The organism is Actinosynnema sp. NPDC053489 (assembly GCF_044544865.1).
GTDB lineage: Bacteria > Actinomycetota > Actinomycetes > Mycobacteriales > Pseudonocardiaceae > Actinosynnema.
In genome coordinates, this window is record NZ_JBITXT010000015.1 from 1 (window position 1) to 56461 (window position 56461).

50 protein-coding genes and 1 other RNA gene (1 of these 51 cut by a window edge) are annotated in these 56461 nt (G+C 73.9%); 22 read left to right on the forward strand and 29 right to left on the reverse strand.

What is annotated here, in order from left to right; all coding sequences use genetic code 11:
* Nucleotides 1-397 precede the first annotated feature (397 nt).
* Entirely contained in the window at nt 398-4690 is a 4293-nt protein-coding gene (locus tag ACIGNX_RS28510; RefSeq protein WP_396543894.1) for an FkbM family methyltransferase, read from the reverse strand.
* Between the two features lie 11 nt (nt 4691-4701).
* Nucleotides 4702-6045 carry a glutamine synthetase family protein gene (locus ACIGNX_RS28515; protein WP_396543895.1) on the reverse strand — a complete coding sequence of 448 codons (1344 nt, stop codon included), beginning with the start codon at nt 6043-6045 and terminating at the stop codon, nt 4702-4704.
* A gap of 151 nt (nt 6046-6196) precedes the next feature.
* On the opposite strand from ACIGNX_RS28515, the gene ACIGNX_RS28520 reads away from it, so the two are divergent.
* Genes ACIGNX_RS28520 through ACIGNX_RS28530 form a run of 3 tightly spaced genes read left to right on the forward strand, consistent with a single transcriptional unit; the run spans nt 6197 to nt 9001 of the window.
* A complete protein-coding gene (locus ACIGNX_RS28520; RefSeq protein WP_396543896.1) occupies nt 6197-6847 on the forward strand; it encodes an LppX_LprAFG lipoprotein in 651 nt (216 codons plus the stop codon).
* A gap of 32 nt (nt 6848-6879) precedes the next feature.
* A complete protein-coding gene (locus ACIGNX_RS28525; protein WP_396543897.1) occupies nt 6880-8382 on the forward strand; it encodes an MFS transporter in 1503 nt (500 codons plus the stop codon).
* Nucleotides 8383-8413: 31 nt separating this feature from the next.
* The gene (locus ACIGNX_RS28530) at nt 8414-9001 is read left to right on the forward strand and encodes a TetR family transcriptional regulator (RefSeq protein ID WP_396543898.1); all 588 of its coding nucleotides are present in this window, start codon (nt 8414-8416) and stop codon (nt 8999-9001) included.
* Nucleotides 9002-9029: 28 nt separating this feature from the next.
* Here the strand turns inward: ACIGNX_RS28530 and ACIGNX_RS28535 are convergent, their stop codons facing one another.
* Complete coding sequence (locus tag ACIGNX_RS28535; protein ID WP_396543899.1) at nt 9030-10268, reverse strand: MFS transporter; 1239 nt, start codon at nt 10266-10268, stop codon at nt 9030-9032.
* A gap of 177 nt (nt 10269-10445) precedes the next feature.
* Between ACIGNX_RS28535 and ACIGNX_RS28540 the strand changes: the two genes are divergently transcribed.
* Entirely contained in the window at nt 10446-11051 is a 606-nt protein-coding gene (locus ACIGNX_RS28540) for an HdeD family acid-resistance protein (RefSeq protein WP_396543900.1), read from the forward strand.
* Between the two features lie 9 nt (nt 11052-11060).
* On the opposite strand, the gene ACIGNX_RS28545 is transcribed toward ACIGNX_RS28540, so the two are convergent.
* Nucleotides 11061-12776 (reverse strand): NAD+ synthase, encoded by a 1716-nt coding sequence (locus tag ACIGNX_RS28545; protein ID WP_396543901.1) that lies wholly within the window; start codon nt 12774-12776, stop codon nt 11061-11063.
* A gap of 85 nt (nt 12777-12861) precedes the next feature.
* Between ACIGNX_RS28545 and ACIGNX_RS28550 the strand changes: the two genes are divergently transcribed.
* Nucleotides 12862-14412: an alpha/beta hydrolase gene (locus tag ACIGNX_RS28550; protein WP_396544071.1), complete on the forward strand. Its 1551-nt coding sequence runs from the start codon at nt 12862-12864 to the stop codon at nt 14410-14412.
* Nucleotides 14413-14434: 22 nt separating this feature from the next.
* Here ACIGNX_RS28550 and ACIGNX_RS28555 read toward each other — a convergent pair whose 3' ends face one another.
* Nucleotides 14435-14647, reverse strand: a complete 213-nt coding sequence (locus ACIGNX_RS28555; protein WP_396543902.1) for a hypothetical protein — start codon at nt 14645-14647, stop codon at nt 14435-14437.
* Nucleotides 14648-14760: 113 nt separating this feature from the next.
* Between ACIGNX_RS28555 and ACIGNX_RS28560 the strand changes: the two genes are divergently transcribed.
* The gene (locus ACIGNX_RS28560; RefSeq protein ID WP_396543903.1) at nt 14761-15591 is read left to right on the forward strand and encodes a helix-turn-helix domain-containing protein; all 831 of its coding nucleotides are present in this window, start codon (nt 14761-14763) and stop codon (nt 15589-15591) included.
* Nucleotides 15588-15764, forward strand: a complete 177-nt coding sequence (locus tag ACIGNX_RS28565) for a DUF397 domain-containing protein (RefSeq protein WP_396543904.1) — start codon at nt 15588-15590, stop codon at nt 15762-15764. Before ACIGNX_RS28560 ends, ACIGNX_RS28565 begins: the two co-directional genes overlap by 4 nt.
* On the opposite strand, the gene ACIGNX_RS28570 is transcribed toward ACIGNX_RS28565, so the two are convergent.
* Nucleotides 15703-16548: a helix-turn-helix transcriptional regulator gene (locus ACIGNX_RS28570; RefSeq protein ID WP_396543905.1), complete on the reverse strand. Its 846-nt coding sequence runs from the start codon at nt 16546-16548 to the stop codon at nt 15703-15705. The genes ACIGNX_RS28565 and ACIGNX_RS28570 overlap by 62 nt on opposite strands.
* A gap of 120 nt (nt 16549-16668) precedes the next feature.
* On the opposite strand from ACIGNX_RS28570, the gene ACIGNX_RS28575 reads away from it, so the two are divergent.
* Nucleotides 16669-17418: an SDR family oxidoreductase gene (locus ACIGNX_RS28575; RefSeq protein WP_396543906.1), complete on the forward strand. Its 750-nt coding sequence runs from the start codon at nt 16669-16671 to the stop codon at nt 17416-17418.
* A 38-nt stretch (nt 17419-17456) separates the two neighbouring features.
* Here ACIGNX_RS28575 and ACIGNX_RS28580 read toward each other — a convergent pair whose 3' ends face one another.
* Nucleotides 17457-18275: a TetR/AcrR family transcriptional regulator C-terminal domain-containing protein gene (locus ACIGNX_RS28580; protein WP_396543907.1), complete on the reverse strand. Its 819-nt coding sequence runs from the start codon at nt 18273-18275 to the stop codon at nt 17457-17459.
* A 66-nt stretch (nt 18276-18341) separates the two neighbouring features.
* Here ACIGNX_RS28580 and ACIGNX_RS28585 point away from each other — a divergent pair, with 66 nt between their 5' ends.
* The gene (locus ACIGNX_RS28585; protein ID WP_396543908.1) at nt 18342-20033 is read left to right on the forward strand and encodes a right-handed parallel beta-helix repeat-containing protein; all 1692 of its coding nucleotides are present in this window, start codon (nt 18342-18344) and stop codon (nt 20031-20033) included.
* Here ACIGNX_RS28585 and lysX read toward each other — a convergent pair.
* Nucleotides 20017-23277, reverse strand: coding sequence for a bifunctional lysylphosphatidylglycerol synthetase/lysine--tRNA ligase LysX (gene lysX / locus ACIGNX_RS28590; protein WP_396543909.1), 3261 nt, complete (start codon nt 23275-23277; stop codon nt 20017-20019). The two genes, ACIGNX_RS28585 and lysX, sit on opposite strands and share 17 nt — an antisense overlap.
* 32 nt (nt 23278-23309) lie before the next feature.
* On the opposite strand from lysX, the gene ACIGNX_RS28595 reads away from it, so the two are divergent.
* The 4 genes from ACIGNX_RS28595 to pip all read left to right on the forward strand — a co-directional run bounded on the left by ACIGNX_RS28595 (nt 23310) and on the right by pip (nt 27717).
* Complete coding sequence (locus tag ACIGNX_RS28595) at nt 23310-24116, forward strand: alpha/beta fold hydrolase (protein WP_396543910.1); 807 nt, start codon at nt 23310-23312, stop codon at nt 24114-24116.
* Nucleotides 24117-24246: 130 nt separating this feature from the next.
* Nucleotides 24247-25101 carry a 3-methyl-2-oxobutanoate hydroxymethyltransferase gene (gene panB, locus ACIGNX_RS28600; protein ID WP_396543911.1) on the forward strand — a complete coding sequence of 285 codons (855 nt, stop codon included), beginning with the start codon at nt 24247-24249 and terminating at the stop codon, nt 25099-25101.
* 382 nt (nt 25102-25483) lie between these two features.
* Complete coding sequence (locus tag ACIGNX_RS28605) at nt 25484-26737, forward strand: YcaO-like family protein (RefSeq protein WP_396543912.1); 1254 nt, start codon at nt 25484-25486, stop codon at nt 26735-26737.
* Between the two features lie 35 nt (nt 26738-26772).
* Nucleotides 26773-27717: a prolyl aminopeptidase gene (gene pip / locus ACIGNX_RS28610; protein WP_396543913.1), complete on the forward strand. Its 945-nt coding sequence runs from the start codon at nt 26773-26775 to the stop codon at nt 27715-27717.
* Here pip and ACIGNX_RS28615 read toward each other — a convergent pair.
* The 3 genes from ACIGNX_RS28615 to ACIGNX_RS28625 are packed head-to-tail and all read right to left on the reverse strand — an operon-like array spanning nt 27704 to nt 30079.
* Nucleotides 27704-28453: a helical backbone metal receptor gene (locus ACIGNX_RS28615; RefSeq protein ID WP_396543914.1), complete on the reverse strand. Its 750-nt coding sequence runs from the start codon at nt 28451-28453 to the stop codon at nt 27704-27706. The two genes, pip and ACIGNX_RS28615, sit on opposite strands and share 14 nt — an antisense overlap.
* Complete coding sequence (npdG, locus tag ACIGNX_RS28620) at nt 28453-29121, reverse strand: NADPH-dependent F420 reductase (protein ID WP_396543915.1); 669 nt, start codon at nt 29119-29121, stop codon at nt 28453-28455. Before npdG ends, ACIGNX_RS28615 begins: the two co-directional genes overlap by 1 nt.
* Before the next feature lie 28 nt (nt 29122-29149).
* On the reverse strand, nt 29150-30079 hold the full coding sequence (locus tag ACIGNX_RS28625; protein WP_396543916.1) for a TetR/AcrR family transcriptional regulator C-terminal domain-containing protein: 930 nt from the start codon (nt 30077-30079) through the stop codon (nt 29150-29152).
* Between the two features lie 121 nt (nt 30080-30200).
* Here ACIGNX_RS28625 and ACIGNX_RS28630 point away from each other — a divergent pair, with 121 nt between their 5' ends.
* Nucleotides 30201-31313 carry an FAD-dependent monooxygenase gene (locus ACIGNX_RS28630; RefSeq protein ID WP_396543917.1) on the forward strand — a complete coding sequence of 371 codons (1113 nt, stop codon included), beginning with the start codon at nt 30201-30203 and terminating at the stop codon, nt 31311-31313.
* A 290-nt stretch (nt 31314-31603) separates the two neighbouring features.
* Here the strand turns inward: ACIGNX_RS28630 and ACIGNX_RS28635 are convergent, their stop codons facing one another.
* The 9 genes from ACIGNX_RS28635 to ACIGNX_RS28675 all read right to left on the reverse strand — a co-directional run bounded on the left by ACIGNX_RS28635 (nt 31604) and on the right by ACIGNX_RS28675 (nt 41056).
* A complete protein-coding gene (locus tag ACIGNX_RS28635; protein WP_396543918.1) occupies nt 31604-33010 on the reverse strand; it encodes an RNB domain-containing ribonuclease in 1407 nt (468 codons plus the stop codon).
* Between the two features lie 21 nt (nt 33011-33031).
* A complete protein-coding gene (locus ACIGNX_RS28640; RefSeq protein WP_396543919.1) occupies nt 33032-33220 on the reverse strand; it encodes a hypothetical protein in 189 nt (62 codons plus the stop codon).
* Between the two features lie 31 nt (nt 33221-33251).
* Nucleotides 33252-33788 (reverse strand): hypothetical protein, encoded by a 537-nt coding sequence (locus tag ACIGNX_RS28645; RefSeq protein ID WP_396543920.1) that lies wholly within the window; start codon nt 33786-33788, stop codon nt 33252-33254.
* Between the two features lie 12 nt (nt 33789-33800).
* Nucleotides 33801-34802 (reverse strand): C40 family peptidase, encoded by a 1002-nt coding sequence (locus ACIGNX_RS28650; RefSeq protein ID WP_396543921.1) that lies wholly within the window; start codon nt 34800-34802, stop codon nt 33801-33803.
* A gap of 1 nt (nt 34803) precedes the next feature.
* Nucleotides 34804-35415, reverse strand: a complete 612-nt coding sequence (locus ACIGNX_RS28655) for a hypothetical protein (RefSeq protein ID WP_396543922.1) — start codon at nt 35413-35415, stop codon at nt 34804-34806.
* The gene (locus tag ACIGNX_RS28660; RefSeq protein ID WP_396543923.1) at nt 35415-37322 is read right to left on the reverse strand and encodes a hypothetical protein; all 1908 of its coding nucleotides are present in this window, start codon (nt 37320-37322) and stop codon (nt 35415-35417) included. Before ACIGNX_RS28660 ends, ACIGNX_RS28655 begins: the two co-directional genes overlap by 1 nt.
* A gap of 139 nt (nt 37323-37461) precedes the next feature.
* Nucleotides 37462-40281, reverse strand: a complete 2820-nt coding sequence (locus tag ACIGNX_RS28665) for an ATP-binding protein (RefSeq protein ID WP_396543924.1) — start codon at nt 40279-40281, stop codon at nt 37462-37464.
* A gap of 25 nt (nt 40282-40306) precedes the next feature.
* A complete protein-coding gene (locus ACIGNX_RS28670; RefSeq protein WP_396543925.1) occupies nt 40307-40777 on the reverse strand; it encodes a hypothetical protein in 471 nt (156 codons plus the stop codon).
* Between the two features lie 3 nt (nt 40778-40780).
* A complete protein-coding gene (locus tag ACIGNX_RS28675) occupies nt 40781-41056 on the reverse strand; it encodes a hypothetical protein (RefSeq protein ID WP_366199454.1) in 276 nt (91 codons plus the stop codon).
* Nucleotides 41057-41439: 383 nt separating this feature from the next.
* Between ACIGNX_RS28675 and ACIGNX_RS28680 the strand changes: the two genes are divergently transcribed.
* The gene (locus ACIGNX_RS28680; RefSeq protein ID WP_396543926.1) at nt 41440-41784 is read left to right on the forward strand and encodes a hypothetical protein; all 345 of its coding nucleotides are present in this window, start codon (nt 41440-41442) and stop codon (nt 41782-41784) included.
* 71 nt (nt 41785-41855) lie between these two features.
* On the opposite strand, the gene ACIGNX_RS28685 is transcribed toward ACIGNX_RS28680, so the two are convergent.
* Both ACIGNX_RS28685 and rnpB read right to left on the reverse strand, forming a co-directional pair.
* The gene (locus ACIGNX_RS28685) at nt 41856-43466 is read right to left on the reverse strand and encodes a DUF6345 domain-containing protein (protein WP_396543927.1); all 1611 of its coding nucleotides are present in this window, start codon (nt 43464-43466) and stop codon (nt 41856-41858) included.
* Between the two features lie 274 nt (nt 43467-43740).
* Nucleotides 43741-44143, reverse strand: an RNA gene (gene rnpB, locus ACIGNX_RS28690) — RNase P RNA component class A.
* Between the two features lie 221 nt (nt 44144-44364).
* On the opposite strand from rnpB, the gene ACIGNX_RS28695 reads away from it, so the two are divergent.
* Entirely contained in the window at nt 44365-44922 is a 558-nt protein-coding gene (locus ACIGNX_RS28695) for an NAD(P)H-dependent oxidoreductase (RefSeq protein ID WP_396543928.1), read from the forward strand.
* 25 nt (nt 44923-44947) lie between these two features.
* Here ACIGNX_RS28695 and ACIGNX_RS28700 read toward each other — a convergent pair whose 3' ends face one another.
* The 6 genes from ACIGNX_RS28700 to ACIGNX_RS28725 all read right to left on the reverse strand — a co-directional run bounded on the left by ACIGNX_RS28700 (nt 44948) and on the right by ACIGNX_RS28725 (nt 50563).
* Nucleotides 44948-46087: a bifunctional RNase H/acid phosphatase gene (locus tag ACIGNX_RS28700; protein ID WP_396543929.1), complete on the reverse strand. Its 1140-nt coding sequence runs from the start codon at nt 46085-46087 to the stop codon at nt 44948-44950.
* Entirely contained in the window at nt 46084-46821 is a 738-nt protein-coding gene (locus ACIGNX_RS28705; RefSeq protein WP_396543930.1) for a zinc ribbon domain-containing protein, read from the reverse strand. Before ACIGNX_RS28705 ends, ACIGNX_RS28700 begins: the two co-directional genes overlap by 4 nt.
* Before the next feature lie 10 nt (nt 46822-46831).
* On the reverse strand, nt 46832-47659 hold the full coding sequence (locus ACIGNX_RS28710; RefSeq protein ID WP_396543931.1) for a Nif3-like dinuclear metal center hexameric protein: 828 nt from the start codon (nt 47657-47659) through the stop codon (nt 46832-46834).
* Nucleotides 47656-48699 carry an Rv2231c family pyridoxal phosphate-dependent protein CobC gene (gene cobC / locus ACIGNX_RS28715; protein ID WP_396543932.1) on the reverse strand — a complete coding sequence of 348 codons (1044 nt, stop codon included), beginning with the start codon at nt 48697-48699 and terminating at the stop codon, nt 47656-47658. The genes ACIGNX_RS28710 and cobC overlap by 4 nt, the downstream gene beginning before the upstream one ends.
* 32 nt (nt 48700-48731) lie before the next feature.
* Complete coding sequence (locus ACIGNX_RS28720) at nt 48732-49733, reverse strand: polyprenyl synthetase family protein (RefSeq protein WP_396543933.1); 1002 nt, start codon at nt 49731-49733, stop codon at nt 48732-48734.
* 353 nt (nt 49734-50086) lie between these two features.
* Nucleotides 50087-50563, reverse strand: a complete 477-nt coding sequence (locus tag ACIGNX_RS28725; RefSeq protein ID WP_396543934.1) for a hypothetical protein — start codon at nt 50561-50563, stop codon at nt 50087-50089.
* A gap of 89 nt (nt 50564-50652) precedes the next feature.
* Here ACIGNX_RS28725 and ACIGNX_RS28730 point away from each other — a divergent pair, with 89 nt between their 5' ends.
* From ACIGNX_RS28730 to ACIGNX_RS28740, 3 genes are all read left to right on the forward strand, one after another.
* Nucleotides 50653-51108 carry a low molecular weight protein-tyrosine-phosphatase gene (locus ACIGNX_RS28730; RefSeq protein WP_396544072.1) on the forward strand — a complete coding sequence of 152 codons (456 nt, stop codon included), beginning with the start codon at nt 50653-50655 and terminating at the stop codon, nt 51106-51108.
* Nucleotides 51105-51938, forward strand: coding sequence for a fructosamine kinase family protein (locus ACIGNX_RS28735; RefSeq protein WP_396543935.1), 834 nt, complete (start codon nt 51105-51107; stop codon nt 51936-51938). Before ACIGNX_RS28730 ends, ACIGNX_RS28735 begins: the two co-directional genes overlap by 4 nt.
* Nucleotides 51939-52027: 89 nt before the next feature.
* Nucleotides 52028-52831, forward strand: coding sequence for an SURF1 family protein (locus ACIGNX_RS28740; protein ID WP_396543936.1), 804 nt, complete (start codon nt 52028-52030; stop codon nt 52829-52831).
* Here ACIGNX_RS28740 and ACIGNX_RS28745 read toward each other — a convergent pair.
* Complete coding sequence (locus ACIGNX_RS28745; RefSeq protein ID WP_396543937.1) at nt 52773-53741, reverse strand: cobalamin biosynthesis protein; 969 nt, start codon at nt 53739-53741, stop codon at nt 52773-52775. The genes ACIGNX_RS28740 and ACIGNX_RS28745 overlap by 59 nt on opposite strands.
* Before the next feature lie 51 nt (nt 53742-53792).
* Between ACIGNX_RS28745 and ACIGNX_RS28750 the strand changes: the two genes are divergently transcribed.
* The 3 genes in view from ACIGNX_RS28750 to ACIGNX_RS28760 are tightly spaced (each overlapping or abutting the next) and all read left to right on the forward strand, a layout consistent with a single transcriptional unit that may run on beyond the window.
* Complete coding sequence (locus tag ACIGNX_RS28750) at nt 53793-55274, forward strand: DUF2397 domain-containing protein (RefSeq protein ID WP_396543938.1); 1482 nt, start codon at nt 53793-53795, stop codon at nt 55272-55274.
* The gene (locus ACIGNX_RS28755) at nt 55274-56443 is read left to right on the forward strand and encodes a TIGR02678 family protein (protein ID WP_396543939.1); all 1170 of its coding nucleotides are present in this window, start codon (nt 55274-55276) and stop codon (nt 56441-56443) included. Before ACIGNX_RS28750 ends, ACIGNX_RS28755 begins: the two co-directional genes overlap by 1 nt.
* Nucleotides 56440-56461, forward strand: partial view of an SbcC/MukB-like Walker B domain-containing protein gene (locus ACIGNX_RS28760; protein ID WP_396543940.1) — the beginning only. Its footprint extends 4181 nt past the window's final position; only the first 22 of its 4203 coding nucleotides appear in the window; it begins with the start codon at nt 56440-56442; the stop codon falls past the right edge of the window. Before ACIGNX_RS28755 ends, ACIGNX_RS28760 begins: the two co-directional genes overlap by 4 nt.

Consider the following 56461-nt stretch of genomic DNA (forward strand, 5'->3'; position numbering starts at 1 on the left):
TCCAGTAACAATCTCAAAGGAAACCTCTTGACGAGGTTCATAAATTTACTGGCTATTCGGCACGCTGTTGAGTTCTCAAAGAACACGCGCTCACCATCTTGACCTGCGTCTTACCGCAGTTCATTCCGGGGCTTTGTGTTTCGCTTGTGGTGAAAGCTTAGCTCGTTCGTTTTCGCGGTGTCAAATCGGCCGGTTCCGGCTTCTCGGCTCCGCGATAAACTCGCTTCGCATTCATTTTGTTCTAGACCCCAGGGCGGAGGCAGCACGCTGTGCTGCTTGTTCGTTCCTGGTTGTTTGACGCCGCAGAACTCTACCCGGCCCGCTTCGCGGTGTCAACCGCTCGTTCCGGGGTTCTTGCTGGCGACTCGGTAAAAGTTACTCATGACCACCGCCGGTGTCAAATCCGCTGGTCAGCGGGCTGCAAGCGCGGCATGGCGACCTGCGTGCCCGGTCCCTTGGGCGGCACGGGACGCGGTCGCAGCCACAGCGAGATGGTCCGCATGCCCTCCATCGCGGCCACGATCTGCTCGGGGGCGGCCGGTTCCCGGGTCGCCAGCGGCACCAGGTCGTAGCCCCAGATCCGGAACTCCTTCAGGACCGTGACCGGATCGTCGCCGAAACCCTCCGTCGCCGAAGCGGAGAACTCGAGGAACACGTGCGGGCGATCCCGGCGCAACAAGCGCACCAGACCGGCCAACGCACGGTGACCACGACCGGGCGCGTCCACCCGGACGACGGACAGCTTGCGGCCCTGCAACGCCGGCACGGCCTCCAGCTCCTTGTCGAGCCGGGCCGCCCGCACGCGGGGCACGTCCTCGCCAGCGCCCTCGGGCAGCGGCGCGACCGACACCCCACCGGTCAACGACGGCTGGGTGGCCAGCTCACCGGTGGTCTCCCACGCGGCGGCGTCGACCAGGACGAGCTGCCGGGCCACCCGTTCGGGCAGGTTGACGTCCACGTTGTGCCGCAGCAGCGCCCGGGCGGACGGGCACGGCTCGACGGCGACCACCGCACCACCGGTGCCGAAGCGGCTGAGCATCCGCACGGTCTGGTACCCGACGTACGCCCCGACGTCGAGGAAGATGCCGTCCGGCTCGACCACCGAGTCGATCAGCTCCGACAGGTCGGTCTCCCACACCCCGTTGCTGGACAGCATCGGGAGCATGAACGCGTCGTCCGACGGCAGGCGCAGCAGGCCGACGTCGGTGAGGACGAGCGAGCTGCGCGGCACGGCGTCGCTGTGCCGTTCGTGCTCGCGGACGACGACCCGGCGCAACGCGTCGGCGGTCTGCTGGGCCTGGTTGGCGGCGCGCACCCCGGCGTCGAGCCTGGCGTCGCGCTCGCGCAGCGCGTCCACGACCCTGGCCTCGAGCGAGTCGATCCGGTCGAGGGTGCGTTCGAGCGCGACGGCGAGCTTGTCGATCCGCTGGGCGAGGGCGTTGTCCTGCTTGGCGCGCTTGCCGGCCTCGGCGACGACGGCGTCCTCGATCTCGCGCAGTCGTCGTCCCTGGCCCGCCATGTCCGCGCGGACCCGGACGACGCCGTCGTCCACGCCGACGAGCTGGTCGGCGAGGTGGCCCTGGTGCTCGGCGTGCTGCTCCAGCTCGGCGCGCAGCACCTCCAGCTCGCCCAGACCGATGCCGGTGGAGACCTCGTCCTGGCGGCGGACCACCTCCGAGACCGTGCGCTCGACCCCGTCCACCAGCGACGCCAGCACGTCGCGCATGTGGTTGTCGTAGTGGTCCAGGACGCGCAGGACGACCTTGCGCAGCTGGGGTGCCATGGGCGTGCGGCTGGCCGTGCCGACGTCGGGTTGGCGCAGGAGGGCGTGCTTGGCCGCGTGCAGCGGCTTGAGCGGGTCGACGGTCGGCGCGGGCTTGGCCCGGCGGGCGCGCCAGCCGCGGTAGGCGTGCTCGACGCGTTCCCGCAGCGTTTCGCCGACCTTGGCGACGTCGCGGGTGGCGCGGACGTGGTCACGGCCCCGGGCACCGATCGCGGCGGCGGTGGGCAGGTCGTCGGCGAGGGCGCGCATGAGCTTGGCGGCGGCCTGGACGTCGGGTTCGACGCCCTGGCGGCACGGCACGAAGATCACCGCGGCCCGGTCGAACAGCTCGGCGACCGCGCCGTGGTCGGAGGTGAGGATCGGCGTGGCCCTGGCGGCGTGGCGGGCGAGGGTGTGCGCGATCCGGTCGCCCGCGCCGCCGCGGTGCAGGTGGACCAGGCAGTGGACCGGGCCCAGGGTGTCGACCAGCTCGATGCGCGGGTCGGAGGCGGTGGCCAGGCGCAGGCGTTCGGCGGCCTCGGGGTGGGCGTCGGCGTGGGTGACCTCGACGCGCAGCGCGACGTCGGCTCGGTCGGGGAAGGCGGAGAGGAACGCCGTGACCGCGCCCAGCACGTTGCCCGCCCGGTCGACGGCGTGGTCGGCGAGTGCGCCGAAGATCACGCGTTCGGGTGATTCGAGGGCTTGGGGCTCGGCTTCCGGGACGGGGAGCGGGAGGACGCGGACGGTCGGGCCGCCCTGGCGTTCGAAGGCGGCGCGGGTCGACTCGGAGGGCACCCAGAGCTCGGCCGCGTCGGTCGGCTGGTCGTCGTCCAGGAGGTAGTCGACCACGAATCGGCTGTCGGGGACGCGTTCGGTCGTGCCGACGCGGATCACGACCGGGTAGCCGGCGGTGGTCGAGGTCGGTAGGCCGGAGGCGCGGGCGGCGGCGTGGACGAGTTCGGCGACCGGGCCGGTGCCGAGGACGGAGACGCCGAGCTGGTCGTGCAGGACGGGCGCTCCGGCGCGGGGGTGGGGCACGGCGTCGACCGGCATCCGGCCCGCCGCCACGCCGACGCCGGCGCACCAGTCGCGGAACGCGGGGCCGTCCGCGCCGAACGGGTCGGGGAACTGGCTGCGCAGTGCGGGGTCGGCCCGCCACACCGCCACCGCCCACCGCGTGCTGCCGGGCAGGTGGGGCAGGGGTTCGCTGGCCCAGGCCACGAAGCCCGCCCCGCCGTCGGGGGCGAAGGCGGGGGGTGGGGTGGTGCGCTCGGCGGTGGGGAGCTTGCCGGAGGGCGAGGGGGTGGCCGGGGCGGCGGTCCGGTCGGCGATGGGCTGGGGCGCGACGGGCGCGGGCTCGGCCGCGGCGGCGGACGGGTCGACGGCGGACGGGTCGACGGCAGACGGGTGGGAGGCGGACGGGTGGGAGGCAGGCGGGTCGACGGGCGCGTGACCGGTCGCCGAGGACGGGTCGGCGGCGTGCTCGAGAGCGCCGGACGCGGGAGGAGCGGGGTGGGAGGACACCTCGGCGGGCTGCGGGTCGACGGACGCGGGAACAGCCGGGTCGGCGGTGTGCTCGGTCGGGCTCGGGGGCACCTCGGTGGCGGGGGGCGCATCGGTGCCGGTGGGGTCCGAGGGCGTGGCGACGGCACCGGGGTCGGCTGGTTCGGCGGTCGCGGCAGGTGGTTCGGCCGGCTGTTCGGTCTCCGGTCGGGGTGCTTCGGCGGGTTCGGGTCGGTCCTGGGCGGCGACCCGGGCGGGAGTCGGGTCGGCGGACTCCGGGGTCGGCGGGGACGGGATGGCCCGCTCGGCGGTGACTGGTTCGGCGGTGACTGGTTCGGCGGTGGCCGGCTCGGAGGTGCCTGGCTCGGGGGTGGCGGCGGTGGTCGGGGGTTGCCAGCCGTCCGGGCTGAAGGCGGAGCCGCGGTGGGCGCGGGCGGCTTCGCGGTAGTCCGCGCGCAGTTCGTCGGGGATCTGGGTGCCGTCCGGGAGTTGACCGAAGCCGTAGCGGACCTTCTGGGGCGTGTGCCCCTTGCGCACCAGTTCCGCCCGGTACGCCGTGCACAGTTCCGCCAGTTGCGGGTGCTCCGACAGCAGCACGCGGGGCCGGTCGGCGAAGTCCGCGGACAGCAGCCACGGGCGGTGGGGGTCGAAGCCCGCGAAGTGGACGCTGCGGATCGGTTCACCGAGCGTCGTCAGCGTGCCGTCGGGACGGCGGTGCAGGTCGCGTTGCGCCGCGTTCCACACCGACAGGCCGACCGTCGCGTCCCGCAGCACGTGCAGGTTCACCAGCGCCGGGGCCATGTCGAGCACGGCCTTGGTCGCGTCCGGCGTGCGGCGCAGCTGCTCGCCCAGCGATCGCAGGAACGGCTCCGCCCCCGGCGCGACCAGCAGGAAACCGGGGTCGAACACGCCGGTCTCCAGCAGCTCGGTCGGCGTGGGCCGCAGGCCGTCGTCCGGCAACGGCCGCAGCGCCCGGGGCAGCAGCACCAACGGCCCGCGGCGGACGGCGGACTCGACCAGGTCGGTCAACGGGTGCAGCACCTGCACCCACGGGTCGAGGTACAGCACCGGCACGCCCTGGCCGAGGAGCTGCTCCAGCAGCACGGGCCGCAGCACGCCGCACAGCTGCTCGGCGGTGCAGCCGGTGGCCAGCTCGGCCAGCTCCTCCCGGCTCATCCCCAGGTCGGCGGGGGTGACCAGGCCCGGTCCGGAGTTCTCGGGCAGGGCGTCGACCACCAGCGCCAGGAACCTGGCCTGCGGGTGGTGCGCCAGGAACGAGCTGGACAGCACCTTCACCGCGGGCAGCTCGGCGGCGGTGGCCACCGTGCAGGCGATGAACGTGGGACGGGATTCCGAACGCGCGGGCACCTCGGTCACGGTCTGCAAACCTAGCTTCTCCGAGTGCCCGGTGTGCACCACCCGCACGGGCGTCTCCCTCACAGGACCGGCAGCAGGGTGCGCAACTCGTACGGCGTCACGCTGCGCCGGTACGCGTCCCACTCGGTGCGCTTGTTGCGCAGGAAGAAGTCGTACACGTGCTCGCCCAGCGCCTCGGGCAGCAGTTCCGAGTTCTCCATCTCGGTCAACGCCTCGCCGAGGTTCTGCGGCAGGTTGTCGTACCCGGCCGCGCGCCGCTCCCGGTCGGTCAGCGACCACACGTCGTCCTCGGCGGGTGGCGGCAGCTCGTAGCCCTTCTCGATGCCCTTCAGCCCGGCCGCCAGGATCACCGCGTACGCCAGGTACGGGTTGCAGGCGGCGTCGAGCGAGCGGATCTCGACCCGGCGCGACGACGACTTGCCCGGCGAGTACATCGGCACGCGGACCAGGGCGGACCGGTTCGCGTGGCCCCAGCACACGGCCGTCGGTGCCTCGCCGCCCACGATCAGGCGCTTGTAGGAGTTCACCCACTGGTTGGTCACGCCGGAGATCTCGCGGGCGTGCTTGAGCAGGCCGGCGACGAACATCTTGCCCGTGTCGGACAGCTGGTAGGGGTCCTCGGCGTCGTAGAACGCGTTGCGGTCGCCCTCGAACAGGCTCACGTGCGTGTGCATGCCGCTGCCGGGCTGGTCGGTGAACGGCTTGGGCATGAACGAGGCGCGCACCCCCTGGGTGATCGCGACCTCCTTGATCACGTACCGGAACGTCATCACGTTGTCGGCCATGGTCAGGGCGTCGGCGTAGCGCAGGTCGATCTCCTGCTGGCCGGGCGCGCCCTCGTGGTGGCTGAACTCGACCGAGATGCCCATGGCCTCCAGCGCCTCGATGGCGTGGCGGCGGAAGTGCGTCGCGGTCTCGTGGCTGGTCTGGTCGAAGAAACCGCCGTTGTCGGCCGGGATGGGCTCCGTGCCGTCGTCGGGCAGGCCCTTGAGCAGGAAGAACTCCATCTCGGGGTGCACGTAGCAGGTGAAGCCCGCTTCGCTGGCCTTGGCCAGGGCGCGGCGCAGCACGTGCCGCGGGTCGGCCCACGAGGGCGAGCCGTCCGGCATGGCGATGTCGCAGAACATCCGCGCCGAGTAGTGGCTCTTGTCCGGGGTCTGCCACGGCAGCACCTGGAACGTCGACGGGTCGGGCTTGGCCACCATGTCCGACTCGTACACGCGGGCGAAGCCCTCGATGGCCGAACCGTCGAAGCCGATGCCCTCGCTGAAGGCGCCTTCGAGCTCCGCGGGCGCGATGGCCACCGACTTGAGGAAGCCCAGGACGTCGGTGAACCAGAGCCGGACGAACCGGATGTCGCGTTCCTCGAGGGTGCGGAGCACGAACTCCTGCTGGCGGTTCATGACACGAAGCCTAGGTAAGGACGGTGAACACCGCGTTGCCGCCTCGGCCCAACGCGCTGGGCCGTTTGCCACGCGAGGGCGAATCCGCAGCTCAGCGGCTTGGCGCGCGGTTGCGCCGTGCCGGGGGCCGGGTCGATCTACGATGCACCCCATGCTCCCTCGTCGCGCCCTGATCGGGTCGCTCGTGCTCGCCCTCGCGGCGGGCTGCACGTCCTCCGGCGGCGCCGGCTCCCTGCCCGACGGGCCGGAGGTGCTGGCCAGGGCGGCCGCGGGCATGAAGGCGGTGACCAGCACGCACTTCACGATCAAGGTCGACGGCGAGCTGCCGGGCGTGACCGTGAAGGACGCGGAGGGCGACCTGAACGCCGCGGGCGGGTCGGCGGGCCGGGCGAAGGTCGAGCAGTTCGGCCAGCTCGTCGAGGTCGAGTACGTGCTGGTGGAGCAGGACCTGTACTTCAAGGGGCCCACCGGCGGGTTCACCAGGCTGCCGGCGGCGCTCGCGGGCCAGGTGTACGACCCGACCGCGATCCTGGACCCGGACAAGGGCGTGGCCCGCGTGCTGGCCGACGCGCGCGACGCGAAGACCGTGTCGAACGACGACGGCGTGGCGGTGGTCGAGGCGACCGTGCCGCGTGACGTGGTCGCCGGGTTGGTGCCGGGCATCGACGCCGACGTGGCCTCGCGGTTCTCGGTGCGGGACGAGCGGTTGCGGGAGGCGCTGTTCACCCTGCCGAACGGGGCGAAGGTGACGATCGCGCTGTCGGACTTCAACAAGCCCGTCACCGTCTCGCCGCCGGCGTGAGCCCCGCGGCGAATCCCCCGGTGGGCGGTCCGGTGGACGGTTCCGCGGTGCGGGCGCGGCGGCTGGCGATCGGGGCGGGCGCGGCGGCGGTGCTGCTCGGCGCGCTGGACGCGTACGTGGTCGTCGGCGTGCTCGTGGACATGGTGCGCGACCTGGGCATCCCGGTGAACCACCTGGAGCGCGCGACGCCCGTGGTGACCGGTTACCTGCTCGGGTACGTGGCCGGGATGCCGCTGCTGGGCCGGCTGTCGGACCGGTTCGGCCGGCGGTTCGTGCTGCACCTGTGCCTGGCCGGGTTCGCGGTCGGCTCGGCGGTGACGGCGCTCGCGGGCGACCTGCCCCTGCTCGTGGCCGGGCGGGTGGTGCAGGGGTTGGCCGGCGGCGCGCTGCTGCCGGTGACGATGGCGCTGGTCGCGGACCTGTGGACGGCCGAACGGCGTGCGTCGGCGTTGGGCGTGGTGGGCGCGGCGCAGGAGCTGGGCAGCGTGCTGGGCACGCTGTACGGCGTCGGGTTGGCGTCGCTGTTCAACGCCTGGTCGTTCTTCGAGTCCGTCGAGCCGCAGAGCTGGCGGTGGGTCTTCTGGGTGAACCTGCCGCTGGCCGCGATCGCGATGGGGGTCGTGCAGCTGAGCGTGCCCCGGTCGGTCCGCTCGTCCGGGCGGGTCGACCTCGTCGGCGGCGGGTTGCTCGCGCTGGCGCTGTCGCTGCTGGTGGTGGGCCTCTACAACCCCGACCCGGCGCGGTCGGTGCTGCCGTCGTGGGGCTGGCCCGCGCTGGGCGCGTCGGTGGTGGTGTTCGCCGGGTTCGCGTGGTGGGAGCGGCGGTCGCCGGTGCGGCTGCTGGACCCGGCCGGCGTGGCGGCGGTCCCGTTCCTGGCGGCGCTGGGCGTGTCGCTGGCGACCGGGGCGGCGCTGATGGTGACGTTGGTGGACGTGGAGCTGTTCGCGCGGACCGTGCTGGGGCGCGACTCGGCCGCGGCGGCGGGGGTGCTGGCGCGGTTCCTGGTGGCGTTGCCGGTCGGGGCGCTGGTCGGCGGGTGGTTGGCGGCGCGGACGGCCCGGGGCGACCGGTGGGTGTCGTTCGCCGGGCTGGCGGTGGCCGCGGTCGCGTACGTGCTGATCTCGTGGTGGCCGGCCGAGGTGTCGTCGTTCGTGGTGGGGCGGGACCTGGCGGTGGCCGGGTTCGGGCTGGGGCTGGTGATCGCGCCGGTGTCGGCGGCGGTGCTGCGGGTCGTGCCGGCGTCGCAGCACGGTGTCGCCTCGGCGGCCGTGGTGGTCGCGCGGATGACCGGGATGCTGGTCGGGGTGGCCGGGCTGTCGGCGTGGGGGCTGCACCGGTTCCGGGAGCTGACGGCCGACCTGGACACGCCGCTGCCGTTCGGGCTGACGCCCGGGGAGTTCGCCGAGAAGGCCGAGGCGTACCGGCAGGCGCTGACGGCGGCGCTGCTGACCGAGTACCACGAGATCTTCCGGATCACGGCAGTCGTGTGCGCGGTCGGCGCGGTGGTGTCGCTGCTGCTCCCCCGCGCCCGCTAAGAGCAACGGTTCGGTTGGTTACCATGGCGGCGTGGCCTGGAACACCGAGGAGACGCGTCGGCGCCTGAAGGAGGCGGCGGTCGTCGAGTTCGCCGAGCACGGGCTGGCGGGCACCCGGGTGGAGCGGATCGCGGCGCGGGCCGGGGTGAACAAGGAGCGGCTGTACAACTACTTCGGCGACAAGGAGCAGTTGTTCAACGCCGTGCTGTCCGACGAGCTGGCCAAGATCGCCGCGGCCGTGCCGCTGGAGGCGCTGCGGGACGTCGGCGACTACGCGGGCCGGTGCTTCGACTACCACGTGGCGAACCCGCACCTGGTGCGGTTGCTGCAGTGGGAGGCGCTGGCCTACGGCGACGGCGCGGTGGCCGACGAGGAGGGGCGGACCGCGCACTACCGGCGGAAGGTCGACGCCTTCCGGGCCGCGCAGGCGGACGACGTGCTGGCGTCGTCGCCGGGGGCGGCGGACCTGGTGTTCCTGGTCATGTCGCTGTCGTCGTGGTGGTTGGCCGTGCCCCAGATCGCGCGGATGGTGACGGGGCCGGAGGACGTCGCGCGGCGGCGGGCAGCGGTGGTGGAGGCGGCCCGGCGGATGGCCGCGCCCGGCGCCGAGCCGCGGTAGACCGCGGTCCGAGGCCGGGCGCGGGTCGTCAGGCGGCCGGGTTCGGCGCGGACGGCGGTGCCGGGCGGGGGCCCAGGACCAGGACCGCCGCGGCGAGGAGCAGCAGGGCGGCGAGGGTCAGGCAGACCGCCGCGAAGCCGGCCGGGGCCAGGGCCGTCACCAGGACCGGGCTGATGCCGCCGCCCAGGCCGACCAGGAAGCCGTACCCCGCCAGGGCCGCTCCCCTCGCCTCACCGGCCGCGCGGCCGACCAGCGCCACCAGGGCCGGGATCGTCACGGCCAGGCCGGCCACGAAGACGGCGCTGCCCACGAGCAGCACGGGCAGCGTGGTGGACGCCGCTTCCAGCGCCAGGCCGGCCGCGGCGACCAGGAAGGCCGCGGGCGCGACGCGGTGGGGGCCGAACCGGGTGATCAGCGGGCCGGCGAACAGGCCGAGCGCGATGCCGGGCAGGCCGGGCAGGCGCAGCAGGAGCAGGTCCGCCGCGTCGTGGATGCCGTAGCGCTGGCCGACGGTCGTGGTCAGGGCGGTGTACATGCCGACGAACGTCAGCAGCAGGGTGATCGCACCCGCGTAGGCCACCAGCAGCGGCGGGCGGCGGAGGAGCTCACCGAAGCGGGTGAACGTGGTGGCCGGCGTGGTGGGGGTCGGGCGGGGCACCTCCGGCAGCCGGGTCACCGCCAGGGCCACCGCGAGCAGCGCCGGGACCACCAGCCAGAACACCCAGCGCCAGCCGACGGCCTGGTCGACGCCCAGGGCGTAGGCCTGCCCGATCAGGCCTGCCAGCAGGAACGAGCCGGACACCGCCGTCACGCCCACCGCGCGGCGCGCGGGCGGCAGGGCTTCGGCGGCGTAGGCGAGGGACACGGACGGGATCGCGGCGGCCAGGAAGCCCTGGACCACGCGAGCCGCCAGCAGCGGGCCGAAGGCGGTCGACGCGCCCGCGACCACCCCGACCACGGCGCCCGCGGCCAGGCCGAAGGCCATCACGCGCCGCCGGTCGTAGCGGTCGGAGATGGTGCCGAAGACCAGGTTGCCCAGGGCGAACGCGAAGCCGAAGCCACCGCCCACCCACGACGCGGCGGAGAGGGTGACGCCGTAGCGGTCGGCCACGCCGGTCAGCAGCGGCACGGTCAGGTAGAGCTGGCCCACCGCGAGGATCACCGCCGCCACGAGGGTCGCGACCAGGACGGGTGCCCGGGTCGTCGGGCCGGTCGGTGGGTTGGTGGTCCGGACGGGGGTTGTGCTCGGGCTCGGCGAGGGCGGCACGGGGTCTCTCCCTGGTGCGAAGAATTCCAACGCTGTGGTTGGACCCAACGTACGCCCGTTCGGGCGCAAACTCCAACGGTGGAGATGGAGTGTGCGGTGCGTCACCGCTAAGAGGGGCTATCGCTCGGGCGGGTGAAGCGAGGTGCGGGTGGTCCGCAGTGGACGGACCATGGCCGCATGACGTATCCCGAAGCGAACACCGCTGGTCAGGAGCCGCGCGCCGACGCGCCGCCCGGCCAGTCGCGAGCGTTGTGGATCACCTTCGGGGTGATCACCCTGGTGATCGGTCTCGCCGTGCTGCTGTGGCCGGGGCTGACGTTGCTGACCGCCGCCGTGCTGTTCGGCCTGGAGATGCTGATTACCGGCGTGTTCTGGCTGGTCAGCTCGTTCACCCGGGACGAGCCGGGCCGGCAGCGCTGGCTGCTGGCGGTGGCCGGGCTGCTGGCGCTGGTCGCGGGCATCCTGTGCCTGCGCGCGCCGTTCCAGACCATCGCCGTGCTGGCGCTGCTGCTGGGGGTGACCTGGGTGGTCGGCGGGGTCGCCGAGGTGTTCCACGGCTTCGGCCGCAGCGGGTGGGCGGTGTTCTCCGGCGTGGTCACGGCGATCGGCGGGATCGTGGTGCTGGTCTGGCCGGTGGCGAGCCTGATCGCGCTGGCGTGGCTGCTCGCCGTCGTGCTGATCGTGCTCGGAGCGATGGCCATCGCGGGCGCGATCGCCGCGAGCCGCAAGCCGCGGGCCACGTCGGCGGCCGCCCGCCCCACCGGGACGGCGGCCACCGCGTGACCCGACGGGTCAGCCCTCGCGCCAGCCGCTGGTGATCGGCAGCCTGCGGTCGCGGCCGAACGCCTTGAACGTGATCTTCGTGCCCGGCGGGTACTGGCGGCGCTTGTACTCGGCCTTGTCCACCATGCGCAGCACCTTGTCGACCAGCTCGTGGGTGAAGCCCATCGCGATCAGGTCGCGGTAGCCCTTGTCGCCCTCCACGTAGTCGTCCAGCACCGAGTCCAGCAGCTCGTAGTCCGGCAGCGAGTCGGTGTCGACCTGGCCCGGCCGCAGCTCGGCCGACGGCGGCTTGGTGATGGAGTTCTCCGGGATCGGCGGCAGCTCGCCCAGCTTCTCCGCCTCGGCGTTGCGCCACCGCGCCAGGTCCCACACCAGGGTCTTGAGCACGTCCTTGATCGGCGCGAACCCGCCGACCGCGTCGCCGTAGATGGTCGAGTAACCCACGGCCAGCTCGGTCTTGTTGCCGGTGGCCAGCACCAGGTGCCCGTGCTGGTTGGACAGCCCCATCAACGTGACGCCCCGGCACCGGGCCTGCACGTTCTCCTCCGCGAGGCCGGTCAGCCCGAGCTGGTCCACGAACACGCGGACCATGTCCGCGATCGGCTGCACCTCGTAGTGGCAGCCCGTGCGCTGCGCCAGCTCGTGGGCGTCGGACTTCGAGTGGTCCGACGAGTACACCGAGGGCATCGAGACGCCGTAGACGTGGTCCGCGCCCAGCGCGTCCACGGACAGCGCCGCCACGACCGCCGAGTCGATGCCGCCCGACAGCCCGAGCACGACCGAGCGGAAGCCGTTCTTGTGCACGTAGTCGCGCAGACCGGTGACCAGCGCGTGCCACACCTCGGCCTCGTCGGACAGCGGCTCCGCCGACGGCGGCACGGGCAGCGGCTCGTAGGCGGGCAGGGGCTCGTCGACCAGCGTCCGGCGGTGCACGGCGAACCCGCCGAACTGCCCTTCGACGCGGGGCGTGCCGCCGGGCAGGTCGACGTCGAGCACGACCAGGTGCTCCACGAACTGCGGCGCGCGGGTGATCAGCGAGCCGTCCGCGGCCACCACCATCGTGTCGCCGTCGAAGACCAGCTCGTCCTGCCCGCCGATCAGGTTCACGTAGGCCAGGGGCGCGCCCGCCTCGACCGCGCGCCGCGCCACCAGCGGCAGCCGCGCGTCGTCCTTCTTGCGCTCGTACGGCGACGCGTTCGGCGAGACCACCAGGTCCACGCCCGCCTCGCCGAGGGCGGCGATCGGGCCGCCGTCCTGCCACAGGTCCTCGCAGATCACCATGCCGATCTCCAGGCCGTGCACGCGCACGACGTCCAGCGAGTCGCCGGGCGTGAAGTAGCGGCGCTCGTCGAACACGCCGTAGTTCGGCAGGTGGTGCTTGTGCTGCCGCGCCACGACCCGGCCGCGGTGCAGCACGGCGGCGGCGTTGCGCATGCCCCGCTCGTCGCGGTCGAGGTAGCCGACGAACACGACCAGCTCGCCGCACCCCTCCTCGGCCAGGCGGGACGCGAGCGCGGTCAGCGCCTCCTTGGACGCCTCCGCGAACGACACGCGCAGGGCCAGGTCCTCGACCGGGTACCCGGTCAGCGCCATCTCGGGGAAGACCGCGAGGTGCGCGCCCGCCTCCACGGCCTTGCGGGACCACTCGGCGACGAGTTCGGCGTTTCCCGCCAGGTCGCCGACACAGGCGTTGACCTGGGCGAGGGCGAGTCGGAGCTGAGGCATGCAGGCATTCTCGCTCACTCCGAGCGACCTTGGCGGGCGTTGTGGCCGACGAGTCACACCTACGATCGGTGACGTGCGCCGTCCGATGATGCTGTTCCTCGTCCTCCCGCTCCTCGCCTCGTGCACGAGCGTGCTGCCCGGCTCCCCCACCGCCGGGACCGAGCTGGAGCGCAGAGGACCGGCCGGCGCGGTGCCCGCCGGGCTGGAGCGGTTCTACGGCCAGCAGCTCGGCTGGGAGGACTGCGGGCCGTACGCCACGACCGGCACGACGACGTCGCAGTTCAAGAACAAGAAGTCGATCGAGTGCGCCCGCCTGGAGGTGCCCCTCGACTACGCCGAGCCCGACGGTCGCACCATCAAGGTCGGGCTGCTGCGGCAGCGCGCGACCGGTGACCGCATCGGCTCGCTGATCATCAACCCGGGTGGTCCCGGCGCGTCCGGCATGGCCGCGGCGGCGAGCATGGGTTCGCAGGTGAAGTCGACGCCGGTGGGTGAGCGGTTCGACCTGATCGGGTTCGACCCCCGCGGCATCGGGGCGAGCGAACCGCAGGTCAAGTGCCTGACCGACGCCGAGCGCGACGCCGACCGGCTCGACAACGACATCGACACCTCGCCGGCCGGGATCGCGCAGACCGAGGCGGAGAACAAGGCTTACGCCGACAAGTGCGCCTCGATGACCGGCGTGGACGTGCTCGCGAACGTCGGCACCAGGGACGTCGTGCGCGACCTCGACGTCATGCGGTCCGCGCTCGGCGACGAGAAGCTGACCTACCTGGGCTACTCGTACGGCACGCACATCGGCGCGGCCTACGCGCAGGCGTTCCCCGGCAACGTGCGGGCGCTCGTGCTCGACGGCGCGGTCGACCCGACGCAGAACCAGGTCGAGTCGCTGATCGCGCAGGGCGCGGGGTTCCAGAAGGCGTTCGACGCGTTCGCCGCGTGGTGCGCGAAGCGGCAGGACTGCGCGCTGGGCAACGACCCGGCGAAGGCCAACCAGGCGTTCCGGGAGCTGACGCTGCCGCTCGTGCAGCGGCCGGTGGCGGTGGGCGACCGGAAGCTGTCGTACAACGACGCGATCACCGGCGCCATCCAGGCCATGTACACCGAGGAGCTGTGGGCACCGCTGAACAGCGGGTTGACCGAGCTGAAGAACAACCGCGGCGACGTGCTCATGCTGCTGGCGGACAACTACTTCGACCGCGACCAGGCCGGCCGGTACTCCACGATCACCGACGCGTTCGTCGCCGTGAAGTGCGTGGACGAACCGCGGGTGACGGACCGGAACGTGCTCACCGACGTGGCCCGGCGGTACAAGCAGGCCGCGCCGTTCCTGGACGACGGCCAGCCGCCGGGCGCGGCGCTGGACTCGTGCGCCTTCTGGCCCGTGCCGCCGAGCGTGCAGGAGCACAAGCCGGTCTCCGGCCTGCCGCCGGTGCTGGTGATCTCCACGACGGGCGACCCGGCCACGCCGTACGAGGCGGGGGTGAACCTGGCGAAGGAGCTGGGCGGCGGGCTGCTCACGTTCGAGGGCAACCAGCACACCGTCTACTTCCACGGCAACGAGTGCGTGGACGAGGTCGGGCACGCGTACCTGGTGGACCTGAAGCTGCCGGCGGAGGGCAAGCGCTGCTCCTAGCCGCCCGCCCGCCGATCGCGGGTCAGATCCAGAGCAGTTCCGAGTCCTTGAACAGGTGCAGGCAGCTCTCGGGGCCCTGCAGGCTCATGCGCAGGCCGCCGTCCTCGGAGACGACCTGCGCGCTCTCCTCGAACGCCAACCCCCACGCCGCCACCTGGAGGTCCGGCGTCCGCTCCACCACGGCGAACAGGCGCGGAGCCTCCTCCGCCACCCACTCGCGCTCTTCACTCGTCATGAGCGGAACGGTAAACCCGACCAGTCAAGTTGACTAGAGACCTGATCGGGTGACCAGGCGTGGCCGGGGGCGGGGTCGGGCAGACTGTCGGCGATCAACGGCTGAGGAGACCCATGACGAGCAGCGACCGCAGCCCGGTCGACTACCGCGTCGGCCTCGCGCACCGCCTCCGCGAACTGATGCGCCGCACCGGTGTGACGAAGGCCGATGTCCAGGCCAGGCTGGGGTGCTCGGAGTCGAAGGTCGGCAAGATCCTGCGCGGCGACCACTCGATCGCACCGCTGGAACTGGCGGCCCTGCTGGACCTCCTCGGGGTGGCGGACGACGAGCGGTCGGACCTGACCCACCTCGGGGAGGAGGCCCGGAAGCGCCGTCCCAAGACCCCGTGGGGCGCGGCCATCCCGGACCGGCTCCGGAAGTACTTCAACACCGAGGAGACCGCGCGGCGCATCGAGGCGTACCGGCCGGACCTCCTGCACGGGTTGGCGCAGACCGAGGCGTACGCCCGCGCGGTGATCAAGACCAACCCCGCGCTGCGCCCCCAGGAGGTGGAGAGCCTGGTGCAGGCGCGGATGGCCCGGCAGAGGAGGCTGACCGGGCCCAACGCGCCGGAGTACGTGCTGGTGATCAGGCAGTCCGTGCTGCGGGCCCCGGTCGGGTCGCCGGAGACCCGGTTCGAGCAGTTGCGGCACTTGAGGAAGCTGGCCGGCCTGCCCCACGTGACGTTGCGGGTCATCCCGGACAGCGTCGGCCTGACCAGCGCGCTGTACTTCCCGTTCGAGATCCTCACCCCGCCGGGCGGGGTGCGCAAGACCGTGTACGTGGAGACGTTGACGGATGGGCTGTTCGTCGACGAGGAGACGCGGATCTCCCACTACGAAGCCGTTTTCCGGGAGCTTCTGGCGGTTTCGACCACGGAACTGCTTGATAGCGTTGAGGCATGACGTGGCGGAAGAGCAGCTACAGCGGCAACAGCGGTGGTAGCTGCGTCGAGGTGCGGGAGGGGTTGGACGCGGTCCGGGACTCGAAGAACGCCGACGGGCCGGTCCTGGAGTTCACGCCTGCTGCTCTGAAGGCGTTCCTGCGGGCACTGCGGCCCAGCTCGCCAGCAGCTTGAGGCGTTCCTCGGTCGGCGAGCCGACCCGCGCCGTGTAGACGGCCAGCACCACGTCCGGGTCGCCGCTCGGCCGCAGGGTCTCGTAGTCGAGGTCCAGGTCGCCGACCACGGGGTGGCGCACGAGCTTCGTGCCGTGCGTCTTCTCCAGCACCTTGTGCTGCGCCCACAGCCTGCGGAACGTCTCGTCCTTCACCGACAGCTCCCCCACCAGCGCCGCGAGCCTGGCGTCGTCCGGGTAGCGGCCGGCGTCCAGCCTGAGGAAGGCCACCATGTCGGCGGCGACCGAGGGCCAGTCGCGGTAGAAGGTGCGGGACTCCGGGCGCAGGAACGTGTGCCTGGCCGAGTTGCGGTCCTCCGGCGGGAGGTCGTCGAAGCCGTAGAGGGCACCGGCCAGCGCGTTCCACGCGATGATGTCCGCGCGGCGGCCCATGGCGAACACGGGCACGTCCGCCATCATGTCCAGCAGCCGCCGCAGGCCCGGTCGGACGCGTTGCGGCGCGGGCCGCCTGGTCGGCGCGGGGCGGACCAGGTTGCGCAGGTGGGCGCGCTCGGTCTCGTCCAGGCGCAGCACCCGGGCGACGGCGTCGAGCACCGAGTCCGACACGGCCGGCGTGCGGCCCTGCTCCAGGCGCATGTAGTAGTCCACGCTCACGCCCGCCAGCAGCGCCAGCTCCTCGCGGCGCAGGCCGGGCACGCGCCGCCGACCGCCGCCGGGCAGGCCCACGTCGTCCGGGCGGACGCGGGCCCGCCGGCTGCGGAGGAATTCGCCGAGGTCGTGGTTCACCCACCCAGTATGGCCGCGCCCCGGCCCCGGAACCTGGGTACTGGCAGACCTGGGGAAGCCGGTCCCCCAGGATGACCGGAGCCTCCGGTACCCGCCTCCACCGGGTCCAGTGTTCTTGCCATGACCTACGACCTGAACAACCGCACTGCCGTCGTCACCGGTGCCGCGAGCGGCATCGGCACCGAGATCGCCCTGGTCCTCGCCCGGTCGGGGGCGAAGGTCGCGCTGCTGGCCCGCCGGGCCGACCGGCTCGCCGACCTGGCCGACAAGATCGCCGCCGAGGGCGGGCAGGCGCTCGCCGTGTCCGCCGACGTGACCGGTGACCTCACCGCGGCGGTGGACGCGATCCACGGCGCCTTCGGCCCGGTCGACCTGGTGGTGAACAACGCGGGCGTGATGCTCGCCAACCCCCTCACCGAGGGCCGCGACGACGAGTGGCACCGGATGATCGACACCAACCTCAAGGGCCTGCTGAACGTGACGAAGGCGTTCACCGCCGACCTGGTGGCGGCGGGCGCGTCCGGCACCGCCGACCTGGTCAACATCTCGTCCATCGGCGCGCACCTGACCTTCCCGAACTACGCCGTCTACACCGCGACCAAGGCCGCCGTCACGCACCTGTCGGCGAACCTGCGCACGGAGCTGGGCCCGCTGGGCGTGCGGGTGACGAACGTCGAGCCCGGCCTGGTCACCAGCGAGCTGGCCGACCACATGGACAACCCGGAGGTGGACGCGCACCTGGCCGCGTGGCGCGAGGAGGTGCCGCCGCTGAACCCGGCCGACGTCGGTGACGTCGTCGGGTTCGCCGCCAGCCGGCCCAAGCACGTGAACCTGCGGCAGATCATGGTGCTGCCGACCCTGCAGGTGTGAGTGCCCGAGCCGCCCGCCGACGGGCGTCGGTGGGCGGCTCAGCCCGACCGGCGGCCGCGGTAGGCGCGCTGCTGGCAGGCGCGGGAGCAATAGGCGCGGGGTCGCCCGGACGCGGGCTGCTCGACCGGCCCGCCACACATCCGGCAAGTTTCATCACGCTTTACATCACGCCGGTTGATGAGGATCTCGATGCCGTCGAGCAGCCGGGCCAGGCCGAAGCCGAACGGGTCGGGCTGGTCGAAGCCCCCGGTCTCCCACAGCCGGGTCACCGTCGGGAAGCGGTCGAAGCGGGCGTACAGCGAGTCCCGGGCGCCCCACCACTCCTCGTCGCCGACCCCGGTGCTCCGCTCCGTCCGCGCGGCCTCGACCAGCGCCGCCGCCTCGGCGTCCACGAAGCGGGCGACCAGGCCGACGGACGCGACCACCTCGGCGGGCGGCAGGCCGGTGTCGGCGAGGATGGCCAGCGCGTGCTCGAAGTGGGCCAGCGCGTTCGGTCCGGGCACGTGCCGGGCACCGCGTTCCTCGGCCAGCCACGGGTGTCGTTTGCGCAGCTCCCACGCGGCGTGGGCGAACGCCTCCAGCCGGGCGCGCCACCCCTGGTCCGGCCGCGGCGCGGGCGGGTCGCCCAGCACGGCGTCCCGCATCAGGTCGACCAGGTGCGCGCGGCCGGGCACGTGCCGGTACAGCGACATGGTGGTGAAGCCGAGCCGTTCGGCGACCTTGCGCATGGACAGCCCCGCCAGGCCCTCCGCGTCGGCCACCTCGACCGCCGCGGCCACGATCGCGGGCAGGCTCAGCCCCGGCCGCCCGTCCCACAGCAGCTCGACCGAGCGGTCCGGATCGCCGGCTTTCCCCATCGCGCACCTCCGCGCCCATGGTATACATCCCGTCTGTTTACGGCATAAACAGCAAAGGATGTGGTCATGGTCGAGTTCCACGTCTCCCCGACCGGGGACGACGCAGCACCGGGCACCGCCGACCGACCGTTCGCCACGCTGGACCGCGCCAGGACGGCGGCGCGGGAGGCGCGCGGCGACGTGACCGTGCAGCTCCGGGCGGGCACGCACGTGCTCACCGAGCCGCTCGAACTGACCGAGGAGGACTCGCGGGTCGTCTACCAGGCGTTCGGCCACGGCACCGACGCGCGGGAAGAGGTGGTCGTCAGCGGCGGGCGCGAGGTGACGGGGCGGCGCGGACCGGACGGCGCCTGGGTGGCCGAGGTCGGCAACCTGGTCACCCGCCACCTCGTGGTGGGCGGTCGGCGGGTCGAGCGGGCGGGGATCGACGGGCTGCCCGGCACGGTCCGCCGCACCGCGACCGGGTACGCCACGGACCACCCGCTGGACTGGCGGTCGCCGGCCGGCGTCGAGTTCGTGCACCGGGGCGTCTACCCGTGGACCGAGGCGCGCACCACCGTCGCGTCCGCCACGCCGGACGGCGTGATCACCATGGCGCAGCCCGCCTTCGGCTGGGCCCTGGAGGTCTACAACTACGAGTGGGCCGGCGAGGTCGTGTCCGGTCCACCCGCCCCGACCCGGGTCGAGAACGACCCGGCGTTCCTCACCGAGGGCACGTTCGCGCTCGACCGCTCGCGGCCGGGCCGGCACGTCCTGCACTACCTGCCCCTCCCCGACGAGGAGCCGCACGTGGTCGTGCCCGCCCTGGAGGTGCTGGTGCGGGTGACCGGGGCGCGGGACGTGGCGTTCCGGGGCCTGGTGTTCGCCGACACCACGTGGCTGCGGCCGGGCACCGACCGGGGTTTCCTGCACTACCACGCGAACGGCTTCCACGACGGCGGCCGGATCGGCCGGGTCGTGCCGGCCGAGGGCGCGTGGCTGACCGTTCCGGAGGAACAGGAGCAGATCCCCGCGGCCGTGCGGCTGGAGGGGGCGGACGGGGTGCGGTTCGAGGGCTGCCGGTTCACCCGGCTCGGCGCAACGGGGCTCGGCGCGACCGGCGGGACGGGCCTGGTGGTGCGCGGCTGCGACTTCGACGCGCTCGCCGCGTCCGCCATCGCCCTCACCGGCACCGAGGGCGCGTTGGTGGAGGACAACCTCGTGCGGCACGTGGGGCTGGACCACTCCGGCTCGGCCGGCATCACGTTCCACGGCACGCGGGACTGCGTCGTCGCGCACAACCACGTCCACGACGTGCCGCACAACGGCATCGTCGCCGGGCCGTCGCGCGGCGGCACGCGCATCACCGGCAACCTGGTGACCCGCTCGATGGGCGTGCTGGCCGACGGCGGCGGCGTCTACCTGTCCGGACCGCAGGGGAATTCCACCGACACCGGCGCGGTGATCAGCGGCAACGTCGTCGAGGACACCCGCACGCCGTACAACTTCGGCCTCTACACCGACTACGGGGCCGCGTGGGTCACCGTCGAGGGCAACCTCGTCGCCCGCGCCGACAACACCGCCGTGCTGCACGTCAGCCCGCCGCTGGAGCACGTGGTCTACCGCGGCAACCTCTTCGACGCCGACCCGGTGGGCAGCGACGCCGTGCCCGACGGCGTCACCTACGAGGGCAACACCACGATCGCGGACCCGGCCGCGCTGGACGCCGCCGCGGCGGACCTGCGGGCCCGGGCGGGCCTGCTCACGAGACGGGCCTGACGAACGGGAACAGCACGGTCTGCCGGATCGACGTGCCGGTGAGCATCATCAGCACCCGGTCCACGCCCACCCCGAGGCCGCCGGTGGGCGGCATCCCGTGCTCCAGGGCGTCGAGGAAGTCCTCGTCCAGCTCCATCGCCTCGACGTCGCCGCTGGCCGCCTTCACCGACTGCGCCTCCAGCCTGCGGCGCTGCTCCAGCGGGTCGGTCAGCTCCGAGTAGGCCGTGCCGATCTCCGCCCCGAACGCCACCAGGTCCCAGCGCTCGGCCAGGCGGGGGTCGGCGCGGTGCGGCCTGGTCAGCGGCGAGACCGAGGCGGGGAAGTCGGTGTAGAAGGTCGGTTCGACGGTCCTGGGCTCGACCAGCTCCTCGTACGCCTCCTGCACCAGCGCGCCGTGGTCGGCGTCGTCGTCCGCCTCGACGCCGTGCCGCGCCAGCAGCGCCCGCAGCTCCGCCACCGGGGTGTCCGGCGTGACCGTCGCGGACAGGGCGGCGGACACGGCGGCGTGGACGGTGACGACGGGCCACTCGCCCGAGATGTCGACCTCCACGCCGTCGCGCACCGCGATCGGACGCCCGTGCGCGGCCACGGCGGCGTGCTGCACCAGCTCCCGCACCAGGTGCCGCATCGCGGTGTAGTCGGCGTAGGACTGGTAGGCCTCCAGCATGGTGAACTCGGGGTTGTGGGTGGCGTCCGCGCCCTCGTTGCGGAAGTTGCGGTTCAGCTCGAAGACCCGGTCCACGCCCGCCACGCACAGCCGCTTCAGGTACAGCTCGGGCGCGATGCGCAGGTACATGCGCATGTCGTAGGCGTTGATGTGGGTGACGAACGGCCGGGCGTTCGCGCCGCCGTGCACGGTCTGGAGCATCGGCGTCTCGACCTCCAGGTAGCCGCGGTCGTGCAGGAACCCGCGGATCGCCCGCACGACGTCGCTGCGCAGCCGCAGCATCCGCGCCGAGTCCGGGTTCACCGCGAGGTCCAGGTACCGCCGGCGCACGCGGGTCTCCGGGTCGGCCAGCCCCTTGCGCTTGTCCGGCATGGGGTGCAGGCACTTCGCGGTCACGGTCCACTCGTCGGCCAGCACGGACAGCTCGCCCCGCCGCGACCGGACCACCTCGCCGCGCGCGCCCACGTGGTCGCCGAGGTCGACGCCCGCCTTCCACGCGGTCAGGTCGACGCGCGCGGCGTCCAGCATGAGCTGCAGCTCGCCGGTGAAGTCGCGCAGCCGGGCGAAGACCAGGCCGCCCAGCTCGCGCAGCGCCACGACCCGACCGGTCACCGAGACGGTCTCGCCGAGCCGTTCCCGCGCCTGCGCCAGCGAATGGTCACGCGGGTAGTTCACGGGGTACGGGTCGATGCCGTCGGCGCGCAGCCGGTCGAGCTTGGCGATGCGGACCCGCACCTGCTCCGGGCGGCGCGGCTGCCGCGGCTCGACCCTGGTCGCGTCGATCTCGGCCACGGCGGCGGCGAAGTCCGTGTCGGCCGCCTCGTAGCGCAGCGCGCGGGACGCGCCGCGCCGGAACAACGACCGCAGGCTCGGCACGAACCCCTCGGCGACACCGGCCGCCACGCTCACCCGCGCCAGGTGGCGGGCGCGGGCGAAGCACAGGTAGCGGGGCAGCCACTCGGGGCCGTACTTGGCGTTGGACCGGTACAGCGACTCGAGCTGGAAGAACCGCGACGCCAGGCCCAGCACGCCGCGCCACGTCCGCAGCACCGGTCCCGCGCCGATCCGCGCGCCCTCCTCGAACACCGCCCGGAACATGGCGAAGTTCAACGACACCCGCTGCACGCCCAGCCGCGCGGCGGCGGCCACCAGCTCGGCCACCATGAACTCGTTCAGCCCGTTCTCGGCGGCCCGGTCGCGGCGCATCAGGTCCAGCGACAGCCCGCGCCTGCCCCACGGCACGAACGACAGCAGGCCGCGCAGCTCGCCGTGCGCGTCGTAGGCCTCGACCATCACGCACCGGCCGTCGGTCGGGTCGCCGAGCCTGCCCAGCGCCATGGAGAACCCGCGTTCGGTGGCCGCACCGCGCCACCGCTGCGCCAGGTCGAGGATCGACGCCAGCTCGTCGGCCGGGATCTCGGCGTGCCGCCGCACGCGGGCGGTGTACCCGGCGCGCTCCACCCGGCTCACGGCCTGCCGCACGGCCTTGCGCTCCGGGCCGGACAGCGTGAACTCGCGCACGTCCAGCACGGCCTCGTCACCGATCTCCAACGCCTTCAGGCCCGCTGCCGTGTAGACGCGCGCCCCGCGTTCGCTCGCGCCCAGCACCCCCGGCAGCCAGCCGTACCGCCGTGCCTCGGCCAACCACGCCCGGACCGCCTGCGGCCACGCCTCCTCGTCGCCGATCGGGTCGCCGCTGGCCAGCGTGGTGCCGGCCAGCACCCGGTAGGTGAGCGCGGCGCGGCCGTTCGCGGCGAACACCACGCTCTTGTCGCGGCGGGTGGCGAAGTAGCCCAGCGAGTCCGGCTCGCCGTGCGCGGCCAGCAGCCGCCGCACGGCCAGCTCGTCGGTGTCGTCCAGCAGCCGGCTGGAGCGCTCGCCGCGGAAGAACACGTACAGCGCGCCGATCGCCACGAGCATGCCGCCGAACCCGAGCAGCACGCTCAGCCAGTCCGGGCCCTGCCCGCCGCGCCGCTGCGGCAGCACCTCGCCGGTGATCTGGTTCGCCGCCCACACCAGCTTCGGCCACGTGCCGTGCAGGTGGCCGGGGAACAGCTCGGTCAGCCCCCACCCCGCCAGGCACAACGCCGCGATGCCCGCCAGGAACACCACCAGCGCCTGCCGCCACGCGCCCGGCGCCAGCTCGGCCGGGAACGCGTCGCGGATCGCCAGCAGCAGCGCGATGAGCGCGACGCCGACGATGATGAAGGCGCTCAGCTCGACGGCCACCTCGCCCCGGTCCACCGGGTGGCCGCCGCCGCGGAACGGGTGCGGGTCGACCCAGAACAGGACGAGGAACAGCAGGACCCCGGTGACGTTGAGCACCTCGAACAGCAGCAACGTCCACAGGGCGGCCCGCTTGCGCCTGCGCAGGGCCGCGCCGAGCACCACCAGCACCAGGGCGATGAACAGGTTCGCCTCGACCGGTAGGCCCAGCAGGGAGGAGGTCGCCAGAATGCCCTCGGCGAGGTTCGACTCCTCGTCGACCACGAACAGCAGGAGTGACGCCGCGGCCGCCGCCTGGACGACGGTCGCGACGACCCCCGCCGTTCGCCACTTCCAGCCGGCCACCGCCACGACACGCCCCCAGGGAACTCGGTTTGCCCACCATGATCGCCTCACTCGCCGGTCGCGTGCACGTCCGCTCGTCCGGGCGTGTCGACGGACCCGCGGTGGTGCTCAGCTCGGGGTTGGGCGGCGCGTGGTTCGACTGGGACGCGGTGGTCGCGCTGCTGCCCGACGCGCACGTGCTGGTGTTCGACCGGCCCGGCACGGGGCTGTCCGGGCCCGCCCTGGCGCCCGCCGGCCTGGCGCGCGAGGTCGCCGTGCTGGACGCCGTGCTGGCCGGCGCGTCCCCGGTGGTGCTGGTGGGGCACTCGATGGCCGCGCTGCACGTGGAGGCGTGGGCCAGGCTGCGGCCGGCGCGGGTGCGCGGCGTCGTGCTGGTGGACCCGGACCTGGAGGTGCCGGGGGCCGGGCGGCCGTTCGACCTGGCGGCGGCGGTGGCCCGGTGGGTGCTGCGGCTCGGGTTGGACCCGGTCGTGGCCGCTCAGGGCCCGCGGCTGCGCCGGTGGGCGATGCGCGGGTCGACGCTGGCGCGGCGCGACCCGGCGTCGGGGGCGGCGCTGCGGTCGGTGTACGGGCGGGCGTCGGTGACGCGGGCCGTGCTGGACGAGCTGGCGTCCTACCCGGCGCAGGTCGCCGCGGTGGAGCGGCTGCGGGCGTTCCGGCCGCTGCCGCCGGTGCCGTTCACCGTGCTCACGGCGGGTCGGCGGGAGTTCCCCGAGCACCGCGCCCTGGCCGCGCTGTCCCCCGCCGGGCGCACCGTGCTGGTGCCGGGCAGCCGCCACATGGTGCCGGTGGACCGGCCCGACGCGGTGGCGCTGGCGGTGCTGGACGCGCTGCGCGGCACGTGACCCGCGGCCCGTGTGAAGCTACTCGCACTCCGCGCAATTCCCCTTGCGGGGGTGTCACGCTGGTCGGGTAACCGTGCAACAAGGCCCGGGGACCCGCGACGGAGCAGGCCCCGAGGGAGGACGGTCGACGATGACCTCGGCAGAGGTAGCGGCGCCTTACGGCAGCGGGGCGGGCAACGCCCCGACCGGCAAGAAGGTGCGCATCCACCACCTGCGGGAGATGAAGGAACGCGGCGAGCCGTGGCCCATGCTCACCGCTTACGACATGTACACCGCGGAGCTGTTCGACGAGGCCGGCATCCCGGTGCTGCTGGTCGGCGACTCCGCGTCCAACAACGTCTACGGCTACGACACCTCGCTGCCGGTGACCGTGGACGAGCTGATCCCGCTGGTGCGGGGCGTGACGCGCTCGGTGAAGCGGGCGCTGGTCGTGGCCGACCTGCCGTTCGGCTCCTACCAGGTGTCGGTGGAGCAGGCCGTCGCGACGGCCGTGCGGTTCATGAAGGAGGGCCGCGCGCACGCGGTGAAGCTCGAAGGCGGGAAGCACTTCGCACCGCACGTCGAGGCCATCGTGCGCGCCGGCATCCCCGTCATGGCGCACGTCGGGTTCACCCCGCAGAGCGAGCACCAGCTCGGCGGCTACCGGGTGCAGGGCCGCAACGACGCGTTCGACGCGGTGGTCGAGGACGCCCGCGCCGTCGAGGCCGCCGGCGCGTTCGCCGTGGTGCTGGAGATGGTGACCAGCGAGGTCGCCAAGCAGATCACGCACGACCTGGTCATCCCGACCGTGGGCATCGGCGCGGGACCGGACACCGACGCACAGGTGCTGGTCTGGCAGGACATGATGGGCCTGCGCCGGGGTCGCGCGCCGCGGTTCGTCAAGCGGTACGCCGACGTGGCCGGCGTGATGAAGTCGGCGGCGGAGCAGTTCGCGGCCGAGGTCAAGGGCCACCGGTTCCCCGGCCCGGAGCACACCTTCCACTGATCACCCGCACGTGCGCCGCGCCGACCCCCGCCCGGGGGTCGGCGCGGCGTTCTCGTTCCGGTGACGCCCGGTGGGGTGGTTGTCGCCCGATGAGGGCGACCTCGTCGGTTCGGACGGCCCGGGGGTAGCCCTGCGCGGGGCGGGAGCGGCCCGCGCTCCCCGGCCATCACGAACGGAGATCCGCCATGGGCTTCACCGACGTGTTCAGCGACGACGACGACCGGGTGTCCCTCACCGACGACGAGCAGCGGGAGCTGGCCGAGATCGAGGACGAGACGCCGCAGGTCCCGCGGTAGTCGCCGGGGCGGGTGGAGGGCCGGTCCGGCGCCTCCACCCACCCGTCGGCCCCGATCTCCACGCCGTCGCCGTCGGAGGAACAGCCATGTCGCAAGTCCTGTCCGGCACCGGCGCCGAGCGCGCCCAGTCCGGTGAACGGGCGGTCGACCTCGCCCGGGCCTGGTCGCACGGGCTCGCCGCGGTCGCCGAACTCGGGTTGACCGCCCACCTGACCCCCGTGCCCGCCGACGACCCCGGCGCGTGGCGGTGTGTCCTGCGCCGCGACGGCCGACCGGTCCTCGGAGGTGACGGCTCCGGCAAGGGCACCGAGGGCGCGGCGCGGGTCGGCGCGGTGTTCGAGGCGCTGGAGCACCACCTCAGCCGGACACTGCCGGCGCACCACGTCCGGGCGGTCCGGGCGCACGAGGCCGCCGCCGGCCTGGCCGACGACGCCGCGCTCGCCCTGCTCGCCGCCGGACCGGACCGGCCGCTGGCGTGCCTGCCCTACCGGGACCTGCTGGACGACACCGAACGCGCCCTGCCGGTGTTCCTGTCCTCGCCCGACCACGTCGCCGACGACCACGCCGACGCGCGGGCCGCGCTCGGCGACACCTACGACTACGCGTCCGCCCGCCGCTACTCGCTCAACAGCGGCTGGGCCGCGGGCACCACCGCCGTCGAGGCCGCCGTCCACGCCGTCAACGAGGTTGTCGAGCGCGACGCGATGTCACTGCTGCTGGTCGAGCGCTTCCTGGCGCGCCGACCCGCGCCGCTGCGCGTCGTCCGACCCGCGACGCTGCCCGGCGACCTCGCCGCGCTGCACCGGCGCGCCTCGGACCTGCTCGGCCGTCCCGTGCACCTGGTCGACATGACCACCGACCTCGGCGTGCCCGCCTACTGGGCCCACACCCCCGCACCGCCGGGACTGCCCGCCCGGGTGCGCGGGTGCGGCGCTTCGCTGTCGGCCCGCTACGCCGCCGAACGCGCCCTGACCGAGCTGATCCAGATCCACAGCATCGCCACCCACGGGGCCGACCCGCGCGCCGGACGCCTCCCGCGCACCACCGGCTACCCGGCACTGCACCGCTGCCACCTGGCCGACCTCACCGCCGCCGGCGGGATCCGGCCCGTCGCGTTCACCGACACCGACGCGCCCACCACGCCCCGCGCCCACCTCGACGCCCTGCTGAGCCGCCTGGACCGGGCCGGGTACCGAGCCTTCGGATGGCACCGGCACGTCACCGCGCACCTGGCCGTGCTCAACGTGTGCGTCCCGGGGTTGGAGCGGTTCATGCTCGTCACCGACGGCGTGCCCGTGCTGCCCGGGCGACGCGGGCACGCCCACCGCACCCGGCGGTGATCGGCTCGCGACCGGTCCTCGGGCACAGTGGGCGCATGTACCCCGAGATCGAACCGTACGACCAGGGCCTGCTCGACGTGGGCGACGGCAACCGCGTGTACTGGGAGGTGTGCGGGAACCCCTACGGCAAGCCCGTGGTGTTCCTGCACGGCGGGCCGGGCGGCGGGTGCTCGCCCGCGCACCGCAGGCTGTTCGACCCGGCCGCGTACCGGATCGTGCTGCTGGACCAGCGCGGCTGCGGGCGGTCGGTGCCGCACGCGTCCGAGCCCGGCGCGGACCTGTCGACCAACACCACCTGGCACCTCGTGTCGGACCTGGAGCGGGTCCGCGAGCACCTGGGCGTGGACCGGTGGCAGGTGTTCGGCGGGTCGTGGGGTTCGACGCTGGCGCTGGCCTACGCGCAGGCGCACCCGGAGCGGGTCACCGAGCTGGTGCTGCGGGGCGTCTTCACCCTGCGACGCAAGGAACTGGACTGGTACTACGGCGGCGGCGCGGGGATGTTGTTCCCGGAGCTGTGGGAGCGGGTGGCGGCGCTCGTGCCGGAGGGCGAGGACGTGATCGGGTCCTACGCGCGGCTGCTGCACGACCCCGACCCGGCCGTGCGCGAGCGGGCCGCGGTGGCGTGGAGCGTCTGGGAGGGCTCGACGGTCACCCTGCGGCCCCGGCCGGAGCTGGTGGAGGCGTTCGCGCAGCCGCGGTACGCGCTGGCGTTCGCCCGGATCGAGAACCACTACTTCCGGCACGGCGGGTGGCTGGAGGAGGGGCAGCTGCTGCGCGACGCGCACCGCCTCGCGGGCATCCCGGGCGTGATCGTGCAGGGCCGCTACGACGTGGCCACGCCCGCCACCACGGCCTGGGACCTGCACCGGGCGTGGCCGGGGTCGCGGCTGGTGGTCGTCCCGGACGCCGGGCACGCGTACGACGAGCCGGGCATCCTGCGCGCCCTGCTGGCCGCCACCGACCGGTTCAGGGGCGCGTGACCCGGAGCGCGGCCTCCAGGGCCGGGCGGGCCTGGACCAGCGACGGGCCGTACCAGGTCAGGTGGCGGCCCGAGACGTGCACCGGGCGCAGGCCGGGGAAGAACTGCGGGCCGTCGTCGGGGGTGAACAGGTACGGCTCGTCGGGCAGCACCACCAGGTCGGCGTCCTGCAGCTCGGAGAGGTCGGGGCGCGGGTAGCGGTCGGGGTGGTCGGCGAAGGCGTTGACGACCCCGAGGCGCAGCAGGACGTCCCCCGCGAACGTGTCACGCCCCAGCACCACCCACGGCTTGCGCCACACCGGGACCACGGCCCGCGCCCACGGCGGCGTCACGTCGCGCCACAGCCGTTCGGCCTCGACCAGCCAGTCCGGTTCCGCGTCCCACGCCGTGCCGAGCAGGCGGCGCAGCGAGCCGAGCGCGGCGGGCACGGTGGCGGGCGCGGCGGTGACCCACACCGGGATGCCGTCGGCGCGCAGCCGCTCCACGTCCTGCGGGCGGTTCTCCTCGCTGTTGGCCAGCACGAGGTCGGGCCGCAGCGCCAGCACCCGGTCCACGTCCGGGTACTTCGACCCGCCCACGCGGGTCACGTCCAGGTCCGGCGGGTGCGTGCAGTAGTCCGTCGCGCCGACGAGCACGGCCGGGTCGACGGCCTCGGTGAGCGACGGCACCAGGCTGACCACGCGGGACGGCGGGCCGGGCAGCGGCACCGGCTCGCCGAGGTCGTCGACCGGCAGCATCAGATGTCGGTGATCTTGAGGCCGGCGTGCGCCTTGTAGCGGCGGTTGATCGCGATGATGTTCGCGGTGAACGCCTCCACCTGGTGGGCGTTGCGCAGCCGCCCGCCGTAGACGCCGCGGAAGCCCGGGATCGTCTCGGCCAGCTCCCGGACCAGGTCGGTGGCCTCGCGGTCGTCACCGAGGACGAGCACGTCGTTGTCCACCCGCTCGATGCCCAGGTCGGCCAGGTTGACCGCGGAGACGTGGTGGAACGCGGCCGTCACGCGGGAGTCCGGCAGCAGCGCGGCGGCCTGCTGGGCGGCGCTGCCCTCCGGCACGGGCAGCGCGTACGGGCCCTGCTTGTCGAAGCCCAGCGGGTTCACGCAGTCGATCACGACCTTGCCCCGCAGCGGCTCGCGCAGCGCCGCCACGGTGTCCGCGTGCCCGTCCCACGGCACGGCGATCAGCACCACGTCCGCCTGCGCCGCGCAGCTCTCGTTGTCCGCGCCGCTGACGTGCCCGACACCGGCCTGCGCGCGCAGCTCCTCGGCCGCGGCCTCGGCGCGCCCGGCGTCGCGCGACCCGATGACGACCTTCAAGCCGGCCTTGGCCCACCGCAGCGCCAAGCCCCTGCCCTGCGCCCCGGTGCCGCCCAGCACCCCGACGGTCAGCTCACGAATACCAGTCACCGGGCCATCACATCACACCCGACCACCCTCACGCCCTGCGGTCGAACCGCAGTTCCAGGCCGTCGAGCATCGCCCGCAGCCCCAGTTCGAACAGGTGGTCCAGGTCGAGGTCGTAGCCCTCCACGGCCAGCGCGCCGAGCATCCGCGCGAACGCCGGGTAGCGGCCGGAGTCGACGATCGCCGCCATCGCCGGGGCCTGGCCGTCCATCCACTCCTCCTCCGAGAGCCCGGACGCGCCCATGGCCTGCCGCTCGCGTTCGAGGTGGACCGCGACGCCGTGCACGTAGCTGAACAGCGTCACGTGCAGGTCGCACCTGGCGGCGGCGCTCAGGTCCAGGTCCTCCAGCGCGGACAGCGCCCAGTCCGCGTGCACGGCGAGGTTCGGCAGCGGCAGCGGCCGGGTGATCGGGCTGAGGTGGGCCAGCCACGGGTGCCGCCGGTACAGCGACCACAGCGTGCGCGCGCCCAGTTCCCACCGCGCGCGCCAGCCGTCCGGCGGCCGTGCCGGGTAGCCGCGCTCGCCGAACGCCGTGTCGGTCATGAGGACGACCAGCTCGTCCTTGCCCGACACGTGCCGGTAGGGCGACATCGGTGCCACCCCGAGCCGGGCCGCGACACCGCGCATGGACAGCACGCCGAGCCCTTCGGCGTCGGCGATCGCGATCGCGGCCCGCACGACCCGCTCGCGGGTCAGCTCGGCCGGGCGCACCCGGTGCGGAGCACGGGGTCCCGCCGGCGCCGGCCGGCGTTCGGCGACCACCGTGCCGGACCGCGGTTCGGCCCGGACCAGTCCCTCCTGCGCGAGGGTCGTGAGCGCCTTCGCCGCGGTCGCCATCGCGACACCCCACTCGGCGGCGATCCGGCGCGTCGAGGGCACCTTCGCGCCCGGCGGCAGTTCGCCCCGCTCGATGCGCCGCCGGAGGTCGGCGACGATGTCCGGGTACCTCGGCGTGGCCATCCCGCGCCTCCGATCTGTACTGGTACAGAGCGGAACTGTACTAGGTCAGTTCCGCCGTTCTGCCGCGCTGTCGTGCATCGTGTCCACCGTAAACGTACAGCGTATGTCGAAGGGGAACACGATGCGGAACGCGCTGGTCTCAGGTGCCGGTGTCGCCGGTTCGGCGGTGGCCTACTGGCTGCGGCGCAACGGCTTCTCGGTGACGGTGGTGGAACGCGCGCCCGGCCCGCGGCGGGGCGGCCAGGCGGTGGACGTCCGGGGCGTCGCGCTCGACGTGGTGGACCGGATGGGCATCGGCGAGGCGGTGCGGGCCGCGCGCACCCGGATGCGCGGGATGTCCGTGCTGGACGGGCGGGGCAACGAGCTGTTCCGGTCCGAGGAGCGGACGTTCAGCAGCGGGCTGTTGGCCGGCGAGGACGTCGAGCTGCTGCGCGAGGACCTGGTGGCCCTGCTGCACGAGGCCGCGGCGGGCCGGGTCGAGCACGTGCACGACGACTGGATCACCGACCTGCGCGAGGAGGAGCACGGCGTGCGGGTCGAGTTGGCGCGGGGCGGGTTCCGGACGTTCGACCTCGTGGTCGGGGCGGACGGTGCGCACTCCGCCGTGCGGCGGCTCGCGTTCGGGCCGGAGGAGCGGTTCACCCGGCACCTGGGCCGGTACCTCGCGATCTTCCCCACCGCCAACCTCCTGGGGCTGGACAACTGGCAGGTGTGGTTCCAGGACGCCGGTTCGGGCGCGGGCGGCGCGGTCTACCCGGTGCGGGACAACACCGAGCTGCGGGTCACGCTGGGGTTCGGGTCCGAGCCGGTGACCTACGACCACCGCGACGTCGAGGGGCAGAAGCGGCTGGTCGCCGACCGGCTGGCGGGCGTGGGCTGGGAGGTGCCGTCCCTGCTGGCGGCCATGGCGGACGCGCCGGACTTCTACTTCGACTCGATGGCGCAGGTCCACATGGACCGCTGGACGAGCGGGCGGGTGGCGCTGGTCGGCGACGCGGGGTACTGCGCGTCGGCGCTGTCCGGGCAGGGCACCGGCCTGGCGCTCGTCGGCGCTTACGTGCTGGCCGACGAACTGGGCCGCGCGGGCACCGACCACGCCACCGCGTTCGACGCCTACGAGCGGAGGATGCGCCCGTTCGTCGAGCTGAACCAGGCCTTGGCCACGGAGAACCCGGCCGGTCCCCCGGCGGCGGAGTCGGTCGAGCGGGCCAAGCACGCGATCGCGCTGGACTGAGTCACGCGGCCGGGGGCGCGAGCGCTCGCGTGCCGGGCGAAGAGCGCGCGGGCGGCCGCCACCTCGTCGGGTGCCTCGGTGAGGAACGCCTCGTGCGGGTAGGGGTAGAAGACCACCGACGAGCCGTCCGGCAGGTCGAAGAGGGCCGGCGGGCGCTCGACGCCGGGCGACACGCCCTCGGCGATGACCCGGTTCGCGAGGTCCGCGACTCGAAGGTGCTGCCGGTCAACGGCCGGCCGGCGGAGGCGTTCCCGGCGGCGGTGAGAGCGGGACGGCCGGACCGGTAGCCGTCACAGGCGTTCGAAGACGACCTTGCGGCGCTCGGGGTCGGCCTCCACCAGCCGCACCCCGATGCGCTCGCCCTCCGGCAGGTCCTCCCCCGTGCAGCGGCTCATCACCGGCGGTTGGGGGATGAAGACGTCCGCGCCGTTCCCGTCGGCCCGCAGCACGACCGCCTCGAACTCCTGCCCCACCCGGTCGGCCAGCACCCACGCCTCGACCTGGTCCAGGCACGCCCGGTCCACCTTGCCCGCCAGCGCGTCCGAGCCGCCCATCAGGCCCGGCAACAGCGGCAGCGCCTCGGTCAGCCACCCCGGCACCTCCCGCCCCGCCGTGACGGCCAGGCACACCTCGGCGGCGAAGCGGTCCACCAGCCGGCGCAGCGGCGCGGTCACGTGGGTGTACGGCGCGCCGAGGCCCGCGTGCGTCGAGACGGCGGGCACCTCGCCGTTGAACGCCGTGTAGCCCGCGCCCCGCAGCAGCCGGGTCGCGTCCACGAACAACGCCAACGACTCCGGCCGGCTCGGGTCCAGGCCCGCGAGCAGCCGCGCCGGGCTCACCCCGTCCGGCCACGGCACGCCCAACGCCTGCGCCGACCGGCGCAACGCGTCCACCGCGCCGTCGTCCGCGTCCGGCAGCGTGCGCAGCACGCCGACCTTCGCGTCCAGCATGACCCGCGCCGCGGACATGCCGGTGAGCAGGGAGATCTCCGCGTTCCAGGCGTCGACGTCGGCGCGCGGGCGGACCACGAGCTTCCAGTCGCCGTCGCCGTTGGGCACGATCTCCTGCTCCGGCAGCTGCAACTCGACCGCGCCGCGCTCGGCCGCCCGCTCCCGCCGCAGCCGGCCGAAGTCGGGCAGCGCCTCGACCGACGGGTGCGGGGTGCCCGCGTCGAACGACGCCTGCACGGTCTCGTAGTCGAACTGCGCGGTGGAGCGCACCACCGCGCGCCGCACCCGCACGTCGACCGGCTCGCCGTCGGGGCCGCACTCGAACGTCCACAGCACGGAGGGCCGCGCCTGGCCCGGCAGCAGGCTCGCCGCGCCCTCCGACAGCACCGGCGGGTGCAGCGGCACGTTGCCGTCGGGCAGGTAGAGCGTCTGCCCGCGCTTGCGCACCTCGGTGTCCAGCGCGCCGCCGGGCACGACGAACACGCCGAGGTCGGCGATCGCGTAGTGCACCCGGAACCCCGACCCGACGCGCTGCACCAGCAACGCCTGGTCCAGGTCCTTCGCGCCGGGCGGGTCGATCGTCACGAGCGGCAGCGCCGTCGCGTCCTCGCGGTCGGCCGAGCCGATATCGCGCGACACCGCTGCCTGCGCCTCGGCCAGCGCGGCGGGCGGGAACTCCCCCGGCAGGCCGAACTCGGTGCGGATGCCGCCGAAGTCCAGGTCCGCTCGACCGGTGCGGATCACCATGGGGTGCACCCTAAGCCGGCCTCAGCGCCTGCCCCACTCCTTATCGGCCTTGTCCTCGGCTTTCGTGCGCTCCCGGGCCAGTTCCAGCGCGCGCTGCGCCGTCGCCTCGTCGGGGTAGGGACCCATGCGGTCCCCACCCCGGCAGCCGACACCGTGCTCCACCGTCTGGTGGGTCAGGCAGTAGTACCAAGCGTTCGGGTCTGAAGCCATGGCCCCAGGCTTCCACGTGCCGCGGCGCGTGTCATGTTCGCCACTGGGGCGGCTGCGGCGTCTGCACCGCGACCGGGCCCGACTGCGGGAACGTCGGCTGCGGCACCACCGGCGGCGGCTGGGGGAAGCCGCGCGGCGGGGTGTTCTGGTTGGCGTTGGCGAACTCGCCCGGGATCGGGTCGAGCACCGACACCAGCACCGTCCGCTGCTCCGGGTCGCTGATCACCGCGCCGCTGCGGTCGCGGTAGACCAGCTCGCCGTCCGAGTCGATCTCCACGATCGCGCCGACCTCGGCGAGCTGGTCCTCGTCCAGGTCGACCAGCCGTTCCATGCGGGACGGCACCACCCGGTACACCGGCCAGTTCAGGTGCGCGTAGGTGCGGTGGAAGTCGGCCAGCAGGTGGGCCATCTGCTGCTGCCACGGCAGCGGCATCGCCTCGACCAGCGACCGCGGCAGCACCGCGTAGGACTGGTCGGTGCCCGGCGGCCGGGTGTTGAGGTAGTCGCGCGTCGGGGTGCTGGACGCGGGCGGCCCGGCGTGCCGCTGGATGGGGTCGTGGTTGAACACCGTCGTGCCTCCCTACACGCCCGGCCGGACGGCCAGCGGCATCAACTCGTGGTAGTCCCAGTTGATCTTGCTGATCTTCACCACGTCACCGGTCTGCGGCGCGTGGATGTACTCGTCGTTGCCCAGGTACATCGCCACGTGGTGCACCGTCACGGGGTTGGCCGGGTTGGTGGCCCAGAAGATCAGGTCACCGGCCTTGGCCTCCCGCACCGGCAGGTACGCGCCACCGGACATGTACTGGTCGTTCGCCACCCGGGGGATCTTCACGCCGGCCGCCGCGAACGCCTTGACCAGGATGCCGGAGCAGTCCCAGGCGTCCGGGCCGTTGCCGCCCCACAGGTACGGCTCGCCGAGCTGCTGCTTGGTGAACTCGATGGCGGTCGCCGCCGCGTTGGACGCGAGCAGGTAGTCGCCGACGCCCTCGCCGCAGCCCGCCGGGTCGCTGACGTCGCCCTCCTGCCCGATCAGGAACGCGGCCATGGCCTCCCACTTGTGGTACCGGTCGGGGAACGCCGACCGCTCCACGTCCTGGGCCGAGTCGCCGGGCCGCTGCTCCTTCCAGTCGGGCAGCTGGAGCAGCACGTCGTAGAACTTGTTGATCGCGTACTCGGGGTCGGTGACCTGCCGGGCCGTGCCCCAGCCCATCGACGGGCGCATCTGGAAGATGCCCAGCGAGTCGCGGTCGCCGTAGTCCAGGCTGCGCAGCCCGGACTCCGTCATGCCCGCCTGGATCGCGACCTGCCACGCCAGCGGCGGCAGCTCGCGCTTGCGGCCGATGGAGATGATGTTGGCGACGGTCGTGCGCTGCTCGTCGGTGAGGCGGTCCGCGTCGCCGCGGCCCTTGCTCTCGCCACCGCCCTGCCACGGCCCGATCGAGGCGTTGCAGCTCGCCATGCGGATGCCGGCGGCCTCGTTCGACGGCGTGTTCTCGTTGAGGACGGTGGACACGCCGTTGGTGACGGCCACCGCGACCACGGCCACGACCGCGGCCACCACCAGCCCGATCTTCAGCATGTCACCCCACCTTGTCGAACTCGTGCACGCGCCAACCCTCGGGGAGCTTCACCACGGTCACGACGAGCTTGCCGTCCGCCAACTTGGCCTCGAACTCCGCCGAGTCGGTGAACGACTTGATCGGCTTGACCGCCTGGTCGATCACCACGGGCACGTTCGCCGGGTCGATCGACGCCAATCGGGGGTACAGCTCGTCGGACGTGAACGGCTTGAGGCCCGCGAGCCACTTCTCCTTGGTGCTCTTGCCCGGCTCGAAGGAGCTGAACGCGTCCACCCACCCGTCGGCGGCGAGCTGCGCGCTCGGGTTGACCGGCGCGGACGTGGGCGCCGGGGTGGGGCTCGCGGCCTTCGTCGGCAGCGGGGTGGACGTGGTGCTGGGCAGCACGCCGATCTGGTTGCCCCCGCCGCTGTCGCTGGTCGCGGTGGACGTCGCGCCCGCCGCGGTGCCACCGCCCGGCCGGGGCTTGATCGCGTTCGGGATGATCACGCTGATCGTGGTCACCACGACGACCACGCCGATGATCGTGGTCGCGAGGTGCCGGGGCGAGCGCAGCGGCCAGCCCCACAGGCGTCGGTACACGGCCGCGCGGCCGCGGTTGGTGCGGATCGGCATCAGCTGTCCCTGACCTCAAGCCCGCGTGACGGCCGGTAGATCACGTGGACCTGCCGCCCCGCCACGACCTCCGTCTCGGCGCGCCGCGGCCCCGGCACGGTGGTGGGCGCGTCCAGCACCCGGCCGGACCCGTTGACCCGTGAGGGGACGAGCACGGCGTCGTCCGCCCGGTCGTAGTTCCGGTCGGCGATGGGCGGCGCGTCGACCACCCGCGACCGGCCGACCGGCAACGCCGCCGGCCCGCCACCGCCGCCGGCCGGCAGCGCGACCGCGCCGTTGCGCGGCACCGCCGTGCCCAGCTCGCCGACGCTGTTCCCGGCCCGGTCCAACCGCTGCGCCGTCGCGGCCACGGGGTTGGCCGCCTCGGGCCGCACCCGCCGCCGGTCGCGCTGCGGCACCTCGGGCCCGTCCGGGTCGGTGTCGCGCACGGTGTCCCAGAACTCCTCCTGCGGGGAGGGCCCTTCCTTCTTCTTCCGCAACCGCGACAGGATCCCGCCGCGCATGGGCAGCGCGCTGCCCGCCGAGCCGACGGACATCTCCACCATCTGCCACATCCGGCGCAGGGGCTTGCCGACCATGAAGCACACCAGCGTCAGCATCAATCCCAGCAGCGCCTTGGTCAGCAGCGTCAGGCCGGTGGCGCTGAAGATCGCCTGGAGCAGCAGCGCGTGCGTGCCCGCCAGGACGGCCAGCACCAGCACGTTGAACACCGTCACCGCCGCCGCGCGGGCGACCTTGCGCAGCAGGTCGTGGTGGATCAGCGCGACCAGGCCGATGAGCGGCCCGGCCAGCGTCAGCACCCGCAGCAGCAGCTGCGCCAGCAGCACCGCGGCCTTGGCGAACAGCTGGAACAGCGAGAACGCGACGGCCTGCAGCAGCGACAGGAACCCGGCGCCGGTGCGGCCGCCGTCCTCGCCGCTGAAGTAGCCCTTGGTCGGGCCGAGCTGCGCGTAGATGTTCTTGTACTCGGCCTTCTTGGCGTCCAGGGCGGCCTGGTCGCCGTCCTTGTGCTCGGCCAGCTCCTGCACCGTCCACGCCTGCGCGCCCAGCAGCCGCGGGCCGAACTCCGTCGCCTGCGGCGCTTCCGGTGAGCCGAACTCGCCGCGCAGCCAGCTCTGGTAGACCACGGTGTTGTGCAGCTGCGAGGGCAGCTTGTCCAGCGTGTCCTCGTTCGCGTCCACGTCGATGAACCCGGCCTGGATCTCCGAGGTCTTGGTGACCAGCGTGCTGTCGAGGACGTTGTAGAACTGCGGCAGCGCCAGCGTCGAGGTCGCCAGCCACATCGCGGCCAGCGCCCACAACCCGCGCTTGCTGATCGAGGCCAGGTCGCCCTGCCAGATCTGGCGGAACATCAGCACCGCGAGGATCAGCGCGACCAGGCCGAACCAGCGCAGGTAGACGTTGTCGTAGACCTTCTGCACGCCGGTCTTGACCGCCTCGTCCAGCGGTTGCAGCAGGCCCTGGCCCACGACCGTGTAGTGCAGGGCGTTCGTCGCGCCGACGATGTTCTTGCCGATGTTGAACAGCTCGTTGCCCATCCACGTGTCCAGGACGGGCGTGGCGTTCGGCACCAGGCACTTCTCCTGGTAGGTGTGCCAGACCATGCCCGCGTACCCGTGGTTGAGGTAGGGCGTGTCGGGCAGGCCGTTGCCGATGGGCGGGTCGATCGCGCCGACCATGCCGGAACCCGGCCGTTCCGGGTTGGGCGCCTCACCGCAGGGCGCGGCGCCGGCGGGCGTGGCCCCGATGACCACCTGGAGGCCGACGATCGCCACGACCACGGCCAGGGCGCGCCACCGGGCGCGCGCCGGGTGGCCGTGCGCCTGCGCGTCTTCCTGCGCTCGTCTGAAGCGCCGTCGCGCGCGGAGCGCGACGGCGACCAGCGCCACCAACACCAGCGTGCTCATGGGCGCACCTCGCCGGCGCCCGCTCCGACGTGACCGCGCGACCCCGCGCCCGACCCGGTGGGCACGCGCGACGACGCGCCGGACCGGCGCTCGGCGGGGGATGCGCCGAGCACCGTCCGCGAGTCCTCCCCCGGCCCGGTCATGCGCGACCTTCCCGGCCCGGTCGGCGGTTTCCTCCCTCGCCGTGCGCCGAGTCGACCAGCTCGTCGGTCAGGCCGACCTCCAGGTCGGCCGCCAGCTCGTCGTCGTAGTCGTCGTCCGGGTAGTCCTCCTGGTGCGCGAACGGGTCCTGCGGCGGCGAGGAGACCTCCACCTCGGTCGACTCCCCGCCGTCGCGCAGGGCGTCCGGGGTGGTGTCGAGGGCGTTGCGCAGGTGCTCCAGGTGCGGCCCGGAGAAGTCGATGCGGATGCGCTCCACGCCGCCCGCGCCGTCCGCGAAGATGAACTGGCGGGGCGCGCGGTCGCGTTCGACGTTGGTCCGGACGCCTCCCGGGCGGCGGCCCAGCGACGCCACGACCTGCTCGTAGCCCGCCCCGACCGGCACCTTCAACAGCCGCAACGCGTCCGCCTGCGCCTGGTCGTCGTCCAACCGGCCGACGAACACCGAGTCGAGCAGCGCCACGAAGCCCTGGATCTTGAGGAAGTCCGCCGGGATCTGCGACGACAGCAGCACGCGGACGTTCCACTTGCGCGAGTCGCGGGCGAAGCGGTTCATCAGCACGCGGCCCGTCGGGACCTCCGACAGGAAGAACGCCTCGTCGATCCAGACGCCCTTGCGCAGGTCCTTCGGCCGCTCGTAGATCGACCGCTGGGTCAGCCACGCGGCGAGGTTCAGCATCTCCACGCCCAGCGCCTCGGCGTCCGTCCAGTGCTCGCGGCCGACGCCGTCCTTCGGCAGGTTCAGGCCCGCCATCGTCAGCACGGTCAACCGGTCGTCCCGCGCCTCGTTGTACGGGTCCGCGTCCTGCTCCGGGATGAGCAGCGACATGCGCTCCCGCATCTCGTCCAGGAAGTCCGCGACGACGACGGCGTGCTCGTGGTGCTCGCTCGCGTCGCGCCGCAGCGCCTCGAACACCATGCCGGGGTGCGCGTCGGGCCGGCCGCCGACCGTGCGGACCGCGCGCAGCAGCACGATCCGGGTCTGCGGCAGCCGGGACACCTCGTAGGGCAGCAGGCCGGACAGCACGTCCAGCACCAGCCGCCGCCGGGTGGCCGCCGCCAGCGCCCGCTCCCGCCGCCAGGTCCGCTCCGGGTCCTCCTCGTCCATGAAGTGGTCGAGGTGCGGTTCGGCCACCACCCGGTAGGGGTTGAGGATGCCCGCCTGCGCGTTGAGCAGGTTGATCGGCCGCGCGTACGGCTTCAGCTCGGGCAGCTCGCACAGCGCCGCCAGCGGCCCGGACGGGTCCAGCAGCGTCCAGTGCGCCCCGGCCCGCAGCGTCTTGTAGACGATGCCGCCGCCGAGGAACGACTTGCCCGCGCCGAGGCCCGCGACCATCGCCGTGAGGCCGGAGGAGTCGCGCAGCTCCTGCGCCATCCACGGGTCCCAGGCCACCGGCCGGCGGGTCGCCGTCACGGTCTCGCCCAGCAGGATGCCGCGCCGGTCGCCCACCTCGGCGGTGGCCGTCGGCACCGCGGACGCCGCCCACAGCACCGAGCCGCGCCGCAGGTAGGCCGACGACGACAGCGGCTCACCCGGGATGAACTCGCGCGCGATCGCGTACTGCGCCTCCGGGTGCTCGATGGCCACCTTCGGCTTGTAGAGGTCCAGCAGGCCCTGCGCCAGCCGCAGCGCCTCGCGCTCGGTCGGGCCGGACACCGCGAGCCGCCACCAGCTGCGCACCCGCGTGCCCAGGGCGGTGAAGCCCGACGTCATCTCGTCGTCGATCTCCAGCACCCGCGACGCCTGGCGGGCCAGTGACTGCGGCGGGTCCAGCTCGTGCTCGTCGGTGTAGTGGCGCACCTGCGAGCGCACCTTGCTCATCTGCCGCTGCAACTCGCCCGAGACCTCCTCGGGCCGCCGGACGTAGATCCGCGCCGACCACTCCACGGCCGCCGGCAGCCGGTCCGAGCGCTGGACCCACGGGTCGTCCTGCTCGGGGATCTGCAGGCCGTGCATCAGGCCGACGGTGAGCACGGCGACGTGCCGCTTGATGCCCGCGTTCGACCCCGTGCGGCCGCGCACGGTGACCGTCGGCGAGTACGGCTCCTGGTGGAAGTCCGCCGCGTCGGTGAACGACGCCAGGTCCTCCGGCTCCCAGGGCGCGCCCGGGACGGCGGGCAGGTTGCGCGGTGCGGGCAGGCCCAGCGAGCAGGACCGGTGCATCAGCCAGGACATCTCCTCGGCCGTGGCCGGACGCCCTTCGAGGCCGGCGGAGCCGATCACCTGGTCGAGGTGGTCGATCTCGGACTCGATCGCGACCAGCTCGGCGTCCACCGCGTCCGGGAAGACCTTGCGCAGCACGGGGGCGGCGCGCTCGACCGCGCGGTCCATCATGTTGCGGGTCTGCACCTGGACGCCGAGGTAGACCTCCTTCTCGGCCATCGACCGGCCCATGAGCTGCTGCTGCTCGCCGACCATGTAGTCGTCGAAGCTCAGCGTGCCCGGCGTGTCCGGCAGCCGGCGCACGGCGTTGTGCACGTGCGCCTCGGCCCACATCCGGATCGGGTAGGGCCGGTTCGTCACGCGCAGGTGCATCCAGCGGCCCTGCAGCTCGGCGTACTGGCCCGCGATGGCCGCGATCAGGTCCTGGCGCTGGGAGTCCGACCGGAACGACCAGCGCTGCGGCGCGAGCCGGTACCAGGCGTAGACCTCCTGGCCGGTGCGCAGCAGGTGGCCGTCGATGCTGCGGGCCGCGATCGACGGCGTGTAGCTCGGCACGGCCTGCTCGCCGGGCAGGCGGCGGCCGCGCTTGCTGTAGACCTTGCGGTCGTCGCGCGCCGCGGCCGCGTGCTGGGCCACGTGCGCAGCGGATCGTCGGTCACGGTCACGCCGGCGTCCGAACACCGCGCACCTCCTTCTGACGGCGGTCTTGCTGCCTGCGGCGCTGGGATCGGGTGGCGGCGCCCGCGCGTTTCGCACCCCTGGGACGTTTGCGCGGGCGTTGCGGGTTGACCCGGATGCGCGCGGCGCTGGCCGCGCCACCCCGGCCCGAGGTGGTCTCCCGCGGCGCGGTCAGCTCGCGCACCCACATCGCCATGACCGACGACAGCGGGCGCTCGTGGCTGATCCGCGCGCAGATGAACCTGGTCAGGGCGATCGTGATCACGAAGCCCCAGCCGGTGTTGATGAAGTCGAAACCGAAGCCCACCTGCCGCTGGACAGCGGTGACCAGCAGGAAGACCACGATCCCGACACCCCACGCGACGTAGCGCGCACGCCACGGGAAGGTCGCTTTGGGCGGGCCGAGCCAGACGGCGTCGACCCGGTAGACCTCGTCGTCAGTGCGTACCCGCAAGGGTCACCCGCCGGTGAACAGGCCGGCGATCCACTGGCCGATGTTGGCGCCCGCGTTCGTGGTGACGGCCAGGCCGATGATCGCCAACGCGATGATGACGCCGCCCAGGCGGCGCATGACCCCCGCGTTGTCGCCCTTGCCGCCGCCGAGCCAGAGCAGCAGCAGCGCGACGGTCAACAGCAGCAGGGGGACAAGGTTGTCGAGGATCCACTGGCGCACCCCGCCTGTGCCCAGTGCGGGCTGCTGCTGGGCGAGTGTTACCAGGGTCATGGCGGTCATCTCGTACTCCTGAGTACGCAGGACTTCGCCGGGCGGGCCGAGGGGTGCCCGTCCGGTTGGTGCGCTATCGAGTAGAACACGTCTTCGTCACGAGGTGTATCGGGCGGCTAGCGGTGAGTAGATCAAGAACCGTTCCCCTGGCACTCGATTACGTCTAATCTGACCACGGACATCATGGTTGTGGAGTTGCCGGTGGAGAACCGACGTCGCCGGATTCTCCCGATTGCTGAGATAGTTCACCCGACTGCGAACCCCCTGGTCACGCACAGTGTGCAAGACCTCCGGCGTTGTTTCCGCCGGCCACGACGACTCCCCCGTCCGGCCGAGCGGAGGACACCCGAACGGCCCGCATGCCGGAGTGACGACGCCGAGGAGGCTCGCCGATGACCCAGCCGCCCGAGGCCCTGCCCGAACCAGCCGCTGGAGTGAACGAGATCACCGTCTCCATGACCGTCCCGGGCAGTGATCAGATTACCCGTGAGGACCGACAAACCGGGCGGCGGGTGCAGCGGACCGTCAACTTCGACCAGGACGTGCTGGAGCGGGCCCGGGCGGCGGCGACGTACCTGGCCGCGTACGAGGCCGAGGCGGGCGTGCGGAGCCTGGCCGACATCGTGAACCCGGCCGTCGAGGCGTACGTGGCCGAGCTGGAGCGCCGCTACAACGGCGGCGTCGCGTTCCGCCCGGTGTTCCGCATGCCGCCGGGCCGCCCCTCCCGCCGGGCCTGACCCCCGGCGCGCGGAAGGGCCCCTTCCCACCCCCAGGCGCGGAAGGGACCCCTCGGGTCGCGCGCGGCCAGTCAGCTGGAACCGGAGATCCGCCAGAAGCCGCCCGTCGGCAGCGTGTCCGGGCCGACGGCGCCCTTGTTCCAGAAGTAGTCGTTGAAGTCGGCCAGCGCGCCGCCCCCGATCGGGCCCATGGTCGCCCACGTCACGGACGCCGGCTGGGTGTCGATCGACGCCTGCGCCCACGCGTCGCGGACCTTCATCGGCTTGTTCCACCACAGGAACGGCGTGCGCACCAGGTAGTTCGCGAACTTCCCGCCGTGCACGGCGCTGTGGTAGGAGATCGTGTCGAAGCTGTTGAGCTGGTGCAGCCCGCGGAACGCCTTGCCCCAGCGCGCGGCCCAGCTCCGCCCGCCCGCCGACGCCTGCAGGATCGAGCAGGTGAACAGGCTCATCCACTCGACGTCCCGGTTGCCCCAGCGGGCCTCGTCGTCGGACAGGAACGTGTCGGTGTTGCCGCTGCACCCGGCGAAGGAGAAGCCGGTCGGCGTGCCGTGGCCCTGCCAGTAGGTCAGGTCGACGTCGTCGGCGTAGAGGTGGTCCTGGCCGCCGGCGAACGCCGGGTCCTTGAAGTCACGCTCCCAGGCGTTCCGGTCGAGCCGGCTGAACTGCACCGGCACGCCCGCGGCCGTGAACCGGTCGTTGAACGACGCCACGTTGTTCGCCGTCCACGGCAGGCCGGAGCACGGGCCGGTGCCCTCGCTGCCGACGTCGACGCGGGTGGTCCACTGCGGGCCGACGGCGCCCTCCGCGCGCGGCGGGTCGGCCGGACCGGGCTGGGGCAGCCGCGCGTCGACGGCCGCGCCGACGATGACCGACTGCACCGCGGCACCGTCGGAGTTCACGCCGTCGCACCGCAGGCCGGGCTCGATCGTGTCGACCTTCTCGGCCAGCGGTGGCGCTTCGTACACGTAGGACACGCCGGTGGGTCGCACGCTCGTGCCGAACACCTTGGCGCACCGCTCGCGGCCCTCGTCCAGGGTCAGCACGGGCACGCTGCCGACCTGGGCCAGCTCGCGGGTGGCGTAGGTGAGGCCGGAGACCGCGCCCTGCCCGTCGAACGCGACCCGCAGCTTCGCGCCCGGGCCCTCCAGCGGCACGCCGTCGAGGGTGAACGCGAACGACACCGCGGTGTCCAGCGGTGCCGTGACGACCGCCCGCAGGGTGGCGTCGACGACCTCGAACGTCGTCTGCCGGGCGGTCGGGGAGGCGTTGGCGGGCAGGAGGCCGACGCCGCGCAGGATCTCCAGGGCGCGCTTGGTGGCGTCCTCGACGGGGATGGCGCGCAGGCGCTTGAGGCCGTCGAGGTCGAGCGCCGTCAGGGTGGTCTCGGCACCGTCCTCGTCGGGCTTGCCCGCGCCCTGTTCCAGGCCGGGCACGCGCAGGTAGGTCGACTCGTCGGCGAAGGACACCGTGCCGTCGTCGGCGAGCCGGACGTCCTTGAGGCCGAACGCGCGTTGCAGGGCGGCGGCCTGGTCCGGGGTGTGCCCGGTGGACCTGACCCCGTAGACCGGCAGTTCGGCCGGCGCGGCGGTGGCGGTCGCGCCGGCGCCGGTGATCGCCGTCGCGCCCAGCAGACCGGTCAGGGCGAGCCAGGTGGCGGCCCGCCCGCTGGTGGTGGACATGGGTTTCCCTCCTCGTGGTACCGCGGGGCAGGGCCCGCGGTCTGCGGGGAGGAAGCGGCGGGGGCGGGGTTGATACCGAGGACCACTCGAACGGAGCCACTGGTGTAACGCCGGTGGCGCGCGGTGGACCTACAGGCGGACCCGTGTGCCCGGAGGCCCGTGGACGGGGCGGGTGCGGGGCGAGCGCGGCCGGGGCGAGTACGGCCGGGGCGAGCGCGGCCGGGGCGAACGCGGTCGGGGCGAGCACGACCGGGCTGGTGCGACCGGGCTGGTGCGGATGAGTCGGCATGTAAGCCGGATTCTGTTCCCGGGCGCCTCGCGGCGGTCCCGTTCGGCGGCCATCCATCTCGGCCTGCCGTCGCCGACAGGCTCCTGCGGCCTACCCGCAGGCATCGGGCGGGCCGCCCTCGAACGCCTGCGCAGGTGCCCGGGGGCACCCTCTTGGCCTTGCTCCGGGTGGGGTTTACCTAGCCGTCCCCGTCACCGGGGACGCTGGTGGTCTCTTACACCACCGTTTCACCCTTACCCCGGCTCGCGCCGGGGCGGTCTGTTCTCTGTGGCACTGTCCCGAGGGTCGCCCCTGGTTGCCGTTGACAACCACCCTGCCCTGTGGAGTCCGGACTTTCCTCGGCGACGGGTCCTTTCGAACCCGTCGACGCGGCCGCCCTGCCGACTCATCCGCGGCACCAGGATACCGGCGGGTTCCCAGGAGGTGGAACCAGGGCGGCGAAACCTTGTCGTGATGTGGACTTGCTGCTCTACTCGAAACCATGCCAGGAATCGGGGGACTGACCCGCCGCCGGCACGTCGACTTCGGCCGGACCGCCGCCGCGATCTGTTGTCGCTGACAGTTTTTATGTCGTAGTCCGAGCCTTTTCCCGAAAGGTGTCAGCGACCCATGTCCTCTATTCTGATGATTTCCGGCGGCCCGTCGCCGATGTCCCGCACCGGCGTCCTCGTCACGCACGTCGAGGGGCTGCTGCGGGAGGCCGGGTACGGGGTGCGCACCCTGCACGTGCGGCAACTGCCGACGTTGCCGCTGCTCACCGAGGACCTGCGCGACCCGGAGATCGGTGACGCGGTGGCCGCGGTGCTGCGCGCGGACGGCATCGTGGTGGCCAGCCCGGTCTACCGCGCGGCCTACAGCGGGCTGGTGAAGGCACTGGTCGACCTGTTGCCGAAGAAGGCGTTGCGCGGCCGGGTGATCCTGCCGCTGGCGACGGGCGGCAGCCAGGGTTTCCTGGTGGCGATGGACTACGCGTTGAACCCGCTGCTGGCGGGCAAAGGCGCGGACACGGTGCTGCGCGGCGAATTCGTGCTCGACCCCGACATCGAGGGCGGGACCATCGCGCCGAAAGCCGCCGAGGCGATTCGCGGCGCGGTGGACCGGTTCGCGCTGGCCGTCGAGGACGCCCGGTTCCGGCGCGACCGGGCCAGGCTGCGCCCCGCCGGATAACCCCCCGCCGGACAACCCCCGCCGGCTAACCGAGGTGCGAGGTGTCGTTGACCAGCCGCACGGAGGCCAGGCCGTCGGGGTAGAACTCGACCACCGACAGCGACGCGAGGTCGAGGTGCAGCCGGAACAGCAGCGACGGCCCGACGTCCAGCGCCATCCGCAGCAGGCACTTGATCGGCGTGACGTGGCTGACCACGACGACGTTCGCGCCGCCGAAGCGGGACAGCACGGCGTCGCGCGCCCGCCGCACCCGGCGGTGCACCTGGTCGAAGCTCTCGCCGCCGGGCGCGGGCACGGACGGGTCGCCCAGCCACCGCCGGTGCACGTCGGGGTCGCGTTCGGCGGCCTCGGCGAAGGTGAGCCCCTCCCAGCCGCCGAAGTCGGTCTCGATCAGGCCGTCGTCGGACGTCAGCTCCGCGCCGGTGGCGGACGCGACGGCCCGCGCCGTCTCCCACGCCCGGCCCAGCGGCGACGACACGACGGCGGTCAGCCCTTCGACCTTGGCCAGTCGGCGGGCCGCCGCCTCGGCCTGCCCGCGCCCGACGTCGGTCAGCGGCGGGTTGCCGCGCCCGGAGTAGCGGCGGGCCACCGACAGCTCCGTCTGCCCGTGCCGCAGCAGGTACAGCCGGGTCGGCTCACCCACCGCGCCGGTCCACGACACCGGTGAGGTGACGGCGCCGGCCGCGAGCACGGGTTCGGGCCGCCCCGACTCCGACCGCCCCTGCTCCGACCGCCCCGGCTCCGACCGCCCCGGCCGGGTGCCGCCCGCCTGCTCGTCCATCGCCCGGTTGGCCAGCCGGTCCGCCCGCTGGTTGCGCTCGCGCGGCACCCACTCGTAGGTCACCCGGTCGAACGCCCGCGCCACCTCGCGCGCCTCGGCCGCCAGCGGCTGCATGGCCGGGTGCTTCACCTTCCACCGGCCGGACATCTGCTCGACCACGAGCTTGGAGTCCATCCGCACCACCACGTGCGAGGCGCCCAGCCCGGCCGCCGCCCGCAGCCCGGCGACGAGCCCCCGGTACTCGGCCACGTTGTTGGTCGCCACGCCGATGCCCTCGGACCGCTCGGCCAGCACCTCGCCCGAGGGGTCCAGCACGACAGCGCCGTAGCCGGCGGGCCCGGGGTTGCCGCGCGAGCCGCCGTCGGCCTCGACGACGACCTTCACAGCCCCGATTCCCCGGTGCGCACCATGATCGCGCCGCACTCCTCGCACTGCAGGACCTCGTCCGCGGCGGACTCCTTGACGTGCGCGAACGCGCTGCGGTCCAGCTCGATGCGGCACGCGCCGCACCGCCGCGACTGCAGCAGCGCCGCGCCGATGCCCTTGTGCGCCCGCACCCGGTCGTAGAGGGCGAGCAGCGGCTCGGGGAACTGGCCGGTCAGGGACGCCCGCTCGGCGTCCCGCTTGGCCTCGGTCGACTCCAGGTCGGCCAGCGCGGCGTCCCGGCGGCGCGCCGCGTCCGCCAGCGCCTCCTGCGCCTTGTCCAGCTCGACCCGGGCGTGCTGGACGTCGGCCTCCACGGCCTCGCGGCGCTCCATCAGCTCCAGCAGGTCGTCCTCCAGCGCGCCGCGGCGGCGGCCGAGCGTGGCCAGCTCGTGCTCCAGGTCGGTGAGCTGCTTCGCGCCGACCGAGCCGCCCTGCAGCAGCTTGCGGTCGCGGTCCTCGCGGGCGCGGACCTGCTCGATCTCGGTCTCCTGCCGCCCGACCTCGCGGTCGAGGTCGCCCAGGGACGTCTCGACCGTGGTCAGGGCGTCCTGCTTGACCCGCAGCTGCTTCTCCGCCTCCGCGATCTCCGCGACCTCGGGCAGCGTGCGGCGCCGGTGGGTGACGCGCGACAGCTCCGCGTCGACCCGGGCGAGGTCGAGCAGCCTGCGCTGCACGGCGGGATCGGCTTTCACAGTGAACCTCTCATCGGGATGCTCCTGTCCGGCTCGTCACGCCGACGGTCCACGGGTCGGTCCGGCGGGTCGAGACGAGGACTTCGACGGTACCGCCGAGCGCGGTGCGCACGACGTGCGCCGCCTGCGCGCACCACGGCCACTCACTGGCCCAGTGCGCCACGTCGACCAGCGCGGGACCGCCCGCGGCCAGGTGCTCGCCCGCCGGGTGGTGGCGCAGGTCGGCGGTGACGTAGGCGTCCACGCCCGCGCGTGTCGCGGCGGCCAGGTAGCCGTCACCGGCGCCGCCGCACACGGCCACCCGGCGGACGGGCCGGTCCGGGTCGCCCGCCGCGCGCACGCCCCACGCCGTCTCCGGCAGGGCCTCGGCGACGCGCCGGGCGAAGTCGCGCAGCGGTTCGGGCCGGTCCAGCTCGCCGACGCGGCCGCTGCCGGTGGCGGCGCCAGCCGCGGTCGGGACGAGCGGGCCGGTGACGCGCAGGCCGAGGGCGGCGGCCAGGGCGTCCGAGACGCCGGGGTCGGCCACGTCGGCGTTGGTGTGCGCGGTGTGGAGGGCGACGCCGGCGCGGATGAGCCGGTGCACCAGGGCGCCCTTCGGGTCGTCGGCGGGCACGCCCGTGACGCCGCGCAGCATCAGCGGGTGGTGCGCCACGAGCAGCTGCGCGCCCACCTCCAGCGCCTCGTCCACTGTGGACTCGACCGGGTCGACGCAGAACAGGACCCTCGACACCGGCTCGGCGCGGTCGCCGCAGACCAGGCCGACGGCGTCCCACGACTCGGCGGTGGCGGGCGGGTAGGCGGCCTCCAGCACGGCCAACACGTCACCCAACGTGGTCACAGCTCCTCCAGCACGACTCGCAGCGCGTCCACCAGCAGGGCGAACTCCCCGGGCGCGCGGACCGCGACCCGCAGGTGATCGGGGGTCAGGCCGGGGAACGTGTCCCCCCGCCGCACGGCGATGCCCTTGTCCCGCAACGCTTCCCGCACCCGCTCCCCCCGCGGCACGCGCAGCAGCACGAACGGCGCGTCCGGCGGCACGACCACGAGGTCGCCGAGCTGCCGCACGGCGTGCGCGGTGTGCTCCCGCGCCTCCCGGGCCAGCGCCTCGGCCTCCGCCACGGCCGCCGGCTCGCAGCACGCCGCGACGGCCTCCAGCACCAGGCTGCCCACCGGCCACTGCGGCCGGGTCAGCGCGAGCCGGGCCAGCAGCTCCGGCGCGCCGAGCAGGTACCCCGCCCGCAGCCCCGCGAGGCCCCACGTCTTGGTGAGGCTGCGCAGCACCAGCAGCCCCGGCACGTCGGCGCGACCGGCCAGCGACGCCGGCTCGCCGGGGACGGCGTCGGCGAACGCCTCGTCCACCACCAGCACGCGGCCCGGCCTGCCCAGCGAGGCCACGACGTCGGCCGGGTGCAGCACGGACGTCGGGTTGGTCGGGTTGCCCAGCACCACCAGGTCGGCCTCGTCGGGCACCAGGTCGGGCCGCAGCGCGTAGCCGTCCTCGGGCGACAGCACGACCCGCCGCACGGGCACGCCCGCGTCCCGCAGCGCGACCTCCGGCTCGGTGAACGACGGGTGCACCACCGCGGCCAGCCTCGGGCGCAGGTCGGGCAGCAGCGCGAAGCCCTCGGCCGCACCGTTGAGGACCAGCACCTCGTCGGGCGCGCGGCCGTGCCTCGCGGCCACGGCGGCGCGGGCGCGGGCGTCGGCGGCGGCGGCCGGGTAGGAGCCCAGGGTGTCCAGGGCGGTGACCAGCCGGTCGCGCAGCCACGCGGGGGGCGCGGGCACCCGCACGTTCACCGCGAAGTCCGCGAGCCCTGGCGCGGCGTCGACGTCCCCGTGGTGGCGCAGCAGCGCCCGGCCGGAATCCTGGCTGGTCATCGCCGGGAGTCTAGGCGATCAGCGGCGGCGGCCTACCCGACCTGCGAGGCGGCCCAGTCCAGGTACGCGCCGGGCAGCTCCCGCAGGATGCCCAGCGCCTCGGAGTCGGGCAGGTCGGGCAGCGCCCGCACCGCCCGGGCGGCCAGCGACGTGCAGTGGGCGAGCGTGTCGGCGACCAGGCTGCCCTGCCGCAGCCGGTCCAGCAGGCCGGCCAGCTCCGCGTCGGTGAGCTCGCGGCCCCGGCGCGCGAGGAGGTCGCGCTGGTCGTCGGTCAACGCCCGCAGCAGCGGGTAGGTGTAGACGCCCTGGCGGAGGTCGTTGCCGGCGGGCTTGCCCAGCCGTTGCGAGGTGGAGGCGAGGTCGAGCAGGTCGTCCAGGACCTGGAACATCAGCCCGAACAACGCCCCGTACCGGGCCAGCGCGGCGGTGGTGGCCTCGTCGGCGTCGGCGCAGTGCGCGGCCAGCACGCAACCCACCTCGAACAGCGCCCCGGTCTTCAGCTCGATCGAGCGCAGCGCGTTGTCGGGGTCGCGGTGGGCGTCGAACAGGTCGACGACCTCCAGCACCTGGCCCTCGACCAGATCGGTCACCGCCTCGGCCAGCGCGCTCGCGGCGAACGGCGAGATCCGGTCGAGCGCGGCCTGGCTCGCGCGGGCCAGCATGAAGTCGCCGACCAGCACGGCCGGGCCCGTGCCCCAGTCCGCGTTGACCGTCCGCACGCCACGCCGCTCCTCGGCGCCGTCCATCAGGTCGTCGTGCACGAGCGAGCCGGCGTGCAGCAGCTCGACGCAGGCCGCGGCGGTGACGGCCCGGTCGGTGATCCGCCCGGACACGGCCAGCGACCCGGCCAGGACCAGCACGGAGCGCAACCGCTTGCCACCCGCCGAGGTGATGCGGCCGACGTGGGCGTTCACGATCGGCAGGGACGACGACGTCGCCAGCGCCCGGATCTCCTCCTCGACCTTCGGCAGCGCGAGGGCGAGCGCCGGCATGGTCGGCATGGTCGGGTGCTCGGGTGACGGCGCGGTGGACACGGGGCGATCGTGCCGCGACGCACCTGAGAGGCCGCTGAGACGGTCGGCGTCCGACCAGAGGAGCGACGCGGCCGGCGCGGGGGCGCGGTCAGAGCAGGGACACGGCCACGGCGAAGCACAGCAGGGCCAGCGCCAGCAGCAGGTGCGCGGGCGACGGCGACTCGTGCCGGGCCGCGCGGCACCGCGCCGGCTCGGTCGGCACCGGTCGGCCCCCGCGCGCCACCGGGTCGGCGGGCGCGACGCGGAGCCCGAATGGGTCCGGCGAACCCCCCGCACGCCACCCGTGCGCGTCATTCCCGTTCCTCCCCGACGCATTCACCACACCATTGGCGTCGGAATCACGGGTCCGCGCGTTACTCGTTATCGCGCTTTCGGAGACTCTCCTCGGCCGCTGAGAGCAGCCGCGCCCGGTCCTGTCGGGCCAACCGCTTCCGTTCCCGCTCACGCACCCATGTTCGCACGTCGTCGGCCCCCAGGCCGGCTGCTTCGCGGTAGAAATCGTCCTCGAACCACCACCACACCCGAATGCCGTACCGGGCAATGCGCACAGGCTGTTCCCGACGCAACACGTCGAGTGACGAGAAATCCGCGACCAGCACCGGAGGGCACCCCGTGCCGACGAAGAAATGGCTTTTCCGGAACCCGAAACGGCGGTGGACGAAGAATCCGGCGTTCGGGTCCGGGGCGAGCCCGCCGGGCGAGGTCACGGGCCGCGGCCGGGCGAACGCGGGTGTCTCGGGCCACGAGCGGCGGCGCACCACGACCACCGCCACCGCGCCCGCCACCAGGGCGACGAGCAGCACGACGACACCGACCACGACCCCGGACATGCCTGGACTCCCAACGCGAGCCGGTCGATTCGAGGGTCGCGGCCACCGCGCCCGGGCCCGCCGACCTGGCAGACTGCGCTGCCGTGACGCTGACCGTCTCGTTCATCTGCACCGGCAACATCTGCCGTTCCCCCGTGGCCGCGATCATATTCCGGGAGCACCTGCGCCGGGCCGGGCTGGGTGACCTCGTGGAGGTGACCAGCGCGGGCACCGGCGGCTGGCACGTGGGCGATCCGGCCGACCCGCGGGCCGAGCGGTCGTTGGCGGACAACGGCTACCCGACCGAGCACGTCGCCGCGCAGGTGGGCGAGAACCACCTGGACGCGGACCTGCTGGTGGCGCTGGACTCCGGGCACGCGCGGGCGCTGCGGCGGATGGTCGGCGACCCGGGGCGGGTGCGGCTGCTGCGCTCGTTCGACCCGGACGCCGACGGCGTGGACGTGCCCGACCCGTACTACGGCGACAAGGAGGGCTTCGACCGCGTGGTCGACATGGTGGAGGCGTCCGTGCCCGGCCTGCTGGCGTGGGTGCGCGAACGCCTGTGACCCCGGGGGAAGCGGCACGGGAGCTGACCGGCGGGCGCGTCGTCGGCGTGCGGCGGCTCGGCGGCGCGGTGTGGGAGGTCGACCTCGCCGACGGCGACCCGGTCGTCGTCAAGCGGCACGAGAGGTCGAACGCGGCCGCGGCGGAAGCGGCCTCGCTGGAGTGGCTGGCCGAGCCGGCCGGACCGCCCGTGCCGCGGTTGCGCGGCCACCGCGGCCCCTGGTTGGCGCTGGACCGGATCGCGTCGGGGCAGCCGTCGCCCCGGGCCGCCGAGGAGTTCGGCCGCCGGCTCGCCGCGCTGCACGCGACGGGCGCGCCCGCGTTCGGCGCGCCACCGCCCGGCGGACCGGTGGACGCGGCGATCGGCCTCGCCCCGATGCGCAACACCGCCTCCGGCGACTGGGCGCGGTGGTTCGCCGAGCACCGGATCGCCCGCTACGCCCGGCTGGCCGTCGACGCGGGCGCGCTGACCCCCGCCGAGGCCCGCGTCGTGGAAGCCGTCCGCGTCGAAGCGCCCGACGAGCCGCCCGCCCGGCTGCACGGCGACCTGTGGAGCGGCAACGTGCACTGGGCCGCCGACGGCCGCGCGTGGCTGATCGACCCGGCGGCGCACGGCGGCCACCGGGAGAGCGACCTGGCCATGCTCGCCCTGTTCGGCTGCCCCCACCTCGACCGGGTGCTCGCCGCCTACGACGAGGCCGCGCCGCTGGGCGCCGGGTGGCGCGACCGGGTGCCGCTGCACCAGCTGTTCCCGCTGCTGGTGCACGCCGTGCTGTTCGGCCGCGGTTACGCCCGGCAGGCGTTGGCCGCGGCCCGCTCGCTGCCGGGGTGAGCCCGCGGGACCGGGGCGTTCGGACCCCGGGAACGCCGCCCGCTTCGACCGGGTGCGGGTCACAACGGCGCAGGGCTTACCGTGGTCACGTGCGGTTCCGGTTCCTGTTGCAGCCCGGCTGGCTGGCGTTGACGCTGGCCGTCTGGGTGTTCGCGGGCGCGTGCTTCACGCTGCTGGCGCCGTGGCAGTTCCACCGCGACGCCGAGCGCGAGGCGCAGAACAACGCGGTCACCTCCTCGCTGCGCACCGACCCCGTGCCCGTCGCCGAGCTGCTCGACCGCCCCAACGCCGAGGTCGAGTGGCGACGCGCCACGCTCACCGGCCACTACCTGCCCGACGGGCAGGCGGTGGCCCGGCTGCGGACCGTGCAGGGCGAGGCCGCGTTCGAGGTCCTGACGCCGTTCCAGCTGACCGGCGGGCCGGTCGTGCTGGTCGACCGGGGGTACGTGCGGCCGGTCAGCGGGGTCAGGGTGCCCGACCTCGCCCCCGTGCCGACCGGCGAGGTGACGGTGGTCGCGCTGGCCCGCCGCGACGAGTCGGACACGCGGGACGCGTTCCAGGAGGACCGGCACCGGCAGGTGTACTCGGTGAACTCGGCCGTGGTCGGCCGGGCCGCCGGGCTCGACGTCCGACCGGGCTACTTCCAGCTCACCGAGGGCCAGCCGGGCGTCGAGGAGGCGCTGCCGCTGCCCAAGCTCGACGCGGGCCCGTTCTTCTCCTACGCGTTGCAGTGGATCGCGTTCGGCGCGATGGCGCTGGGCGGCTGGCTGTACTTCACCGTCCGCGAGATCCGCCCCGGCGGCGCGCTGCGCGACGACGCCGGCAAGGCGCGGGTCAGGCGGAAGTCCGTCGCCGAACAGCTCGCCGAAGACGAGGCCGCGCCAGCGCGATGACCGCCGTGACGGCCGCCGCCGAGGCGCCGACCACGCGCGAGAGCTCCACCGCCCGGGTGACGTGACCGGCGTCGGGGTTGCGGCCGTGCCCGAGCACCGGCCGGTCCTCCGCGCCGTGCGCGTACACCGTGCGACCGCCCAGCCGGACCTCCAGCGCGCCCGCGAACGCCGCCTCGACCTGACCGGCGTTGGGGCTCGGGTGCGCCTTCGCGTCCCGCCGCCAGGTGCGCCACGCCTCGCCCGCCGACCCGCCGACGACCGGCGCGCCCGCCGCCGTGAGCAGCGCCGCCAGCCGCGACGGCACCAGGTTCGCCACGTCGTCCAGCCGTGCCGCGGCCCAGCCGAACCGGCGGTAGCGGTCGTCGCGGTGGCCGATCATGGCGTCGAGGGTGTTGACCGCGCGGTAGCCCAGCAGCCCCGGCACGCCCGCGACCGCGCCCCAGAACAGCGGCGCGACCACGGCGTCGGACGTGTTCTCCGCCACGGACTCGACGGTCGCCTTGGCCAGCCCCGTCGTGTCGAGCCTGCTCGGGTCGCGCCCGCACAGGTTGGGCAAGCGGTTGCGCGCCGCGTCGAGGTCGCCGCCGTCCAGCTCGCGGCCCATCGCCGTGCCCTCGTCGGCCAGCGACGACCCGCCGAGCACCACCCAGGTCGCGGCGGCCGTGGTGAGGGCCTCGACCACCTGGCCGCGCCTGCCCAGCCGCTCCACCGCGAGACCGGCGAGCACCGTGCCGCCGACGAGCGCCGCCGTGTGGACCGCGCCGGCCGCCCGGTGGTCGCGGTACGACTCGCGCTCCAGTGCCGCCGCGGCACGTCCGAACCCCGCCACCGGGTGGTACTTCCGGGGATCGCCGAGCACCGCGTCAGCGGCCACGCCCAGCACCAACCCCACCGCGCGCCCCAGACTCACACGGGCACGGTAGCCCGCACCCGTCGGACCGCCGCACTAGGGTGGCGCACCGTGGAACCAGCCGGCCGCCTCAAGCTCTACGCGTACCTGGACGCCCGCGACCACCAGCGCACGTACCTGGCGATCATGCGGTTGTTCACGTCGACGCTGCTGGCCGACCTGTCCGCGGGCGAGGTCGCCGGCGCGCTGGCGGGCGCGGAGCGGGAGGGCCGGGTCGAGCCGGGCGAGTCGCGCATCGAGAACGTGATCAACCGGCTCCGGCAGCTCGTCGAGTGGGGCAACCTGGTGCAGGGCAGGCGCGAGGTCGTGGCTACCAGCATCGCCGAGTTCCAGCACGGCAGCGTGCGCTACCAGGTCGGCAAGCTCGCCGTGCGGGTGCAGCGGGACGTGGACGAGCTGCTGCGCGTGCCGGAGGGCGCGCGGGAGGTGTCGCGGGAGCTGCTGCCCGCCGTGGAACGCGGCCTGGACCGGCTGGGCCGGTCGCTGTCGGAGGCGCTGGTCAGCGGCGCGCCCCGGGCGCGCGAGGTGCTGGCCGAGCAGGTCACCACGCTGTTCCTGCAGCACGCCGAGCTGGCCGCGACCGTGCGCGACTTCTACGCCTACCTCGGTCAGGTCGTGACGCGGCACCACCTCGCGCCGGAGGAGATCTCCGGGTTCCGCAACCTGCTGGTCGAGTACATCCAGATGGTCGTGGAGGACGTGCTGCGGCACACCCCGGCCATCGCCGACGCCCTGGCCCGCGTCAACTCGGCGCGCGCGGAGCTGCTGCGCCTGCTGGGCCGGGCCGACCTGGGCGAGCGGGTGGAGCGGTCGCGGGGCCGGTCGGCCGCGGACTGGCAGGAGCTGACCGACTGGTTCGTGGACCGACCGGGCCGGCCGAGCCAGGTCACGGCGCTGCGCGAGGCCACGGCCCGGGCGATCGGGTCGCTGCTGGCCAGCGTGAAGCGGGCCACGTCCGGCGGCGGGCTGCTCCCGAGCCGGCGGGCCGAGCTGCTCAAGCTCGCCGCGTGGTTCGACTCGGGCACCCGCGAGCAGGCCCACGAGCTGTACGCGGCGGCGTTCGGGCTGTACTCGGCGCGGCACGTGTCCCCCGCCCCGGAGCACGACCGCGACAACGAGCGCACGCCGTGGCGCGACGGACCGGTGGTGGACGTGCAGGTCAGCGTCCGCAGCCGCGGCGACCGGGGTGCGCGCGGCCGCACGTCGCGCATCCTGGACGACCCGATGACCGAGCAGTCGCTGCTGGCCGAGGCGCGGGAGGCCGACGAGCGGCGCGCGGCCTCGGTGGCGGAGCTGGCGGTCGCCGCGCCCCGGCTGGCCGAGACCACCCTGTCCGGCGAGGCGCTCGGCGTGCTGTGCGAGCTGCTGACGCTGGCGATGGCGCAGCGCGACACGGCGGCGGACCCGGGTTCGGCGACCGACCCGGTGCGCGGGCTGCGCGTGACGGTGGAGCACGCGGCCGGTCGGTCGACCCGCATCCGCTCGGCGGCGGGCACGTTGACGCTGCACGACTCGACGCTGGTGCTCGACTGATGTTCGACGGCCTCTCCGAGATCGACGCGGCGAACGTCGTGCGCTGCGCGCGCACCCTGCTGCGGCGGCCGTTGCTGCGCGCGGACGGGCCGGACGGCGAGCTGCTGTCGCTCGTCTACCGGCACCGGGCCGCGTTGCAGGACCTGTTCGCCCGCCTGCTGGGCTACCGGCTGGTGGTGGAGCGGCGGTTCGCCCGGCTCTACAAGTCCGGGCCGGGCGCGGACGACTCGCGCGGCGTGCTGGGCATGTCACCGCGCGGGTACGCGTACGTGGCGCTGACCATGGCGGTGCTGACCGGCGTCGGGCGGCAGGCATTGCTGTCGCGGCTGGTCGCGGACGTGCGCGCGGCGGCGGTGGAGGCCGGGCTCACCGTCGTGGACGACGTGGCGGACCGGCGGGCGCTGACGGCGGCCCTGCGGCACCTCGTGTCGCTGGGCGTGCTGCACGAGACCGAGGGCACGGTGGACGTGCACACCGAGGCGTTGATCACCGTCGACACCGACCTGCTCGGGCAGCTGCTGACCGGGCCGGTGGGCGAGGCGTCCTCCCCCGGGCGGCTGGTGGAGCTGGCCGCCCGGCCCGGCCCGCGCGGGGTGGAGCACGCGGTGCGGCGCAAGCTCGTGGAGGACCCGGTCGTGCTGTACGCCGACCTGCCGCCGGAGCAGGCCGAGTGGCTGCGGCGCAACCAGCGCAAGGAGACGTCGCTGCTGGAGACGTGCTTCGGCCTGCGCACCGAGTGCCGCGTCGAGGGCGTGCTGGCCGCCGACCCCGAGGACTACCTGACCGACCTGTACTTCCCCGGCACGTCCACGGTGGCGCGGCTCGCGCTGCTGGCCCTGCCGGAGCTGCTGGACTCGGAGCCGCGCGCCGCCGACGGCCGGCACGTCGTGGCCGTGCCGGCGTTGCGGGCGGTGTGCGAGCGGCTGGTGGAGGACTACCCGACCGCGTGGTCCAAGCAGTTCACCGAGGACCTGGACCGGCTGGTCGCCGAGGTGCTGGAGCTGTTGCGCCGCATGGGGTTGGCGGTCCCGTCGGAGGAGGGGTGGCTGCTCAACGCCGCCGCGCACCGGTGGCTGCCCGCGCCCGACGGCGACCCGGAACGTGACGTGGAGCCGGTGGTCGTGCCGGACGTGCCCAGCTGGTCGTTGTTCGATGAGGAGACCGCGTGAACAGGTGGCGGCTGCACA

What these genes read in the sequence shown, in the direction of transcription:
- ACIGNX_RS28515 (WP_396543895.1), bottom strand. Translation starts at nt 6,045, where the DNA reads ATGAACCGCCAGCAGGAGTTCGTGCTCCGCACCCTCGAGGAACGCGAC.
- ACIGNX_RS28520 (WP_396543896.1), top strand. Translation starts at nt 6,197, where the DNA reads ATGCTCCCTCGTCGCGCCCTGATCGGGTCGCTCGTGCTCGCCCTCGCG.
- ACIGNX_RS28540 (WP_396543900.1), top strand. Translation starts at nt 10,446, where the DNA reads ATGACGTATCCCGAAGCGAACACCGCTGGTCAGGAGCCGCGCGCCGAC.
- ACIGNX_RS28545 (WP_396543901.1), bottom strand. Translation starts at nt 12,776, where the DNA reads ATGCCTCAGCTCCGACTCGCCCTCGCCCAGGTCAACGCCTGTGTCGGC.
- ACIGNX_RS28550 (WP_396544071.1), top strand. Translation starts at nt 12,862, where the DNA reads ATGATGCTGTTCCTCGTCCTCCCGCTCCTCGCCTCGTGCACGAGCGTG.
- ACIGNX_RS28555 (WP_396543902.1), bottom strand. Translation starts at nt 14,647, where the DNA reads ATGACGAGTGAAGAGCGCGAGTGGGTGGCGGAGGAGGCTCCGCGCCTG.
- ACIGNX_RS28560 (WP_396543903.1), top strand. Translation starts at nt 14,761, where the DNA reads ATGACGAGCAGCGACCGCAGCCCGGTCGACTACCGCGTCGGCCTCGCG.
- ACIGNX_RS28565 (WP_396543904.1), top strand. Translation starts at nt 15,588, where the DNA reads ATGACGTGGCGGAAGAGCAGCTACAGCGGCAACAGCGGTGGTAGCTGC.
- ACIGNX_RS28575 (WP_396543906.1), top strand. Translation starts at nt 16,669, where the DNA reads ATGACCTACGACCTGAACAACCGCACTGCCGTCGTCACCGGTGCCGCG.
- ACIGNX_RS28580 (WP_396543907.1), bottom strand. Translation starts at nt 18,275, where the DNA reads ATGGGGAAAGCCGGCGATCCGGACCGCTCGGTCGAGCTGCTGTGGGAC.
- ACIGNX_RS28585 (WP_396543908.1), top strand. Translation starts at nt 18,342, where the DNA reads ATGGTCGAGTTCCACGTCTCCCCGACCGGGGACGACGCAGCACCGGGC.
- ACIGNX_RS28595 (WP_396543910.1), top strand. Translation starts at nt 23,310, where the DNA reads ATGATCGCCTCACTCGCCGGTCGCGTGCACGTCCGCTCGTCCGGGCGT.
- panB (WP_396543911.1), top strand. Translation starts at nt 24,247, where the DNA reads ATGACCTCGGCAGAGGTAGCGGCGCCTTACGGCAGCGGGGCGGGCAAC.
- ACIGNX_RS28605 (WP_396543912.1), top strand. Translation starts at nt 25,484, where the DNA reads ATGTCGCAAGTCCTGTCCGGCACCGGCGCCGAGCGCGCCCAGTCCGGT.
- pip (WP_396543913.1), top strand. Translation starts at nt 26,773, where the DNA reads ATGTACCCCGAGATCGAACCGTACGACCAGGGCCTGCTCGACGTGGGC.
- ACIGNX_RS28615 (WP_396543914.1), bottom strand. Translation starts at nt 28,453, where the DNA reads ATGCTGCCGGTCGACGACCTCGGCGAGCCGGTGCCGCTGCCCGGCCCG.
- ACIGNX_RS28625 (WP_396543916.1), bottom strand. Translation starts at nt 30,079, where the DNA reads ATGGCCACGCCGAGGTACCCGGACATCGTCGCCGACCTCCGGCGGCGC.
- ACIGNX_RS28630 (WP_396543917.1), top strand. Translation starts at nt 30,201, where the DNA reads ATGCGGAACGCGCTGGTCTCAGGTGCCGGTGTCGCCGGTTCGGCGGTG.
- ACIGNX_RS28635 (WP_396543918.1), bottom strand. Translation starts at nt 33,010, where the DNA reads ATGGTGATCCGCACCGGTCGAGCGGACCTGGACTTCGGCGGCATCCGC.
- ACIGNX_RS28640 (WP_396543919.1), bottom strand. Translation starts at nt 33,220, where the DNA reads ATGGCTTCAGACCCGAACGCTTGGTACTACTGCCTGACCCACCAGACG.
- ACIGNX_RS28650 (WP_396543921.1), bottom strand. Translation starts at nt 34,802, where the DNA reads ATGCTGAAGATCGGGCTGGTGGTGGCCGCGGTCGTGGCCGTGGTCGCG.
- ACIGNX_RS28655 (WP_396543922.1), bottom strand. Translation starts at nt 35,415, where the DNA reads ATGCCGATCCGCACCAACCGCGGCCGCGCGGCCGTGTACCGACGCCTG.
- ACIGNX_RS28660 (WP_396543923.1), bottom strand. Translation starts at nt 37,322, where the DNA reads ATGAGCACGCTGGTGTTGGTGGCGCTGGTCGCCGTCGCGCTCCGCGCG.
- ACIGNX_RS28675 (WP_366199454.1), bottom strand. Translation starts at nt 41,056, where the DNA reads ATGACCGCCATGACCCTGGTAACACTCGCCCAGCAGCAGCCCGCACTG.
- ACIGNX_RS28680 (WP_396543926.1), top strand. Translation starts at nt 41,440, where the DNA reads ATGACCCAGCCGCCCGAGGCCCTGCCCGAACCAGCCGCTGGAGTGAAC.
- ACIGNX_RS28685 (WP_396543927.1), bottom strand. Translation starts at nt 43,466, where the DNA reads ATGTCCACCACCAGCGGGCGGGCCGCCACCTGGCTCGCCCTGACCGGT.
- ACIGNX_RS28695 (WP_396543928.1), top strand. Translation starts at nt 44,365, where the DNA reads ATGTCCTCTATTCTGATGATTTCCGGCGGCCCGTCGCCGATGTCCCGC.
- cobC (WP_396543932.1), bottom strand. Translation starts at nt 48,699, where the DNA reads ATGACCAGCCAGGATTCCGGCCGGGCGCTGCTGCGCCACCACGGGGAC.
- ACIGNX_RS28725 (WP_396543934.1), bottom strand. Translation starts at nt 50,563, where the DNA reads ATGTCCGGGGTCGTGGTCGGTGTCGTCGTGCTGCTCGTCGCCCTGGTG.
- ACIGNX_RS28755 (WP_396543939.1), top strand. Translation starts at nt 55,274, where the DNA reads ATGTTCGACGGCCTCTCCGAGATCGACGCGGCGAACGTCGTGCGCTGC.